Source organism: Nonomuraea sp. NPDC049607, from assembly GCF_040675375.1.
Taxonomy (GTDB): domain Bacteria; phylum Actinomycetota; class Actinomycetes; order Streptosporangiales; family Streptosporangiaceae; genus Nonomuraea.
Map to the genome: position 1 here is coordinate 1 of NZ_JBFAOV010000054.1, position 42,887 is coordinate 42,887.

22 protein-coding genes are annotated in these 42,887 nt (G+C 72.8%); 8 read left to right on the plus strand and 14 right to left on the minus strand.

Annotated features, from left to right (window positions below; genetic code table 11):
• The first annotated feature begins 259 nt into the window (after positions 1-259).
• On the plus strand, positions 260-2,002 hold the full coding sequence (locus AB0J97_RS47825; RefSeq protein WP_364102955.1) for a serine/threonine-protein kinase: 1,743 nt from the start codon (positions 260-262) through the stop codon (positions 2,000-2,002).
• A gap of 144 nt (positions 2,003-2,146) precedes the next feature.
• Here AB0J97_RS47825 and AB0J97_RS47830 read toward each other — a convergent pair whose 3' ends face one another.
• Together AB0J97_RS47830 and aceE are read right to left on the minus strand one after the other, a co-directional pair.
• A complete protein-coding gene (locus AB0J97_RS47830) occupies positions 2,147-3,511 on the minus strand; it encodes a HAMP domain-containing sensor histidine kinase (protein WP_357709819.1) in 1,365 nt (454 codons plus the stop codon).
• A gap of 102 nt (positions 3,512-3,613) precedes the next feature.
• Entirely contained in the window at positions 3,614-6,061 is a 2,448-nt protein-coding gene (gene aceE / locus AB0J97_RS47835; RefSeq protein ID WP_364102959.1) for a pyruvate dehydrogenase (acetyl-transferring), homodimeric type, read from the minus strand.
• A 33-nt stretch (positions 6,062-6,094) separates the two neighbouring features.
• Between aceE and AB0J97_RS47840 the strand changes: the two genes are divergently transcribed.
• Both AB0J97_RS47840 and AB0J97_RS47845 read left to right on the plus strand, forming a co-directional pair.
• On the plus strand, positions 6,095-6,718 hold the full coding sequence (locus AB0J97_RS47840; RefSeq protein ID WP_357709815.1) for a GntR family transcriptional regulator: 624 nt from the start codon (positions 6,095-6,097) through the stop codon (positions 6,716-6,718).
• A 47-nt stretch (positions 6,719-6,765) separates the two neighbouring features.
• Entirely contained in the window at positions 6,766-7,878 is a 1,113-nt protein-coding gene (locus AB0J97_RS47845; RefSeq protein ID WP_364102962.1) for a right-handed parallel beta-helix repeat-containing protein, read from the plus strand.
• A 55-nt stretch (positions 7,879-7,933) separates the two neighbouring features.
• Here AB0J97_RS47845 and AB0J97_RS47850 read toward each other — a convergent pair whose 3' ends face one another.
• The 8 genes from AB0J97_RS47850 to AB0J97_RS47885 all read right to left on the minus strand — a co-directional run bounded on the left by AB0J97_RS47850 (position 7,934) and on the right by AB0J97_RS47885 (position 19,199).
• Complete coding sequence (locus AB0J97_RS47850; RefSeq protein WP_364102966.1) at positions 7,934-9,325, minus strand: DHA2 family efflux MFS transporter permease subunit; 1,392 nt, start codon at positions 9,323-9,325, stop codon at positions 7,934-7,936.
• Between the two features lies 1 nt (position 9,326).
• A complete protein-coding gene (locus tag AB0J97_RS47855; RefSeq protein ID WP_357709806.1) occupies positions 9,327-10,895 on the minus strand; it encodes an AMP-binding protein in 1,569 nt (522 codons plus the stop codon).
• Between the two features lie 94 nt (positions 10,896-10,989).
• Positions 10,990-11,829, minus strand: coding sequence for a family 3 encapsulin nanocompartment shell protein (locus AB0J97_RS47860; RefSeq protein WP_357709804.1), 840 nt, complete (start codon positions 11,827-11,829; stop codon positions 10,990-10,992).
• 9 nt (positions 11,830-11,838) lie between these two features.
• Positions 11,839-12,573 (minus strand): sulfotransferase family protein, encoded by a 735-nt coding sequence (locus tag AB0J97_RS47865; RefSeq protein ID WP_364102970.1) that lies wholly within the window; start codon positions 12,571-12,573, stop codon positions 11,839-11,841.
• Positions 12,558-13,541, minus strand: coding sequence for an aldo/keto reductase (locus AB0J97_RS47870; protein WP_357709800.1), 984 nt, complete (start codon positions 13,539-13,541; stop codon positions 12,558-12,560). Before AB0J97_RS47870 ends, AB0J97_RS47865 begins: the two co-directional genes overlap by 16 nt.
• A gap of 26 nt (positions 13,542-13,567) precedes the next feature.
• Complete coding sequence (locus AB0J97_RS47875) at positions 13,568-16,606, minus strand: amino acid adenylation domain-containing protein (RefSeq protein ID WP_364102973.1); 3,039 nt, start codon at positions 16,604-16,606, stop codon at positions 13,568-13,570.
• Between the two features lie 70 nt (positions 16,607-16,676).
• Entirely contained in the window at positions 16,677-17,810 is a 1,134-nt protein-coding gene (locus AB0J97_RS47880) for an FAD-binding oxidoreductase (protein ID WP_364102976.1), read from the minus strand.
• A 228-nt stretch (positions 17,811-18,038) separates the two neighbouring features.
• On the minus strand, positions 18,039-19,199 hold the full coding sequence (locus tag AB0J97_RS47885; RefSeq protein WP_364102979.1) for an NAD(P)/FAD-dependent oxidoreductase: 1,161 nt from the start codon (positions 19,197-19,199) through the stop codon (positions 18,039-18,041).
• 112 nt (positions 19,200-19,311) lie between these two features.
• Between AB0J97_RS47885 and AB0J97_RS47890 the strand changes: the two genes are divergently transcribed.
• The 5 genes from AB0J97_RS47890 (at position 19,312) to AB0J97_RS47910 (ending at position 25,829) form a co-directional block, all read left to right on the plus strand.
• Entirely contained in the window at positions 19,312-19,614 is a 303-nt protein-coding gene (locus tag AB0J97_RS47890) for a 4a-hydroxytetrahydrobiopterin dehydratase (RefSeq protein ID WP_364102982.1), read from the plus strand.
• Between the two features lie 124 nt (positions 19,615-19,738).
• Positions 19,739-21,451, plus strand: a complete 1,713-nt coding sequence (locus AB0J97_RS47895; RefSeq protein ID WP_364102985.1) for an MFS transporter — start codon at positions 19,739-19,741, stop codon at positions 21,449-21,451.
• Positions 21,452-21,520: 69 nt separating this feature from the next.
• Positions 21,521-22,144 (plus strand): helix-turn-helix domain-containing protein, encoded by a 624-nt coding sequence (locus AB0J97_RS47900; RefSeq protein WP_364102988.1) that lies wholly within the window; start codon positions 21,521-21,523, stop codon positions 22,142-22,144.
• Entirely contained in the window at positions 22,144-23,880 is a 1,737-nt protein-coding gene (locus tag AB0J97_RS47905; RefSeq protein ID WP_364102991.1) for an ABC transporter ATP-binding protein, read from the plus strand. The genes AB0J97_RS47900 and AB0J97_RS47905 overlap by 1 nt, the downstream gene beginning before the upstream one ends.
• Entirely contained in the window at positions 23,877-25,829 is a 1,953-nt protein-coding gene (locus AB0J97_RS47910; protein ID WP_364102994.1) for an ABC transporter ATP-binding protein, read from the plus strand. The genes AB0J97_RS47905 and AB0J97_RS47910 overlap by 4 nt, the downstream gene beginning before the upstream one ends.
• Positions 25,830-25,877: 48 nt before the next feature.
• On the opposite strand, the gene AB0J97_RS47915 is transcribed toward AB0J97_RS47910, so the two are convergent.
• The 4 genes from AB0J97_RS47915 to AB0J97_RS47930 all read right to left on the minus strand — a co-directional run bounded on the left by AB0J97_RS47915 (position 25,878) and on the right by AB0J97_RS47930 (position 42,629).
• Positions 25,878-35,315: an amino acid adenylation domain-containing protein gene (locus AB0J97_RS47915; protein WP_364102997.1), complete on the minus strand. Its 9,438-nt coding sequence runs from the start codon at positions 35,313-35,315 to the stop codon at positions 25,878-25,880.
• A complete protein-coding gene (locus AB0J97_RS47920) occupies positions 35,312-40,051 on the minus strand; it encodes an amino acid adenylation domain-containing protein (RefSeq protein ID WP_364103000.1) in 4,740 nt (1,579 codons plus the stop codon). The genes AB0J97_RS47915 and AB0J97_RS47920 overlap by 4 nt, the downstream gene beginning before the upstream one ends.
• A gap of 439 nt (positions 40,052-40,490) precedes the next feature.
• Complete coding sequence (locus AB0J97_RS47925) at positions 40,491-41,054, minus strand: dihydrofolate reductase family protein (RefSeq protein WP_357709770.1); 564 nt, start codon at positions 41,052-41,054, stop codon at positions 40,491-40,493.
• Positions 41,055-41,240: 186 nt separating this feature from the next.
• Positions 41,241-42,629, minus strand: coding sequence for an APC family permease (locus tag AB0J97_RS47930; RefSeq protein ID WP_364103004.1), 1,389 nt, complete (start codon positions 42,627-42,629; stop codon positions 41,241-41,243).
• Between the last annotated feature and the right edge of the window lie 258 nt (positions 42,630-42,887).

The window sequence follows — 42,887 nt, forward strand, 5'->3', positions numbered from 1 at the left end:
GGGGTGCATTTCTACACGCGGGGCAAGGTGGTGACCTCGCGGTGGCTGGACCCGTCGCATGGTGGGGTGAACCTCGGCTTCCCCACGAACGGGTAGACCCGCCCGCGCGATCCGGCTCCGGGCGGCGCCGATCTCCCGAGATGGGCGCCGCCTGTCGGGCCCGCCTCGGTCGCCCGCCCTCCTGGGACGCCTCACAGGATCGACTCGAAGCCGGTGAGGCCGTTGCATGAGGGCGGGAAGATCGGGTAGGCAGGGCGTCATGTCCCCTTCGCGCTGTGCGGGCTGGTTGCTGGCCGGACGCTACCGGCTGCTGTCGGAGCTGGGCCGTGGCGGCATGGGCCGGGTCTGGCGGGCGCACGACGAGCTGCTCGACCGGCAGGTCGCGGTCAAGGAGGTCACCCTCGGGAACGCGATCGAGGCCGAGCGGGAGCGGCTGCTCGGGCGTACCATGCGGGAGGCGCGGCTGGCCGCCCGGCTGAGCCACCCGCACATCGCGGCCGTCTACGACGTGGTGGTGGCCGACGAGCGGCCGTGGATCGTCCTGCAGCTCGTGCCCTCGCGCAGCCTCGCCGACGTGATCGCCGAACGCGGGCCGCTGTCCGTGCCCGACACCGCGCGCCTCGGGCTGCAGGTGCTGGAGGCGCTGAGCGCGGCGCACGCCGACGGCATCGTCCACCGCGACGTCAAGCCCGGGAACATCCTGCTGAACGGCGACCGGCACGCCCTGCTCACCGACTTCGGCCTGGCCACCACCCTGGACGACCAGTCCAACATCACCCAGTCGGGCATGGTGGTGGGCACGCCCGCGTACATCGCCCCGGAACGCCTGCGCGGCGGCCACGCGACCCCGCAGGCCGACCTGTGGTCCCTCGGCGCCACCCTGTACGCGGCCGTCGAAGGCCAGTCGCCCTTCCCGCACAGCGGCCACCTGGCGGCCCTGACGGCGGTGCTCACCTCCGAGCCCGCGCCGTTCCACCTGGCCGGGCCCCTCGCGCCGGTCATCGCCGGTCTGCTGGAGAAGGACCCCGACCGCCGGATCGACGGCGGGGAGGTCCGGCGGCGCCTGACCCGGGTGGCCGCGCTGCGCGACGAGGAACCCCAGGACACCGCCGCCATCCCCATGGCCGCCGCCCCACCCCACACCGGCGACCTCCTCCCCCCGACCCTCTTCCCCGCCACCCCCCTCCCACCCCCGGCCACCGCCCCGCAGCCGCCCCTCACCTCACCCCCCACCCCCACCACCTCAACACCCGCCGCTCCCGCGCCCGCCGCCGCCGCGTTCGCCGCCACCGCGCCCGCTGTCGCGTCGGACGCCGCCGTCTCCGAGCCCGCGTCGGACGCCGCCTCCGCCGCGCGCGCCGAGGGTCCGCGTGCGGTCCCCGTCCCGCAAGCCGCCACCCCGCAAACCGTCCTCACCCCGGAAGCCGAGCTGACCTCGGAGGGTGTCCCCTCGCAGGTGGGCGGTCCGGGGAGCACCCGGAGGACCCTGGGGTGGGACCGGGTGGGGCGGAGGACCGGGGAGCGGAACCACGCCGTGCGCCGGACCATGCCCGGCGCGGCACGAGGGCTTCGCGCCCAACGGGAGCTGTTGCCGTTCTCGGTGTCGATCCCGCAGCCGACCAGGCCGCAGCGCTGGCGGCAGCTCACCGCCCTGGCCGCGCTCGTCACCAGCGTGCTGGTCACGACCTCGTGGAGCGGCGACGAGCCCGCCACCCCCCGTACGCCCTCCTACGCCGACCCCGCACCGGACCAGGCGCCCGAGCACACGGGGATCATGCACGCGGTCGCCGTCTCACGCGAACGCACCCCGGAACGCGCCTCCGACCGTGCCCCGGAGCAGAGCCCGTCCCGCCACCGCCCGTCCGGCCGGCCCCTCACGCAGACGCCCGCGCAGCCGCCCGCCGCGGTCGGCACCGGCCCCGGCAAGGGCAAGAAGCTCGGCCATCAGTCCGCCAAGACCAAACACGGCAACGGCCTCGCCCGCGGCCACACCAAGCACTAGAAACCCCTCACCCCTGCACATGACGCGGGAAGGGGCCCACGGGTGCGGGGAGCGGGTGGGCGTGTTGCCCCCGGTGTGGAAGGTGCGCGCCAGGAGGAGGCCCTCGGCGTCTGGGGGGGCGAGCGGGCCTGCTGCCTCCGGAGGTCAGGGGGTGGGTAGGGGGAGGCGGAGGACGAAGCGGGCGCCCTTCGGGGAGTCTTCGATGGTCAGGGTGCCGTGGTGGGCGGTCGCGATCTCGCGGGCGATCGGCAGCCCGAGGCCGGTGCCGCCGGCGTCGCGGTTGCGGGAGTCGTCCAGGCGGATGAAGCGCTGGAAGACGAGCTCGCGCTGCGCCGGTTCGATGCCGCCGCCGTCGTCCAGGACCTCCAGGACGGCCTGGCCGTCCTCCTCCAGGACCGTCACGGTGACCTGCGTCTCGGCGTGCCGCTCGGCGTTGTCGAGCAGGTTCGTCAGCAGACGGGTGAGCTGCAGCCGGTCGCCCATCACGACCACGCCCTCGCCCGCGCTGGTGACCACGCGCTTGGCCCGCGGCCTGACGGTCTCGGCGGCGACCAACTGGCCCAGGTCCACCGGCTCGTGGTCGCTCGGGGCCCCGGCGTCCAGCTTGGTCAGGGTGAGCAGGTCGGTGACGATGGCCTGCAACCGGTCGAGGCTGGCCAGCACCTGGGTGCTGGTCTCCCGCCAGTCGGTCTCGTCCGGATGCAGCATGGCCTCCTCGACCTGGGCGCGCATGGCGGTGATCGGGCTGCGCAGGTCGTGCGAGGCGTCGCCGGCGAACCGGCGCTGCTGCTCCATCGCGGCCTCCAGGCGCGTCCGCGCCGTCTCCAGCCGCTCCAGCGTCCGGTTGGCGGTCTCGGCCAGGGCCCGGATCTCGTCGTCGGTGTCCGGGACGGGCACCCGCAGGCCGCTGCCGTCCGCGGTGATCTCGGCGAGCCTCCTGGTGATGCTGCTGACGGGGGCGAGCGTCCTGGCCACGACCCGTGACACCCCGAAGAAGGTCAGCCCGACCAGCAGCGCCGACACCACGATCTGGAACAGCACGACCTGCGGGCTGACGAACCAGGGGACCGCGGGGTCGAAGGCGTAGATGATCCAGGTGCCCTCGGGCTGGAACGCGCGCAGGGCGACCACGAGCTCGCACTGACCGGGGAAGGCGGGCAGGTCGCAGCTCCTGCTGACGTAGTTGGCCTGCTCGGGATGGGGGATCAGGTCCGTCTGGCGCGGCGCTTCGGCGAGGTTGGGCGTCCAGGAGACCGCGCGCCCGGCCGGGTCGACGACCTGGATGCCGTCGAGCCCGCCGGGCTCCAGCACGCGGGGCAGCTGGTTGCGCTTGACCATGAGAAGGACGCGCAGGGCCTTCCCGGACACCTCGCTCGCGCGTACGTCGGCCACGTCGTCGTGGATGCCGAACATGACGAAGCCGCTGACGACGACGTTCAGCAGCAACATGGCGATGCCGGCGAGCAGTGCCAGCCGCGTGCGCAGCGACCGGCGCAACCGTGTTCTCACCCGTCTCCCCCCGGCATCAGAAGAACACGGCCGGGGCGCCAGGCCCTAACTTAGGGAGATTCCTCGATAAATACGGTTACGCCGGGACAAACGGCCTCGCCGTTACTCCTCCACAGCCTTCAGCACGGCGTCCGCGATCGAGCGCGGGTCGACCCCGAAGTGCCTGCGTACGGCCTCCCGGGTGTCGGAGAGCCCGAACCCGTCGGTGCCGAGCGAGGTCCACGGCCGGTCGATCCACGGCCTGATCTGGTCGGGCACGGCCCGCATCCAGTCGCTGACCGCGATCACCGGCCCCTCGGTCCCGGCCAGCGCCTGACGCAGGTACGGCACCCCGGTCGCGGACATGGCCTCGCGCCGCAGCTCGCTCCACGAGGTGACCGACCAGACGTCCACGCCCAGCCCGTACTCCTCGGCCAGCAGCCGCTGGGCCTCCAGCGCCCAGTGGATGGCGGTGCCGCTGGCCAGCAGGTGCGCGGCGCCGCCCCCGGCGGAGTAGCGGTAGATGCCCTTGAGGATGCCCTCCTCGACGCCCTCGGGCATCGCGGGCTGCGGCATCGGCTCGTTGTAGACGGTCAGGTAGTAGAACACGTCCTCGGCCGCCTCGCCGTACATGCGCCTGAGCCCGTCGCGGACGATGACGGCGACCTCGTAGGCGAAGGCCGGGTCGTAGGCCAGGCAGGCGGGGTTGGCGGAGGCCAGGAGCTGGGAGTGGCCGTCGGCGTGCTGGAGGCCCTCGCCCGTCATGGTGGTGCGGCCGGCGGTGGCGCCGACGAGGAAGCCGCGGCCGAGCTGGTCGGCCAGGGCCCACATCTGGTCGCCGGTGCGCTGCCAGCCGAACATCGAGTAGAAGATGTAGAACGGGATCATCGGCTCGCCGTGGGTGGCGTAGCTGGAGGCCGCCGCGGTGAAGGAGGCCATCGACCCGGCCTCGGTGATGCCCTCGATGAGGATCTGCCCGTCCACCGCCTCCTTATACGCCAGCAGCAGCTCCCGGTCGACGGACTCGTACCGCTGGCCGAGCGGCGAGTAGATCTTCGCCGTGGGGAACAGCGACTCCATGCCGAACGTCCTGGCCTCGTCGGGCACGATCGGCACCCAGCGCCGCCCGGTCTCCGGCTCCTTCATCAGGTCCTTGACCAGCCGGACGAACGCCATGGTGGTGGCCACCGGCTGCGTCGAGCCCTTCGCCAGCGCCGCGAACGGCCGTTCGCCCGCCTGTGGCAGCGGCCGCCGGGCGACCGTGCGGTGGGGGATCGGGCCGCCCAGCTCGCGGCGGCGCTCGGCGACATACCTGGCCTCGGGCGAGTCGGGCCCCGGGTGCAGGTACGGCGGCAGCTCCCCGGCCAGCGCCGAGTCGGGGACGGGCAGGCCGAGCCGGTCGCGCATGACGCGGAACTCGTCGAGGGTGAGCTTCTTCATCTGGTGGTTGGCGTTGCGCGCCTCGACGCCCGCGCCGAGCGTCCAGCCCTTGACCGTCTGGACGAGGACCACGGTGGGCGCGCCCCGGTGCTGGAGGGCCTTGTGGTAGGCGGCGTAGACCTTGCGCGGCTCGTGCCCGGCGCGCGAGCCGCCGACGATGCGCCGCAGGTCGTCGTCGGAGCAGGGCACGTCGAGGCCCTGGAACAGGTGCTGCCTGATGTAGGCGCCGTCGGAGGCGGCGAACGTCTGGAACTGGCCGTCCGGCACCTCGCCGAGCCTGGCCACCAGCTCGTCGGAGCCGAGCAGGCCGTCCCACTCGGCGCCCCACAGCGCCTTGACGACGTTCCAGCCCGCGCCCCTGAAGACGCTCTCCAGCTCCTGCACGATCCGGGTGTTGCCGCGTACCGGGCCGTCGAGCCGCTGGAGGTTACAGTTGATCACGAAGGTGAGGTTGTCCAGCCCCTCCCTGGCGGCCAGCGTCAGCGCCGCGGTGGACTCCGGCTCGTCCATCTCGCCGTCACCCAGGAAGGCCCAGACATGGCTGTGCGAGGTGTCCTTGATGCCGCGGTTGTGCAGGTAGCGGTTGAAGCGCGCCTGGTAGACCGCGTTGAGCGGGCCGATGCCCATCGACACGGTCGGGAACTGCCAGAAGCCCGACATCGCCCTGGGGTGCGGGTACGACGGCAGCCCGCCCTGCGTCTCGCGCCGGAACAGGTCGAGCTGGGCCTCGCTCAGGCGCCCTTCGAGGAACGCCCGCGCGTAGACGCCGGGGGAGGCGTGCCCCTGGAAGAAGACCTGGTCGTCCGCGCCGTGGAAGAAGTGGTTGAAGCCGACCTCGTACAGCCAGGCCGCCGAGGCGTAGGTGGCCAGGTGGCCGCCGAGGCCGAGCTTGCTGCCCCGGCTGACCATGACGGCGGCGTTCCACCGGTCGTAGGCCGCGACGCGTTCTTCCAGGTCCAGGTCGCCGGGGTAGGCCGGCTCCTCCGCGGTGGGCACCGTGTTGAGATAGCGCGTGCTCGTGGCTAGCCTGCGCAGCAGGTACTCGGCCCGATCGGGACCGGCCGCCCGCCGGACCGCCTCAAGCGATTCGAGCCATTCGGCGGTCTCCTGGGGATCCAGATCTTTCTCCATGCTTCCATTAAACACCATATGATCGATCATCCGATGAAAGGATTATCTGTGGAGCCCGTGGTGCGGCAGCCGTTGCGCGACGAGATCAGGAAGGTGCTGCTCGACGGCCTGATCAGCGGCCGCTGGGAGCCCGGCGAGCGGATCGTCGAACGCCGCCTGGCCGCCGAGCTCCAGGTCAGCCAGGCCCCCGTACGCGAGGCGCTGCGCGAGCTGGAGGCGCTCCGGCTGGTCGAGTCCGCGCCCAACAGGGGCGCCCGCGTCCGCGGCTTCACCCTCGACGACCTGCGCGAGGTCTACCAGGTCCGGGCCGGCCTGGAGGAGACCGCCACCCGCCTCGGCCGCCCTCCGGTGGCGGCGCTGCGCGCTCACGTGACCCGCCTGCACGCCGCCGCGGCCGCCGGTTCCCTGGACGACCAGGTGCGCCACGGCGTCGCCTTCCACCGGGAGATCGTGGCGGCCTCCGGCAACGCGCTGCTGGTGTCGGTGTGGGAGTCGCTCGGCGTCGAGGTCTGGACGCACGTGTCGATCAGGCTGTTCAGGATGCGGCCGCACGAGAACGCCGCCGACCACGAACCGCTGGTCGAGGCGTTCGAACGGGACGACCCCCAGCTCGGACGGCTGATCCACGACCACGTTCTGGCCTACGCCCCCGACTGACCGCCGGGGTTGACAGGTCCTCGCCCGCCGATGGACAGTTCAAGGTCATGATCACAAGAAGGACCTTACTGGGGAGCGCGGCGGCCCTCCTCGCCGGCCACCCGCTCGCAGCACCAGCATCGGCCTCGGCGTCGGCGTCGGTCGCCTACGTCAGCGGCTCGGAGATCCAGAAGCTCCTGAACGCCGCCAGGGACGGCAAGGGAACCAAGGACGCCGCCGGCAGGTACATCGCCAAGGTTCCCAAGGCCACCTACCTGCTGACCGAACCGCTCATCGTCTACCGCGACACCCATCTGGACGCCACCGACGCCCGGATCGTCTCCCGCTTCCCCGCCACGGGCGTGAAGCACACGATGGTGCTCAACTCCGTCGGCGCGACGACCGGCGGCTACTCCGGCGCCGGGAACATCGCCGTCACGGGCGGGAGCTGGGACCCGGTCTGGGACTTCGTGCAGCGCGGCGTGCTCGACCAGGCGCCCGCGATGAACGGCATCACGATGATCCACGCCTCGGACGTGCTCATCGAGAACGTCACCATGTGGAACGTCAAGTGGTGGCACGGCATCGAGCTCAACGCGGTACGGCGCGGCACGGTCCGCGGCTGCTCGCTCATGGGCTGGATCAGCGACCCCGGCCAGGGGCTGTGGCACGGCGAGGCGGTCCAGCTCGACCTGCCGACCGGCGACAACACCTGGGGCGGCGCGAGCGACCTGACGCCCTGCACGGACATCCTGCTCAGCGGCAACACCTGCGACACCTCCGGCTCCCAGCTCGGCTGGGGCCAGTTCACCGGCTCGCACACCTCCGACCCCGCCCACCCGCACACCGGCGTCCGCGTCGAGGGCAACGTCGTACGCAACACCCGCTACGACGGCATCGCCACGGTCAACGCCCAGAACGTGCGCATCACCGACAACCAGGTCGAGAACTGCGTGGGCGGGATCTACGTCAAGTCCGTGGCGGGAGCCCCGCTGCGCACCGTCGAGATCACCGGGAACCGGGTGACCGGCACCGGCACGCGCGACGCCCTCGCCATCCGCGGCGACGCCGCCGCGATCACCGACGTCGTGGTCACCGGCAACACCGCCCCCTGCGAGAAGGTCCACTACTACGGGACGGTCACGCCGAGGGCGGGCGCCGTGCTCGACTGCGCGTCCTAGGCGGCGCGGACCGTTCGTGCCCGCCTCGGGGACGGGGAGGCGGGCCCGTACGCGTTCAGGCGCTGCGCGCCGCCGGTTCGGCGCGTGGGGCCCGAGGGGCGCGCAGACCGGCGGCGGCGACGGCGACCAGCGCGCAGAGGCCCAGCATCGTCAGCCACACCCCCTGGTACGCCCCGACCACCCCGAGCCGGTCGCCCGACAGCACCAGCACCAGCGCCGAGACGCCGATGACGGCCCCGCAGGCCCGCGAGGTCACCGACAGGGCGGTGCCGGTGGCCAGCCGCGCGGGCGGGATCTCGGCCACCGCCGCGCCGCTCAGCGACGTGATCAGCACGGCCACGGCGACCCCCGACAGCACCACCGCCGGCAGCACCACCGCCAGGTACGCCTGCCCGCCCCCCGTCGCGAACGCCAGGTACGCCGTGGACAGGGCCAGCAGCGCCACCCCGCACAGGGCGAGCGGGCGATGACCGGTCCTGGCGGCCAGCCGTCCGGCCAGCGGCGCGGTCAGCACCTGGGCGAGCGCGCCCGGCGTGACGGCGAGCCCGGCCGCGGCCACGGAGTACCCCCAGATCCCGGTCAGGAAGAGGATGTTGGCCAGCGGCAGCGCGAACATCACCAGCCCGACCAGGAACATCGCGAGGTTGGCCCGCTGGGTGCCGCGCGCCCGCAGCGCGCCCAGGTCCACGATCGGAGCGGGATGCGTGCGCGCCCGCCGGACGAACAGCACGGCCACGACGACGCCCGCGACCAGCGCCGCGATCGTGCCGGGGCTGCCCGGCCCCCACGCGTCGCTCTGCACGATCGCCAGCGACGGCAACCCGATGGCCCCCACCAGCAGGAACAGCCCGGCGAGGTCCGGCAGCCTGGACGTGGCCGCCTCGCCCGCCTGCCTGGGCACGACCCGCCAGGCGCCCGCCAGCACGGCGACCCCGACCGGCAGGTGCAGGAAGAACACCGTCCGCCAGTCCCAGACGCCGACGAGCATGCCGCCCAGCGACGGCCCCGACGCCGTGGCCACCGACTGCGCCGCGCTCCACAGCCCGATCGCCGTGCCCCGGCGCTCCGGCGGGTAGTACGGCAGGATGAGCGCGAGCGTCAGCGGCGTGATCACCCCGCCGCCCACGCCCTGCACGACCCGGGCCGCGATCAGCGCCCCCGCCGACGGCGCGACCGCGCACAGGGCCGCGCCGACCACGAACACCGCCAGCCCGGTCAGGAACACCCGCCGCGCGCCGAACCGGTCGGCCAGGCCGCCCGCCGGCAGCAGCGCCGCGGTGAACACGATCGCGTAGCCGTTGAACACCCACGACAGCTCGGGCAGGCTGCTGCCCGGGAAGCTGCGCAGGATGTCGGGGAAGGCGATGTTCGCGAGCTGCACGTCGATCGCGCCGAGGAAGGCGCTCCCGCACAGGACGGCGAGCGGGAGCGCCCGTGAACCGGCCACCTCAGTCCGACGCCACGCCGAACCGCTCCCGCAGCTCGACCTTGCGGATCTTGCCGGTGACGGTCCGCGGCATCTCCTCCACGACCTCCAGGCGCTCGGGCCAGAACCAGTCGTTCACGCCGGCGTCCTTGAGGTAGGTCCGCAGGTCCTCCAGCGTGGGCGGCTCGCCCGACGGCGTGACGACCGCGCACACCTGCTCGACCAGCGCCGGGTCCGGGATGCCGATGAGCGCGATGTCGCGGATGGCCGGATGCCGGCCGAGCAGCGCCTCGATGTCGCTGACCGGCAGCTTGAGGCACATGTTGGCGATGATGACGTCCTTGGTCCTGCCGGAGATGCGCACGCCGCCGTAGCCGTCGTCGCGGGCCAGGTCGCCGGTGTCGAACCAGCCGTCCGGGGTGATGGACTTGGCGTAGATCTCGTCGCGCAGGTAGTAGCCGAGGCACTGGGCCGCGCCGCGTACCTGGAGAGCGCCGATCTCGCCCTTGGCGACCGGTCTGTTCTCCTCGTCCACGATGCGCACCTCCATGCCGGAGATGACCGTGCCGTCGCTCTCGCCGGCCCGCTCGGGCGGGTCCTGCGGGCGGGTCATGGTGACGCCGCCGTTCTCGGTCATGCCCCACAGCGCGTACACGCGGACGCCCAGCGTCTCGGTGACCCGTTCCACCAGGTGCGGCGGGACGGGGGCCGAGCCGGAGACGAAGACGCTCAGGCTTGGGAGCTTGCGCGGGCGGGCGTCCTGCTCCTCGCTGATCTCCCGGGCGAACGGTGGCGAGCCGTAGTACATGGTGACGTCGTGGTCGGACATCAGGTCGAGGTAGACGCCGGCGTCCCAGGCGTCGGCCGTGACCGCGGTGCCGCCCAGCGCCAGCGCCGTCAGGTACGCCATCACCAGACCCACGTAGTGCATCGACGTCTGGGCGGTCATGATGACCAGGCTCTCGTCCAGCCCGAACGCCTCGCCGTAGCCCTTGATGTCGGCGTACAGGGTGTTCTGGCTGTGCAGGGCGCCCTTGGGCTCGCCGGTCGTGCCCGAGGTGAACAGGATGAGGAACGGGTCGTCGGGGCCCAGTTCGCGGCCCTCGATGTCGGCCGGGTCGCCCGGTTCCGGGGTGAGCAGGAGCTCGTCGAAGTCGAGCGAGCCGGGCGGCCCGCCGCCGCCGACGACGATCACGTGCTCCAGGCTCGGGATCTCCCGGGCCAGGGTCATCCCGGTCTCCGCCGTGTCCACGTGGCCGATGTGGCTCGTGGTGACGAACAGCTTCGCCTCGGTCAGCCGGATCATGAAGTCCAGCTCGCGGTGGCGGTAGATGGGCATCTGCGGGGCGATGCGGGCGCCGATCTTCATGCACGCCAGCGCGAGGGGCAGCGTCTCCCTGCGGTTGGGGAGCTGGATCGCGATGAAATCGCCCGGCCGCACGCCCAGCCTGACCAGGCCGTGCGCGATGCGGTCGGTCATCCGGCCCACTTCGGCGTACGTGACGACGTCGGTGACGCCGTCGGCGACCCGCCGGCTGATGAGTGCTGATTTGTCGGGAAATGCAACTATGTTGCGGCGTAAGTCGTCCAAAAAGGTTTCGTCGCGCCACCAACCATTGCGCCGGAATTCCTGGCTCTCGTCCGACACGGTCACCGCCTTTCGTCGTTCTCGTTCTACTCGATTGCTATGAAGTGGGAAACACAGTGTTTTCCCCGGCAGGGGTGACCAGGTAGAACAAACCCGGTAGATGCACCGCGACGCCCTCGTACACCTCGGCGCAGACGGCCACGCCGGGCCGGGCGAACGTGCCGGGCGGCGGCTCGGCCACCCGGATCACCGAGCGGCCCGCGTCCAGCAGCCTGGCCGCCACGGAGATGTCGCCGACCAGGGCGTCCCCGGGCGCGACCCACCGGTTGCGGCTGACCTTCATGCCGTTGCCCTCGGCCAGCTCGGCCAGCAGCCCGCCCCGGCCCACCAGCCGGTGGTAGTAGTCGCGCGGGTTGACGATCATCGCGTGCGGGGTCGCGCCCGACTGCTCGACCTCGTCGCAGGCCGACAACACGCCGTGGACGTAGTCGTCGTACGGCAGGCGGGCGATCTCCGGATGGCCCAGCAGGGCGGTGGTCAGGGCCAGGTTCTCCGCCGTGGCCAGCCGTACCAGGAGGCGGTAGTCGAGGAAGGTGGCCAGCGCGTCCGGGTCGGCGTCCAGGCCGTCGGGGATCTGCACCCACGCCTGGATCGGCTGCACCTTGGCCTCCGACATGCCGAACCTGAACGCCGCCTCGCGCCGCACGTCCGAGTCGCGGACCGCCCGCCGCTCCTCCTCGCCGGGCGGCGACTCCGTCCAGAACCGGGCCCGGTCGCCCTCGACGGGGACGACCCTGAGCAGGTTGCGCACGGTCAGCCGGGGCCGGTCCTTGGTCGGCTCGTGCGCCTCGGTGATGGTGTAGTCGAAGGTCACTTCCGCGTGCTCGGGGTCGTCGGCGTAGGCGCGCGCGAACAGCCGGCCCGGTGACTCTGACATGGATGCTCCCTATTCGTGCTGGACGAGCCGCTGGTAGAAGGGGAGATGGTGGTCGTAGAAGGCCCGCAGGGCCGGATGGTTGTCCACGGTCGCGGTGTAGACGTTGCGACGGTCCTCGAACCCGGCGCTGCCGCTCGCGTCCAGGTGCCAGCGGCGGGTCCGCCCCCACTCCGGACGGTCGCCCGCGGCCCAGGTGAGCGAGCCGGGCAGGAACGGCAGGCCGGTGTAGGCGCAGAACTCCTCGACGACCGCCGCGGGCTCGCGGATCAGCCGTTCGGTGCGGATCACCAGCGGCCGCCGGCCGGTGGCCTCCCGGACCAGCTCGTGCAGCCGGAACAGCCGCTCGTAGCCGATCTCGTCGCAGGTCACCGCCGGTTTGATGGCGTAGTGCGAGGCGATGGTCGGCCGCGGGTCGCGCACGATGAACGTGTGCGCGATCCCGGCCAGGTCCTCCGGATGCTTGAACAGGTGCGGGTACTCGTAGTCGAGCACCTCCTTGACGAACACCGGCCGCGTACGCGCCAGCTCCGCCAGCCGGGCCAGCAGGTCCTTCTCCGAGCGGGCCGTCACCCGGCCGCCGTCCGGCGACGGCAGCGCGAGCGAGCCCTCCTCGGTCAGCGCGAGGAACGGCTCGTGCAGGACGGCCACGTCGCCCCGCTCGATCATCATGCGCAGGAACGCCGTCGAGGCCGAACGCGAGTGGGCCCACATGGCGACCAGCGGCTCGCTCACCCCGACCACCACGCGGGCTCCCGGTCCCAGCGGTGCCGCCGCAGCTCGGCCAGCAGGTCCGGGTCGAGCGGCCGCCCGTCGGAGACGCCGAGGTTGGCCCGCACGTGCTCGGGCCGGCGCATCCCGGGGATCACCGTGCTGACCGCCGGGTGGTGCAGCACGAACCGCAGCGCGACCTCCGGCAGCGAGAGCCCCTCGGGGAGCGCCGCCTTGAGCCGTTCGGCCCGCTCGACGCTCGGCCCCAGGTTCTCCGGCCCGAAGTACGTGCTGCGCCAGTCCTCCGGCGGCCACGTGCTGTCGGCGGTCAGGGCGCCGGTGAGCGTGCCCTCGTCGAACGGGACGCGGGCGATGATGCCCACGCCCTCACGCAGCGCCCGGTCGAACAGCTCGTCCTCGGGCGCCTGGTCGAAGACGTTGTAGATGACCTGGATGACGTCGATCAGGCCGGTGTCGAGGGCGGCGAGGCAGTTGGCCGGCTCCCATCGGTTGACGCTGATGCCGACCGCGTCGATCACGCCCTCGCTCTTGAGGTCCCTGATCGCCTCCTGCCACCGCTCGTCGCGGGCCCAGCGGTCCTCCCAGGTGTGGAACTGCATGAGGTCGATGCGCGAGACGCCCAGGTTCTCCAGGCTGCGGTGGGTGTACTCGCGGATGTGCTCGGCGGGGTAGGCGTCGTCGAGGGTGTCGTCCGGTCGCGGGGGCCATTCGCGGTTCTTCGGGGGGATCTTCGTGGCCACGTACAGCCGGTGGCCGGAGTGGCGGCGCAGCAGCGCGCCGAGAAGCTGCTCGCTGACGCCGCGGCCGTAGACCCAGGCGGTGTCGAAGAAGGTGCAGCCCAGTTCGACCGCCTCGTCGAGGCACCGGGGGGCGACGTCGTAGTCCCAGCCGGTGAAGCCGCCGGGGCCGCCGCCGATGCCCCACATGCCGTATCCGACCTCGCTGACCTCCCAGCCGAGGTTTCCCATCTTGCGGTAGCGCATTCCTGACCTTTCCTGACCTTTCCTGATCAACCGGTGGGCACCCGCTGCCCTGCCGTGCCCGCCAGCCGGGCGTGGTAGGCGGCGATCGGGCCGTCGAGGGTGCCCTCGCCGAGCCGCCATCGCTGTTCGAGCCTGTGGCACTCGTCCTTGCGGAAGAGCGCGGGATTGTCGGTCAGCAGCCCGCCGAACGCCCGGCGCAGCTCCTCCTCGTCCGCCGCGACGGGCAGCAGCGAGGCGAGCGTGATCAGCTCGCGGTCCGCGCTCGCCTGGCCGGTCTCGCGGACGAGCCGCGCGAAGTCGCCGCACGGGATCGGCGTGACCGGCACGCCCGCCCGCGCCGGCACGTCGTCGATGCTGACGCTCTCGCCGCGGAAGACGTGCAGCGTACGGCCCCAGACCTCGGGGTCGACCACGGCCGCCCCGACCCGCGCGGCGACATAGTCGACCGGCGTGTAGTCGGTGCGCGTGGCGACGTCGGGACGCACGCCCAGCCGCAGGAACGCCGAGAGCAGCAGATGGGTGAAGGCGACCGGGTTCGGATACCCGTTGTCGGCGCTCGGCATGATCTCGCCGAGCCGCAGCACGGTGACCAGCGCGCCCCGGCGCCGGGCCTCGGCCAGGTAGCGCTCGGCGATCCACTTGGACCGGCTGTAGCCGCCGCCCGGCGGCCTGGCCGACGCCGGGTCGCAGTCCTCCGGCACGCGCTCGCCCCTGTGGAGCGCCTCGGTCTGCAACGCGCCCAGCGTCGAGACGTAGTGCAGCGGCACCGGATGGTGGGCCATCGCCAGCCGCACCAGCTCGATCGTGCCGCGCACGTTGGCCTGGCGGTGGGCGCGGTAGTCGAACAGGAAGTTCACCATCGCGCCGTTGTGCAGCACCAGGTCGCAGGCTCGGGCCAGATGCTCCCAGGTGGAGCCGTCCAGCCCGAGGCCGGGTAAGGACAGGTCGCCCGCGTAGCCCTCCAGCCGGTCGGCGAAGCGCGGCTGCCACAACCCCCGCTCGGTGAGCGCGGCCACCACCCGGGCCGTGGCCGCCTCGTCGTCGGCCGCCCGCGCCAGGCAGCACACCCGCAGCCCGCCGCGGTCCAGCAGCTCGTGCACCAGGCGGCTGCCGACGAACCCGGTGGCCCCGGTGACCAGCACCGTGCGCAGCCGGTCCGGCCTGGACGCGCGCCTGATGGGCTCCCCGTCGGGGACCACGGAGTCGCGCGCCATCAGCACCGACTCCTCCTCGATGGCCTCGTGGTCGTGCCGCCGGCGCTCGATCAGCAGGGCCAGCGCGCCGGCCGTCGGGTGGTCGTACAGGTCCTTGACGTCCACGCGCACGCCGGTCTCGGCGGTGATCATGTGGACCACGGACAGGGCCTGGATGGAGTCGCCGCCCGACTCGGCGAAGTGCGTCTCCGCGGTGAGGCCCGGCCAGCCCAGCGCCGAGCGCATCGCCCGCAGCACCTGGTCGCCCAGGCTCGCGGTCGGCGCGCTCTCGGCCAGCAGCGCGGTGTCCTCGGCCAGCCTGCCGTCGAGGATCTCCTGGAGCCGGCCGCGGTCCACCTTGCCGTTGTCGTGCAGCGGCATCTCGGCCAGCGGGAAGAAGTAGCGCGGGACGCTGGTGCGCGGCAGGGTGCGGCGCAGCTCGGCGGCCAGCGCGGCCTCGGTCAGGCCCCTGCCGGAGGCGAACAGCGCCAGCGCCTTCACCCCCGCCTGCTCGGCCACCAGGACCTCGGCCTGCAGCACGCCGGGGCAGCGCTGGGCCGCCGCGGCGATCTCGCCCAGCTCGATCCGCACGCCGTGGATCTTGACCTGGAAGTCCTTGCGGCCGGCGAAGAACAGGCGGCCGTCGTCGTCCAGGTGGCCGAGGTCGCCCGTGAGGTAGAGGCGGTCGCCGGGGATCTCGCCGGGGAACGGGTTGCCCACGAACGCCCTGGCCGTCGCGGCCGGGTCGCCCAGGTAGCCCGCGCCCAGGCAGACGCCGCCGATCGCGATCTCGCCGGTCGTGCCCGCGGGGACCGGACGCAGGTCCTCGTCCACCACGACCGCGTAGCAGTTGTCGATCGGGCGGCCCAGCGGGACGGCGTCGCCGTCGGCCGCCGAGACCCGGTGGAAGACCATCCCGATGGACGCCTCGGTCGGGCCGTAACCGTTGGTGAGGTCGAGGCCGGGCAGCAGGGCCATCAGGCGGTGCACCGCGCGCGGGCTGACCGCCTCGCTGCCGACGACGAGCCGGCGCAGGGACGACAGCGCGCCCAGGGCGGCGGGGTCACCGTCCACGATGGCGACCAGGGCGTTGAAGACACTGGAGACGAAGTCGGCGGTGGTGATGCCGTACCGGGCGATCAGGTCGATGGTGTGCCGGAGGTTGAGGAAGTCGCCCTGGACGGGCAGCACGGTGCGCCCGCCGGTGGTCAGCGGCCAGAACAGCTGCCACAGCGCGGAGTCGGAGGTGTGCCTGCTGTTCTGGAGCACGACGTCGTCGCCGGTCGCGGCGAAGTAGCGGGTCATGAAGCGCAGCCGGTTGGCCAGGCCGCCGTGCCGGTTCATCGCGCACTTGGGGGTCCCGGTGGTGCCGGAGGTGAAGTAGCCGTACACCAGGTCGTCCGGGCCGAGGGTGACCGCCGGGCGTTCGGAGGTCGGGACGATCGTGTCGATCCCGACGACGACCGCCCGGCGGGCCGCGTCCGGCGGCAGCCGCTCGCCGCCCGCGCACAGGATCGGCCCGTCCGGCAGCACGTCGAGGGTGTCGCGCACCCGCTCGACCGGCCACGACGGGTCGAGCGGCACGAACGCGGCGCCCAGCTTCATCAGCGCCAGGTACGCGACCGGCAGCTCCAGCGAGTTGACCAGCAGGGCGGCGACCACGTCGCCCTTGCCCACGCCGTGCCCGGCCAGCGTCGCCGCCAGGCCGTTGACCAGGTCGTCCAGTTGCCTGTAGGTGAGGGTCCTGCCGTCGTAGGTGACCGCCGGCCGCTCGGGGCACCGGTCGGTCTGCTCCTCGATCAACGCCGGGACGGGACGGAACGGGCCGAAGTCGACCGTCCGGCCGGTGAAGCCGCGGGTGTTGCCGGTCATCTCCACCTCTCTGTCAGGAATGTACGAACGGCGACCGGTCCCCTTGCCTCACGCGCCCCCGTCGCCTTCCTCATAGGCGTTCCAAGTCGTTCCAGAGCCGGCCCGGCGCGTACGCCGGTTCACCGTCCCCGCCGGTCCCGCCGGTCCCGCCGGTCCCGCCGATGGCCGCCGCGGCGGCGATCCGGCCCGCCTCGGGCGACGTCTGGACCCCGTAGCCGCCGAGGGCGGCCAGCCAGACGAACCCCGGAGCGTCGGGCGCCGGCCCGATCACCGGCGTCCCGTCGGCCACCTCGCTGCGCAGCCCCGCCCAGGCGTGCCGGACGCTGCGGATCTCCAGCGTCGTGGCCTCCTGGACGCGCCGCACGCCGACGGCGACGTCCAGGTCGTCGGGACGGGCGTCGCAGGGCGCCACGAGGGTGGCGTCGGCGGGGGAGACCAGCAGCCGGCCGGACTCGGGCTTGAAGTAGAACGTGTCCGCCACGTCGGTGACCATCGGCCAGGACCGGGCGTCCGTCCCGCCGGGCAGGTCCACCAGGAACGCGGTCCTGCGCAGCGGGCGCAGCCCCACCGGACGCACCCCGGCCAGCGCGGCGACCTCGTCGGCCCACGCCCCGGCGGCGTTGACCAGCGTCGGCGCGGCGTGCTCGCCCGTGTCGGTGACCGCCCGCCAGACGCCGGACGTGCGCGACAGCGCCCGTACCCGGGCGGAGGTGAGGACCTGGCCGCCCCGGGCCCGGATGCCGCGCAGGAATCCCTGGTGGAGGGCGTCCACGTCGATGTCCATGGCGCCCGGTTTCAGCATCGCGCGGCTGAACCGGCCCGGACGCAGGATCGGGCAGTGCTCCAGGGCCTCGGCGGAGCCGATCTCCACGGCCGGCGTCGGGGCCCGCCGTCCCTCGGCCAGCACGTCGTCGAACAGCTTCTCCCCGCCGTACGGGCACAGCGCGAGCACGCCGCGCGGGGTCAGCAGCGGGACGTCGGCGAAGCCCGGAGGAGGCGCGGCGAGGAAGTCCCTGCTCGCCGCCGTGAGAGCCCGGACGGCCGGGTTGCCGAAGTACTCCGAGAAGAGGGCCGCCGACCGGCCGGTCGAGTGGTGGCCGGTGACCTGTTCGGCTTCGAGCAGGGTCACGGTGCCGTACCCGGCGAGGAAGAACCCCGCGCAGGCGCCCGCGACGCCGCCCCCGACAATGAGAAAATCTCTCACGTCCGTAAACTGATCACATTTCACCGGGTTTCGGCAAACAGTTTGTGCGTCCTGACAAAAATGACTTGCCCGAAATGCGGAGTAAGTCAGGTCGTAAATGCGATAACTCAAGCATTTATGCAAACGATCTTGTGATTACCGGCCTGTCACAGCCTCGGCGGCGGTGGCAGGCCGTCCCGGCGGGGTCAACCCCTATGTCAGAAATGGCGCAGGCGTGCGCCACGAGTGTCAGATCCGGTCGCTGAGGGCGCGCAGCAGACCCGCGAACCCCGGCGCCGCCAGGCGCGGCGGGACGGCGGCCATCAGCCGCATCACCGGCTCGCTCTGCATGAGCGCCCTCGGGCCCGACGCCGCGAGCGTGTTCGCGGCCACCGCCGAGGCCCGCGCCGCCCGCCGCCTGCGTCGCGCCGAGTACGCGTCCACGACTGTGTCCACGACTGTGTCCATGACCGCGTCCGGGGCGGGCGCGGCCCGCAGGCAGGCGGTCAGCGCGGCCACGTCCTCAAGCGCCTGGTTGGTGCCGTGCGCCCCGACGGGCGGCATCGCATGCGCCGCGTCGCCGAGCAGCACGCACCGCCCGGCGCCCCAGCGGCGCGGGACCCTGTGCCGGGTGTGCGGGAACAGCTCGACGTCTCCGTCGGAGAGCGAGTCCAGGACCCGCGCGACCGGCGCGCCCCAACCGGCGAAGCGGCGGCGCAGCATCTCCACCGGCTTGCGCGCGGGAGGGTCGGCCGGGGACCAGGGCAGCTCGAAGAACCACTGCATGAGCCCGTCGCCCGCGCTCATGAAGCCGGCGTCGGCCTGCCGTCCGATCATCAGGGTCGTGGTCGGGCCGGGGTCGAAGGGGGCGGGCGTCAGGCCTTGCCAGATCGCCAGGCCCGTGGTCGCCGCGGGGCCGTCGCCCAGCGCGAGCGCGCGCACCCGCGAGCGCACGCCGTCGGCCCCCACCAGGAGGTCCGCCTCGTACTCCGCGCCCGTCGCGGTCCGCACCCGCGCGCCGTCGCGGTCGGTCTCCAGGTCCCGTACGCGCGCGCCGAACCGTACGGAGCCGTCCGGGAGGCCGGCGGCCAGAAGCTTGATCAGCGAGCCGCGCGGGATCACCCGGGGCGCCGAGCCGAAGCGGGCCGTCAGGGACTCCAGGTCCACCTCCGTGATCCGGCGGCCCCGGGCCGTGCGCAGGGATAACGTGGACAGCCGCTGGCCGGTGCCCGCCAGGTCCACGCCGAGGTCGCCGAGGATCGCCGTCCCGTTGCACCACAGCGTGATCGCGCCGCCGCCGAGGCGCAGGCCGTCCGCGCCTTCCAGGACGACGACCTCGTGGCCGTCCGCGACCAGGCCGCGCGCGACCGCCAGCCCGCTGATCCCCGCCCCCGCCACCAGCACCCGCATGAGCCGCCCCCTCTACGAATCGTAGTACTACACGCTATAGAGGGACATGGCGGGTGTGAAGCGGCTCATCGGTGGTAGCCGAGCGTCGGGAGACGAGCACTTTGGGGGGAACATGGCCGAACGCCTGACCGACGAGGACATCGACACCGCCATGGCGGCGCTGGAGGGCTGGCGGCGGGACGGCGACGCCCTGGTCAAGGACGTGCCGATCACGCCCGACAGCTTCGGCTGGCTCAGCGAGGCGGTGCACAACGAGGGCGCGGCGCTGGGTCACCAGGCCGAGATCGAGCGAACGGAGGAGGGCATCCGCTTCCGGCTCTCGACGGGCGACGCGGGCGGGGTCACCGAGCGCGACGTCGAACTGGCCGCCCACATCGACCAGGTGCTCGACGGCGGCGCCCTGGACCGCGGCTGACCTCCGGCGGCCCGCGGTGGACGGGCCGCGTCATCCCCCCTGGCGAGAGCCCCGGTGTGCAGGCTGCACAGGTTGTGCAGGGGCCACACCCTGTGTAGGGTGCATTCGGACAATAGGGGGATTAATGGTGCATTCCGCGCCCAGCCCGCGCTCCGGCGGCGGGATCGTCAGCGTGCTCGCGGTCGCCGGCATCGTCGGCTCGCTCATGCAGACGCTGGTGGTGCCGCTCATCGGCCAGCTGCCGCGGCTGCTGCACGCCGCCCCCGCCGACACGTCATGGGTGATCACCGTGACGCTGCTGGTCGGCGCGGTCGCCACCCCCGTGATCGGCAAGCTCGGCGACCTCTACGGCAAGCGCACCATGATGCTCGTCTGCTCGGTGCCCCTCGTCGCCGGGTCGGTCGTGTGCGCGCTGTCCGGCTCCCTGATCCCGATGATCACTGGACGCGGCCTCCAGGGGCTGGGCGTCGGCATGATCCCGCTCGGCGTCAGCGCGCTGCGCGACCTGCTGCCGCCCCAGCGCGTCGGCCCGGCCATCGCGCTGATGAGCTCGTCCATGGGCATCGGCGGCGCGCTCGGGCTGCCGATCTCGGCCGCCGTCGCCGAGTACGCCGACTGGCGGGTGCTGTTCTGGGGCGCGGCCGCGCTGAGCGTGCTGGTCGGGGTGCTGATCTGGCTGCTGGTCCCGGCCACGCCCGCCGCCGCCCGGGGCCGCCTTGACCTCGTCGGCGCGTTCGGCCTGGGCGCGGCGCTAGTGTGCCTGCTGCTCGGCGTCTCGAAGGGCGGCGACTGGGGCTGGTCGAGCGGCACCACCCTCGGGCTGCTCGGCGGCGCCGTGCTGCTCGCCCTGCTGTGGGCCCTGTGGGAGCTGCGCGTCCGCGACCCGCTCGTGGACCTGCGCACCACCGCCCGCCCGCAGGTGCTGCTCACCAACCTGGCCTCGATCCTCGTCGGCTTCGCCATGTACGCCCAGTCCCTGGTCCTCATGCAGATCCTGCAACTGCCCGCGGCGCTCGGCTACGGCCTGGGCCAGTCGATGCTGGCCGCCGGGCTCTGGATGGCGCCGTCCGGGCTGATGATGATGGCGGTCTCCTCGCTGGGCGCCCGGCTGTCGGCCGCCCGCGGGCCCAAGACCAGCCTGTTCGTCGGCGCGCTGGTCATCGCGGCCGGTTACGGCGCCGCCCTCGGCCTGATGGGCTGGAGCTGGGGTCTGATGATCGCCGGTTGCATCGGCAGCGCCGGGGTCGGCCTGGCGTACGGCGCGATGCCCGCCCTCATCATGGGCGCGGTGCCGAGGAGCGAGACCGCCTCGGCCAACAGCTTCAACACCCTGATGCGCTCCATCGGCACCTCGGTCTGCGCCGCCGTGATCGGCGTCGTCCTGGCCCAGCTCACCGTCACGGTCGGCGGCCACACGCTGCCGTCGGAGGCCGGCTTCCGCACCGCCCTGATGATCGGCTGCGGCGTCGCGGTGGTCGCCGCGCTGGTCACCCTGACGCTGCCGAAGCCCGTGGCCGCCGCCGCGCCGGCCCTCGCCGCGACGTCCGTCCCCACCACCGTCCCCACTCCCGCCCCGGCGGCCGGTCCCGCTCCCGCGTCCGCCGAGGCCCTCGGTCCCTGGGAGGACGCGTTCCGCTCGCACGACCTCGCCCCCGAGGGCCGCCACCACCCGCGGCCGGTCCAGCCGGAGGAGACCGGCGTGCTCTCCCTGGAGGAGCGGGACGAGCTGCTCTGGCTCCGCCGCGAGAACGCCGAGCTCCGCCGCGAGCTGGACGTGCTCATGCAGAACGTCGGCGTCTGGCTCAGGAACCTGGCCGATGACAAGCCGGCGGGCTGACCAGCCACAACGCATGCCCGACAAATAATGATTTGAACGAGCGAGTACTCACTCATTACGCTCGTCCGCATGACCAGAAGGCGACGGGTGCCCGCGATGGCGCCCGAAGACCGCCGTGCCGCCCTCATCGAGGCCACCGTCCCCCTGCTGCGCGCGCACGGCACCGCCGTCAGCACCCGCCAGATCGCCGAGGCCGCGGGCGTGGCCGAGGGCACGATCTTCGGCGTCTTCCCCGACAAGGCCACGCTGCTGCGCGCGGCCCTGATGAGCGCGTTCGACCCCGGTCCGGCCGAGCGCGCGTTCGCCGCCATCGCCGCCACGCAAGGGCTGCGCGCCCGGCTGTGCGAAGTGGCGGCGCTGCTGCGGGCGGGCATGACGGCCAACGTCAACCTCTTCGCCGTGCCCCGCGAGCTCATGGCCGAGGACGCCGAGTTCCACGAGTACATGCTGGCCAGCCGCACCCGCATCACCACCGCGCTCGCCGCCCTCGTCGAGCCTGACCGCGACCACCTGCGCCGCTCGCCCATGGCCACGGCGCAACTGCTGCTCATGCTCGTCTCGGTGAGCGTCCACCGCGGTTTCGGCCTGTCCGGCGACTTCGGCGACATGGACGACGAGGAGATCGTCTCCGTCCTGCTCGACGGGCTGCTGGTGCGGCCCTCCCTCACCCCCTCGACAGAAAGCGTCCGTTGATGCTGCTACGCCTGCTGCGGGTCCAGCTCAGGCCGTACGGGAAGGAGATCACGCTCGTGGTCCTCTTCCAGTTCGTGCAGACACTGGCCACGCTCTACCTCCCCACACTCAACGCCGACATCATCGACCACGGCGTCGTCACCGGCGACACCGGTTACATCATGCGCGTCGGGCTGGTGATGCTCGGGGTGACGTTCATCCAGATCGTCTGCTCGATCGTGGCCGTCTACTACGGCGCCAGAACCTCGATGGCCCTCGGCCGCGACCTGCGGGCCGCGATCTTCCACCGGGTGCAGGGCTTCTCGGTGCAGGAGGTCAACAGGTTCGGGGCGCCGTCCCTGATCACCCGGACCACCAACGACGTGCAGCAGGTGCAGCTGCTCGTGCTGATGACGTTCACGATGATGGTGGCCGCGCCGATCATGTGCGTCGGCGGCATCGTGCTGGCGCTGCGCCAGGACACGGCGCTGTCGTCGCTGTTGCTCGTCGTGCTGCCGGTGATGATCGTCATCGTCGGCCTGGTCGTCTGGCGCATGCGCCCGCTGTTCCGCACCATGCAGGAGCGCATCGACCGGATCAACCAGGTGCTGCGCGAGCAGATCATCGGCATCCGGGTCATCAGGGCGTTCGTCCGCGACCGGCACGAGCGCGAGCGCTTCGGCGTGGCCAACGAACGGCTCACCGACGTGTCGCTGCGGGTCGGGCGGCTGATGGCGCTGATGTTCCCCTCGGTCATGCTGGTCGTGAACGTCTCCAGCGTCGCCGTCATCTGGTTCGGCGGCCAGCGCATCGCCGACGGGGCCATGCAGGTCGGCGCGCTGACCGCGGTCATCTCCTACCTGATGCAGATCCTGATGTCGGTGATGATGGCCATGTTCATGTTCATGATGATCCCGCGCGCCGAGGTCTCCGCCGAGCGCATCGAGGACGTGCTCGGCACCGACCCGACCGTCAACCCGCCCGCCGAGCCCGTCATCCCCGACGGCCACGCGGGCGAGCTGGAGCTGCGGTCCGTGGACTTCCGCTACCCGGGCGCCGAGGACCCGGTGCTGTCCGGGGTGAGCTTCACCGCGCGGCGCGGCCGTACCACCGCGATCATCGGCAGCACCGGCAGCGGCAAGACGACGCTGCTCAACCTCGTCCCGCGGCTGTTCGACGCGACCGCCGGCGACGTGCTGGTGGACGGCGTCAACGTGCGCGACCTCGACCCGGCGGCCCTGGCCCGCGCGGTCGGCCTGGTCCCGCAGGGGCCCTACCTGTTCTCCGGCACCGTGGCCTCCAACCTGCGCTACGGCCGGCCCGACGCCACCGACGAGGAGCTGTGGCGGGCCCTGGAGATCGCCCAGGCCCGCGAGTTCGTCGAGGCGATGCCCGGCGGCCTGGACGAGCCGATCTCCCAGGGCGGCACGAACGTCTCCGGCGGCCAGCGCCAGCGCCTGGCCATCGCCAGGACCCTCGTGCACCGGCCGGAGATCTACCTGTTCGACGACTCCTTCTCCGCCCTCGACTACGCCACCGACGCCCGCCTGCGCGCCGCCCTGGCCGCGGAGATCACCGACGCCACGATCGTCATCGTCGCCCAGCGGGTGAACACGATCCGCGACGCCGACCTCATCCTGGTCCTCGACGAGGGACGCGTGGTCGGCAGCGGCGACCACGCCGAGCTCATGGAGACCTGCCCGACGTACCGGGAGATCGTGCTGTCCCAGCTCACCGAACAGGAGGCCGCGGCATGACCGCCCAGGCTCCCGCGCGCCGCCCGCAGCCCGCCTTCGGACCGGGCAGGATGATGTCCGGGCCCGCCGAGAAGGCGCTCGACTTCGGCGGCACGCTGCGCAAGCTGATGCGCCTGTTGCGGCCCGAGCGCGCGCTGCTCGGGGTCGTCCTGGCCCTCGGCGTCGCCAGCGTGGCGCTCACCGTCATCGGCCCCAAGATCCTCGGCCACGCCACCGACCTCATCTTCTCCGGCATCATCGGCGCCCGGCTGCCCGCCGGGATCACCAAGGAGCAGGCCGTGGCGGGCCTGCGCGCCAAGGGCGAGGGCAACTTCGCCGACATGGTGTCCTCGATGCACGTCGTGCCCGGCCAGGGCATCGACTTCACCGGGCTGGCCTACGTGCTGGGCTGGGTGCTGGCCATCTACGTGGTGGCGGCGCTGCTCGGCATCGTGCAGTTCCGGCTCACCACGACCGTCGTGCAGCGGGCGGCGTCCCGGCTGCGCGAGCGGATCGAGGCCAAGCTGGGACGGCTGCCGCTCAGCTACTTCGACGGCCAGCCGCGCGGCGAGATCCTCAGCCGGGCCACCAACGACACCGACAACATCGCCCAGACCCTCCAGCAGACCATGAGCCAGCTCATCTCGTCGGTGCTGACCGTCGTGGGCGTGCTGGTGGTGATGTTCTGGATCTCGCCGATCCTGGCGCTCATCGCCCTGGTCACGGTGCCCGTGTCGGTCTACGTCACCACCGTCATCGGCAAGCGGTCGCAGCCGGAGTTCATCAAGCAGTGGTCGTCCACCGGCAAGCTCAACGGCCACATCGAGGAGATGTACGGCGGCCACACCCTGGTCAAGGTCTTCGGCCGGCAGCAGGAGGCCGCCGCCACCTTCGAGGAGCACAACCAGGCCCTGTACGCCTCCAGCTTCCGCGCCCAGTTCATCTCCGGCGTCATCCAGCCGGCGATGATGTTCATCGGCAACGTCAACTACGTGCTGGTGGCCGTCGTGGGCGGGTTCAAGGTGGCCTCGGGCTCGATCTCGCTGGGCGACGTGCAGGCGTTCATCCAGTACTCCCGGCAGTTCAGCCAGCCGCTCACCCAGGTGGCCGGCATGGCGAACCTCGTCCAGTCGGGCATCGCCTCGGCCGAGCGGGTCTTCGAGCTGCTGGACGCCCCCGAGCAGTCGGCCGAGCCGGCCGAGCCCGCGCGTCCGGCCGAGCTGCGGGGCCGGGTGGCGTTCGAGGACGTCTCCTTCCGCTACAGCCCCGACCGGCCGCTGATCGAGAACCTGTCGCTGACCGTGGAGCCCGGCCAGACCGTGGCCATCGTCGGCCCCACGGGAGCGGGCAAGACGACCCTGGTCAACCTCATCATGCGCTTCTACGAGGTGACCGGCGGCCGCATCACCCTCGACGGCGTCGACACGGCCGACATGTCCAGGGAAGAGCTGCGCGCCGACATCGGCATGGTGCTCCAGGACACCTGGCTGTTCGGCGGCACCATCGCCGAGAACATCGGCTACGGGGCCGAGGGCGCCACCCGCGAGCGCATCGAGGCCGCCGCGCGGGCCGCCCACGTCGACCGCATCGCGCACACGCTGCCCGACGGCTACGACACGGTGATCGACGACGAGGGCGCCACGGTCAGCGCGGGCGAGAAGCAGCTCATCACGATCGCCCGCGCGTTCCTGTCCGAGCCGGCGATCCTCATCCTGGACGAGGCCACCAGCTCGGTCGACACCCGTACCGAGGTGCTCATCCAGCGGGCGATGAGCTCGCTGCGCGAGGGCCGGACGAGCTTCGTGATCGCCCACCGCCTGTCCACGATCCGCGACGCCAGCCTGATCCTGGTCATGGAGGACGGCCGCATCGTCGAACAGGGCACCCACGAGGCCCTCCTGGCGGCGGACGGCGCCTACGCCCGCCTCTACTCCGCCCAGTTCGCCCAGGCGGTCGCCGAGGTGGACTGACGCCGGCGTCCCCCGGTACGGCGCCCGCGCGCACCGGGGGACGGCGGTTCAGGGAACCAGTTGGCGGTCGGCGGCCTGCTGGATCAGATCCTTGTCGGTGATGGCCACCGCGTCCGGGATCGCGTCCGGCAGGTCGTCCTCCAGGTAGCGGACCGGCCGGTACCGCCAGGCCGCCAGGCCGATCAGCACGGTCACCGCGCCCGCCACGATCGTGAGCAGGCCGATGCCCCGGCCCCGGGCGGCCCCGGCGATCGGGTCGAAGACGTGCTCGACCAGCGGCCCGGCCAGCAGGAAGCCGATCGGGACCATGGCCCAGCTGAGCATCAGGTTGGTCGCGATGACCCGGCCCTGCAGGTCGAGGCCGACCTTCTGCTGCACGATCGAGAACCAGTGCGCGTTCAGCAGCGCGGTCAGCAGGCCGACGAGGAACAGGCCGGTCGCGGGCAGCGCCGGGTGGGGCGCCAGGCCGATGACCGCGAAGGCGACGCCCAGGGCGACGAAGCAGCCCAGGATGCCGTTCGTGCGGCGGGTCAGGCCGCCGGTCACCGTCATGATCACGCTGCCGATCACCAGGCCCACACCGGTCATCGACAGCGCGATGCCGAGCCCGCGGGTGTCGGTGAGGCTGAGCAGCAGCGGCGTGGACAACACCTCGACCATCGCGAACGGGAAGTTCAGGAACGAGGTGAACAGGATGATCGCCAGCAGTCCGTGCCTGCGGGTGATGTAGCGCCAGCCGCCCGTCACCTCCCGCCAGAACGGCTCCTCCTGCTTCTTGAACAGCGCGTTCGGGAAACGGACGGCCAGCGTCACGGTGACCGCGAAGAGGAAGGAGGACAGGTCGATCACGATGACGCCGCGCAGCCCGACGGCCGCCATGAGCGCCCCGCCCAGCAGCGGCGCCAGGACGGTCCCGGCCGCCTGCCCGAGCTGGGCCATGCCGTTGGCCCTGCCGTAATACCGTTTGGGCACGAGCTGGGCCACCGCCGCCATGTACGCCGGTTGGTGGAAGGCCGTGGAGATCGACCCGACCGCGACGATGACGTACACGTGCCACAGGTGCAGCCCGCCCGTCCAGAGCAGCGCGGCCAGCGAGGCCGAGGCCAAGCCGGCCGCCGAGTCGGCGGTGATCATGACGGTCCGGCGGTTCCAGCGGTCGGCGACCGTGCCGGCGATCGGCGCCAGCACCACGGCGGGCAGCAGCGCCATGACCGAGACGATGGCGAACATCGAGATCGACCGCGTCTGCTGGTAGACCCACAGGCCGAGGCCGAACGTGGTCAGCCCGGTGCCGATCAGCGACACGAGCTGGCCGAAGGCCACCAGGAAGAACGTCTTCAGGCTGGCCTGCTGGAAGCGCGGCGGCAGCGGCGCGGGCGGCCGTTCGCCGCCGCCGAGGATCTCGGCCAGCTCGGGCGCCTGGTGCTTGGCGAAGTAGTGCCCGGCCTTCGGGATGACCTCCAGCGACACCGAGTCGGAGAACGCCTCCCACTCGCGGAAGCGCTCCTCGTACAGCTCGGTGGCGCGGTCGTTCTCGCCGACCACGCACACCAGCGGCGCGGACAGCTTCCTGATCGGCTCCTGGTACAGCCGGGTGTAGTAGTCCTCGCCCTCCTGGGTGTCGCGCAGGAAGACGCCCATGATGAAGTCGCGCTCGCGCGGGTCCAGGTCCTCGGTGAAGAAGCCCATGGCCCGCAGGAACTCCAGCGCCTGCCGCTTGGACGTCCACCGCTCCATCGGGAAGACCCGGCGGAACCAGGCGAACGCCCTGCCGGGCAGGCGCGGCGCCGGGAAGTGGCCGCCGACGACCACCTTCACCAGGTCGACGCCCTCCTCCTCCAGCCGGCGCGCCAGCTCGACGGTGAGCGCGCCGCCCATGCAGTGCCCGTACAGCAGCACCGGCCCGCGCACCCGTTCCTTGATCTCCTTCACGCAGCCCTCGACCAGCTCGGTGAAGGGCAGCGCGGGCTCGCCGGGATTGCCGGTGTCGTGGCCCGGCGGCTCCAGTGCGAGCATGGTGATGTGCTCGGGCACCGCCGCCGCCAGCGGCTGGTACGTGATCGCCCCGGCCCCCGCGAACGGCAGGCAGACCAGCGTCACCGTGGCCGCGGGACGCGGCGGCGTCAGCTCGTGCAGCAGCCCGGCGGGCTGGGCCGACCCGTCGAGCGTGGCGAACGCGCGGATCGTCGGGTTCTTGAACAGGTCCAGCACGGTCGCCGGGATCCCGGAGTCGCGCACGGCGCGCACGGCCTTGAAGGAGTCGCCGCCGAGCGCGAAGAAGTCGTCGTCGATGCCGACGCCGCTCACGCCCAGGATCGACGACCACAGCTCGGCCAGCCGCACCTCGGCCGGGGTGCGCGGCGCCGTCCCCTCGGACCGCGTCGGACCCACCGGCTCGGGCAGGGCCTTGCGGTCCACCTTGCCGTTGGGGGTCAGCGGCAGCGCGTCCAGCAGGGTGAACGACGACGGGATCATGTAGTCGGGCAGCTTGCGCCGCAGGTGCTCGCGCCAGTCGTGCTCGCCGTCGGCGACCAGGTAGGCGGCGATGCTCTTGTCCTCCTCCGCGCCGCGCACCACCACCGCCGCCGAGCCGACCGCCGGATGCGCCAGCAGGAGCGTCTCGATCTCGCCCAGCTCGATCCGGTAGCCGCGCACCTTCACCTGGCCGTCGGCCCGGCCGAGGAACTCGATCGTCCCGTCGCCGCGGCGGCGGGCCAGGTCGCCGGTCCGGTAGAGCCGGCTGCCGTCCTGCCAGGTGACGAACCGCTCGGCCGTCAGGTCCGGCCGGCCGAGGTAGTCGCGGGCCAGGCCCGCGCCGCCGATGTACAGCTCGCCGATCACGCCGGTCGGCACCAGCTCCAGCGCGGCGTCGAGCAGCAGGATCCGGGTGTTGGCGATCGGATGGCCGATCGTGATCGGCCCGTCGCCGACCCTGGTGATCGTGGACCAGATCGTGGTCTCGGTCGGCCCGTACATGTTCCACAGCTCGGCCACCCGGCCGCGCAGGTCGGCGGCCAGGTCGGCGGGAAGCGCCTCGCCGCCGCACAGCGCCTTCAGACCGGCCCTGCCGGCCCAGCCCGCCGACAGCAGCAGCCGCCAGGTCGCCGGGGTGGCCTGCATGACGGTGGCCTCCTCCAGCAGGGCGGCCAGCCGCAGCGGGTCGTAGGCGGCCTCGCGGCTCGCGATCACCACCCTGGCCCCGACGGTGAGCGGCAGGAACAGCTCCAGCACGGAGATGTCGAAGGCGAACGTCGTGACGGCCACCAGCGTGTCCCGCCCGGTCAGGCCGGGCTCGCGGCTCATCGAGTCGAGGAAGTTGACCACCGAGGAGTGCTGGACGCGCACGCCCTTCGGCTGCCCGGTCGAGCCGGAGGTGTACAGGACGTAGCAGGGGTTCCCGGCCGTGGCCAGGGCGGGCGGCCGGGCCGCGCTCTCGCCGGGGAAGCCGTCGTCGGCCAGGAGCAGCTGCCCCTGGAAGGCGGTGTAGCGCCCGGCCAGCTCGCGCTCGGTGACCAGCACGCCGATGCCGGAGTGGCCGAGGATGTAGTCCTGGCGGTCCTGGGGGTACATCGGGTCGAGCGGCACGTACGCGCCGCCCGCCTTGAGCACGCCGAGCAGCGTGACCAGCATCGTGGCCGACCGTTCCATGGCCACGCCGACCAGCGTCTCGGGGCCGACGCCGGCCGACCGCAGCCGGTGGGCGGTCCGGTTGGCCCGCTCGTCCAGCTCCCGGTACGTCAGCGACTCGCCCTCGAAGGCGACGGCCACCGCGTCGGGCGTCCGGTCGGCCTGGGCCTCGACCAGCTCGTGCACGCAGCCGCCGGGCGCCTGGCCGTCCTGGCCGCCGAGCTGTTCGGCCAGCTCCTCGCCGGTGAGGAAGCTCAGAGCGGACAGCCGGGTCGCGGGCGCCTCGACGATCGCGCCGAGCAGCAGCTCGTAGTGGCGCAGCAGCCGCCGGGCGGTGCCCTCGTCGTACAGCGCGGTGTTGTACTCCAGCCGGCACAGCAGCTCGTCGTCCTGCTCGTAGACCTGGAGAGCCAGGTCCACCTGGGCGGTGCGGGTCTCCACGGGCCGGTCGGTCACGGTCAGCCCGGTCATGCCCAGGTCGCTCTGGGGCAGGTTGAGCAGGTTGAACAGCACCTGGAAGAGCGGGTTGCGGGACAGGTCCCTGGGCGGGTTCAGCTCCTCCACCAGCCGCTCGAACGGCACGCCCTGGTGGGCGTAGGCGCCGAGCGCGTACTCGCGCACCTGCGCCAGCAGCTCGGTGTACGGCAGGTCCCCGTCGAGCCGGGCGCGCATGACCAGCGTGTTGATGAAGCAGCCGGCCACACTCTCGAACTCCGGACGGGTGCGCCCCGCCACCGGCGAGCCGACGCAGACGTCCTCCTGGCCGCTGTAGCGGTACAGCAGCGTGTGCAGCGCGGCCAGCAGCGTCATGTAGAGCGTCGCGCCGCGTTCCTGGCTCAGCCCGCGCAGCCTCTTGGCCAGCTCCGCGGGCAGCGTGTGCGTGGCGACCGCGCCCTCGAACGTCTGCATCGGCGGGCGCGGCCGGTCGGTGGGCAGGTCCAGGCTGTGCGGGGCGCCGCGCAGCCGTTCGGTCCAGAAGCCCAGGTCGGTGGCCTGCTCCTGCTGCCAGCGGGCGTAGTCGCGGTAGCCGTACCCGGGCTCGGGCAGCTGGTCGCCGTTGTAGAGCGCGGCCAGCTCGCCCTCCAGCATCGTGATCGTCCAGCCGTCCACGATGATGTGGTGGAAGGCCAGCGACAGCACGTGGTGGTCGGCGGCCGTGCGCAGCAGCCGGGCCCGGAACAGCGGGCCGTGCTCCAGGTCGAAGGGCTCGGCCGCGTCCCTGCTCAGGGCGCCTTCGACGTCGTCGCAGTCCTCGACCGGCAGCGGCGTCTCCCCGGGAGGCAGCACGACCTGCACCGGCTCGCCGTCCGGGGCGTGGAAGACGGTCCGCAGGGCCTCGTGCCGCCGGACCAGCTCGCGCAGCGCGTCGTGCAGGAGCCGTACGTCCAGGTCGCCGCGCAGGTCGAGCGCGGTGGCCACGGCGTAGGCGGCCGAGCCGTGCACCTGGTCGATGAACCACATGCGCCGCTGGATGTACGAGACCGGCGCCGGACCCGGCTCCGCGACGGCCCGGATCACCTCGGGTTCGGCCGCGGAGGCGACCAGCGCCCGCTGCCCGTCCAGCGTCGGGTGCTCGAAGACCGCCTCGATGGGCAGGCCCAGCCGGGAGGCGAGCTGGGTGGCCACCAGCGAGTCGCCGCCCAGCTCGAAGAAGTCGTCCGAGGGGCCGGCGGGCGTGATGCCGAGCACGTCCCGCCAGGCGGCGGCCACCGGGTCGAGCCCCTCGGCCGCCACCGCCGCCGGGACGGCGGCCAGTTCGTGGCGGCGGGCCCGCGGCCCGATCCAGTAGCTGCGCCGCTCGAACGGGTACGTCGGCAGCGACGCCCGCCGCCCGGGAGGCGCGAACGCCGCCCAGTCGACGTCCGCGCCGGCCACCCAGAGCCGTCCGACGCCTTCGAGCAGGGCGGCCGGGCCGCCCTCGGGCTCGGCGAGCAGGGCGACCGACCGGCCGCCCTGCCGGCGCACCAGCGTGCTCAGCGTGCGGCCGGGGCCGACCTCCGCCACCGTCGCCCCGGCCGTCACCAGAGCCTGCGCGCAGTCGGCGAAGCGCACCGCCTCGCGCAGGTGGCGCACCCAGTAGCCGGGGTCGGCGGCCTCGGCGTCGCTCACCCAGCCGCCGGTGACGTTCGACAGGTACGGCACCTCGGGCGCGCGCAGCCGTACCGAGGCGACCTCGGCGGCGAACGCGTCGAGGACCGGGTCGAGCATCGAGGAGTGGAAGGCGTGCGAGGTGCGCAGCGCCCGGCAGGTGACGCCCCGCCCGGCCAGCCGCTGTTCCAGGGCGGCGACGGCGTCCCCCGGACCGGCCACGACGCACGACCCGGGGGCGTTGACCGCGGCCAGCGACAGCTCCTCGCCGAGCAGGCCGCGCACCTCGTCCTCGGGCAGCGGCACGGCCAGCATCGAGCCGGGCGGCAGGCCCTGGACCAGGCGGCCGCGGGCGGCGACCAGGCGCAGGGCGTCCTCCAGGGTGAGGACCCCGGACAGGCAGGCGGCCACGTACTCGCCGATGCTGTGCCCGGCCATCATCGACGGGCGCACGCCGCGTTCGATGAGGGTGCGGGCGAGCGCGTACTCGGTGACGAACAGCGCGGGCTGGGTGAGCCAGGTCTGGTCGAGGTCGCCGGCCTCGCCGTACAGGGCCTCGCGCAAATCGAGGCCGAGAAACGGCTCCAGGATCGCGGCGGCGGAGTCCACGACGGCGCGGAAGACGCCGCCGGACCGGTACAGGCCCGCGCCCATGCCACGGCGCTGCGCGCCCTGGCCGGGGAAGACGAAGGCCAGCTCACCCGGACGCGCCTCGCCGGTGACCAGCTCGGCCGTGAGCGCCGCCGGGGTGTCCTCGGCGACCAGCGCGCCGCGATGCCGCAGCGCGCGTCGGCCGTGCCGCAGCGTGCGGGCGACGTCGCCCAGGTCCAGCTCGGGACGGGTGCGCAGGTGGTCACGGAGCCGTTCGGCCGACTCGGCCAGCGCCGGTTCGGTGGCGGCGGACAGGACGAGCAGGTGCGGTCCTGGCGTCGCCGCCTGCCCGGCGGCCGGTTCGGGCGCCTCCTCCAGCACGACGTGGGCGTTCGTGCCGCCCATGCCGAACGCGCTGACGCCCGCCCGCCGCGGCCCCTCGCCCTGTGGCCACTCGGCGCTGGCGGTCGGCACGTAGAACGGACTGAAGTCGATGCGCGGGTTGGGCGTGCCGAAGTTGACCGTGGGCGGCAGCGTGCGGTGCTTGAGCGCCATCACGGTCTTGATCAGCCCGGCCATGCCGGCGGCCGCGTCGGCGTGCCCGATGTTGGACTTGACCGACCCCAGCGCGATCGGCCGGTCGCCGGTGAAGACCTGCGACAGCGCCGCGACCTCGATCGGGTCGCCGAGCGCGGTGCCCGTGCCGTGCGCCTCGACGTAGCCGATCGTGTCCGGCTCGACGCCGGCCGCCGCGAGGGCCGCGGTGACGACCTCGGCCTGCCCGTCCACGGCGGGGGCGGTGTAGCCGACCTTCCTGGTGCCGTCGTTGTTGACCGCCGAGCCGCGGACGACGGCGTGGATCGTGTCGCCCGCCGCGATCGCGTCCTCCAGCCGCTTGAGCACGACGATGCCCACGCCGCTGGCCCCGATCGTGCCCTGGGCGCCGGCGTCGAAGGGGCGGCAGTGGCCGTCCGGCGAGCCGATGCCGCCGCTCTGGAACACGTAGCCGCGCCGGGTCCAGGCGTTGACCCGGACGCCGCCGGCCAGCGCCATGTCGCAGTCGCCCGCCAGCAGGCTCTGCCGGGCCAGGTGCAGCGCGACCAGCGAGGTGGAGCAGGCGCTGTTGACGCTGACGCTCGGCCCGCGCAGGTCCAGCTTGTACGACGTCCGCGTGGGCAGCGAGTCCTTGTCGTTGGCCAGCATGACCTGGTACTCGCCCACCGCCTTGAGCACGTCGGGCGCGGCGAGCAGGTTCTCGATGAAGTAGCTGCTCATCGCCGAGCCGGCGAAGACGCCGATGTGGCCCGGGTGGCGGGCCGGATCGCAGCCCGCGTCCTCCAGAGCCTCCCAGGCGGTCTCCAGGAACAGGCGTTGCTGCGGGTCGAGGATCTCGGCCTCGCGCGGGGTGAACTCGAACAGCGTGGCGTCGAACAGGTCGATGCCGTCCAGCACCGTGCCCGACCTGACGTAGGCCGGGTCGGCCAGGCGCTCGGGGTCCTCGCCGTCGGCGAGCAGCTCCTCGTCGGTGAAGTCCTGGACGGCCTCGACGCCGTCGCGGATCGCCGTCCAGAACTCGCCGGGGCCGTTCGCGCCGGGGAAGCGGCAGGCCATGCCGACGATGGCCAGGGCGCCGCCCGCGGTCGCCGTGGCGGTGGGGGCCGTCTCCGGCGTGGTGGGGGCGCCGGGGCTCAGGTAGGCCGCCAGCGTGGAGATCGTCGGATACCTGAACAGGTCGGTGACCGTCAGGGCGAAGCGTTTGCGCAGCCGCTCGTGCACCTGGAGGGCCAGCATCGAGTGGCCGCCGACCTCGAAGAAGTTGTCGTCGAGCCCGAAGTCGCCGGTGCCCAGCGTCTCCCGCCAGGCCCGGGTGACGAGCTGGACGACCTGGTGGCGCGGCATGTGCCCGGCCGCCTCGTCGCCGCGCATCGCCGTGGCCAGCACCTGCCGCAGGTCGGCCACGAGGGCGCGGACCGTTCCCGGCCGGTACAGGTCGGTGTTGTACTCGACGAGCCCGTCCAGGGTCTCGCGGACGCCCACGGTGAGGTCGAACTTGGCGGTGCGCTCGGGGATCTCCACCGGCGTGACCGTCAGCCCGGCCAGCTCCAGCTCCGAGGCGGCCTCGGGCAGCATGTTGAACATCGTCTGGAACACCGGGCTGCGGTCCAGGCGGCGCTCGGGGTTGAGCTCCTCCACCAGCCGCTCGAACGGCATCGCCTGGTGGTCGTGGGCGTCGAGCACCGCCTCCTTGACCCGCTCGACGACCTCGGCGAACGACGGCCCGCCCGACAGGTCGGCGCGGACGGCCAGGGTGTTGGTGAAGAACCCGATCAGGCCCTCGTACTCGACCTGGTCGCGGTTGGCGATGGGCGTGCCCACGACCAGGTCGTCCTGGCCGGAACGGCGGGCCAGCACCACCAGGTAGGCCGCGAACAGCACCATGTACGGCGTGGCCCCGAGGCCGCGGCAGTAGGCCGCGAACTCCTCGCGCGGCAGGTCCAGCGAGAACGGCAGCTCGGCCCCCGCGTACGTCTGGACCTCCGGACGCGGCAAATCCGGGGGCAGCTCGGTGACCGCCGGCGCGCCCGTCAGCGCGCCGAGCCAGTGGGCCAGGTCCTCGCTGTGATCGCGGTCGCGCTGCTCGATCGCGTAGTCCGGGTACTGCCGGGGGAGCGGTGGCAGCTCGCGGCCCTCGTACAGGGCGCTCAGCTCGCGGCGCAGCACGTCGAGGGACCAGGCGTCGGCCACGATGTGGTGCAGGGTCAGACGCAGCACGTGCCGCTCGTCGTCCTCGCGCTCCAGGCAGGCGCGGACGAGCGGGCCGGCGGTCAGGTCCATCGGCGCGTCGTCGGGCGCGTCGGCCAGGGGGATCGTCAGCGTGTCCGCCACGACCTGGTACGGCCCGTCCTCGTCCATGGCGAACGTGGTGCGCAGGCTCTCGTGCCGGGCCACCAGGGCGTTGAGAGCCCGGTGCAGCGCCTCGCGGTCGAGCGGGCCCTCGATGCGGAAGGCCAGCGGGATCAGATAGTGGGCGGCCCCGGGCGCGGTCCGGTCGAGGTACCAGGCGCGGAGCTGGGTGAAGGACATCGGCAGCCGCTCGGGCCTGGGCCGCCCGGCCGCCTGCTGCTGCTTCTTCTTGCGTAACGCGTCGAGGAGCTGCCGCTGCTGTGCTGACAGGCTCATTGGTCACCTTCCATGGAACGCAGCAGGGCCTCGGCCTCTTCGTCGGAGTACGCGGCCACCATCAGATAGAGCTCGGCGGCCGTCTCCACCTCGGGGGAGGCCAGCTCGGCGGCCAGCTCGGCGACGGTCGGGCGGGCGAAGAGCGTGCGCAGCGGCACCCGGACTTCCAGCGCGTCGCGCAGCCGGGAGGCGATCCGGGTGGCGTTGAGCGAGTTGCCGCCCAGCTCGAACAGGTTGTCCTCCCGTCCGACCTGCCCGCCCAGCACCTCCTGCCAGACGGCGGCGACGGCCTGCTCCAGCGGCGTGGCCGGGGCCGCCGTGACGGCCCGCGCGGCCGGGCCGGGCTCGGGCAGGGCCTGCCGGTCCACCTTGCCCGACGGGTTCACCGGCAGCGCCGCCAGCGGCACGTACGTGCTCGGCACCATGTACTCCGGCAGCCGCTCGGCCAGGTACGGCCGCAGCTCGGGCGTGCCGTCGGCGACCACGTACGCCACCAGGGCGCCGTCCCTGACCATGACGAACGCCTCGCGCACGGCCGGGTGCCCGGCGAGCACGGCGGCGATCTCGCCCGGCTCGACCCGGTAGCCGCGGATCTTGACCTGGTCGTCGGCGCGGCCCAGGAACTCGATGTCCCCGGCGGCGTCGCGGCGGGCCAGGTCGCCGGTCCGGTAGAGCCGGCGGCCGTCCCGCCAGGTGATGAACCGTTCCCGCGTCAGGTCGGGCCGGCCGTGGTAGCCCCTGGCCAGGCAGGCGCCGCCGAGGTGCAGCTCGCCCGGCACGCCGTCGGGCACCTCGTGGCCCAGCCGGTTCAGGATCGGGGTCTGGACGCCCGGGACGGGCCGGCCGATCGGCGGCAGCCGGGGCCAGTCCTGCGGCGGGCCGGTGAGCGTGTGGGCGATGTCGATGATCGCGCCCTCGGTCGGACCGTACTGGTTGTGCAGCCGCATCCACGGCTTGACGAACCGTTCGAGCTGCGGGGTGACCTGGAGCTGCTCGCCCGCGGTGATCACTTCGCGCAGCGTCTCGGGCGGCTCGATCCCGGCTCCGGCGAGCGACTGCAACGCCACGAACGGCAGGAAGATGCGTTCCACCCGGTTCGTGGCGATGTGGTCGAGCAGGGCGGCCGGGTCGCGCCGCAGCTCGTCGCTGACCATGACCAGCGTCCCGCCGTACGCCCAGGTGCTGAAGATCTCCTGCACCGAGACGTCGAAGCCGAGCGCGGTGAACTGCAGGCTCCGGTACGCGCCGCCGTGCCAGGCCATCAGGTTGGCGACCGGGCGGTGGGTCATCTCGACGCCCTTGGGCTGTCCGGTCGAGCCCGAGGTGAACAGGATGTAGGCCAGGTCGTCCGGGGTGACGCCGCTGTCCGGGCGGTGGCCGGGGCGGCCGTCGAGCTCGGTGTCGACGTACACCGGACGCTCGTGCGGCAGGCTGCCGGCCAGCGCCCGGTGGGTCACCAGGACCGGCGTCTCGACCCGCTCCAGCACCTGGGTGAGCCGGCCCTCGGGGTAGGACGGGTCGAGCGGCACGTACGCGCCGCCCGACTTCAGGATGCCGAGCAGGGCCACGGGCAGGTCGAGCGAGCGACGTACGTGCAGGGCGACCGGCACCTCCGGGCCCACGCCGAGCTCGCGCAGCAGGTGGGCGAGCTGGTTGGCCCGGCGGTCGAGCTCGGCGTAGGTGAGCCGGTCGCCCTCGAACTCGACGGCGACCGCGTCGGGCGTGCGGTCCGCCTGCTGCTCGAACAGCCCGTGCAGGCACTGGTCGGGGCCGCGGCCCGGCGGCTCGTGCCCGCGGGCGAGCAGCGCGGAGACCGGCGCGGCCGGGTCGGCCGCCACCTGTTCGAGCACGCGCACGTAGTGGCCCAGCAGCCGCTCGGCACTCGCGCGCTGGAACAGGTCGGTGGCGAACTCCAGGCTCATCTCCCGGCCCTCGGCGTAGAGCACCAGGTCGGCCTTGGCGCCGCCGTTCTCCACCTCCTCCAGCACGCGGAAGGTGACCCCGCCGCCGCGCCGGGCGCCCGGCGGGTCCTGCATCGCGAACATCACGTCGAACGGCGGCCGGCCGCCGGGGCACAGCTCCCTGACGATCTCCTCCAGCGGCACGTCCACGGGGGTGGCCAGGACTGTCGCCCGCACCTGCGCCAGCAGGCCCTCGAACGTCGGATCGCCCGCCAGTCCGGTCCTGATCGGCAGCGTCTCGACGAAGAAGCCGATCAGGGCGTCGGCGCCGGGCGCCTCCCGGCCGGCGAACGGCACGCCGGTCACCAGGTCGTCCTGGCCGGTGTAGCGGTGCAGCAGCGCCTGGAAGGCCGCGAACAGCACCATGAACGGGCTCGCCTGGGAGCGTCTGGCCAGCGACTCCAGCTCGGTGAGCAGCCCGTCCGGCAGCGTCGCCCGCACCCGGGCGCCGCGCCGCAGCGGCTCGGCCGATCCCGGGCCGTCGCCGGGCAGCGCCAGCCGCTCCGGCGGCGACTCCAGGACCTTCCGCCAGTACGGCAGCCCGTCGCCCCCCGCTCCGCGCCGGTACGGCCGGGCCGGCTCGGGCAGGCTGTCGCCCGCGTAGAGCCGCGCCAGCTCGTCCAGGAGGACGCCCGCCGACCAGCCGTCGAAGGCGATGTGGTGCACGGTCACCAGCAGCCGGTGCCGGTCGTCGGCCAGCCGCAGCAGCAGCGCCCGCAGCATGGGACCGTTCCGGAGGTCGAACGGGTCGCGGGCGGCGTGCTTGGCCAGCGCGTCCGCGCCGCGCGGGGTGGCGTCCACGACCTTGAGGGGGATCGTCGCGGCCGGCTCGACCACGGCGACGGGCTCGCCGTCGTGCTCCTCGTAGCGGGTGCGCAGCGGCGGGTGGCGGCGCACGATCTCGTTGATCGCCCGTTCCAGCCGTGCGGTGTCGAGGGGGCCGTCCAGGGCGATCAGGATCGGCACGTTGTACTGCGAGCCGCCGGGCGCGACCTGGTCGATGAACCACAGGCGGCGCTGCGCCGGGGTGACGCCCTCGGCGGGGGCGAGGGCGGCGGACGAGGGCGGCAGGCCGTCGATCGCGCGGGCGAGGGCGGCGACCGTGGGGTGCTCGAAGAGCATCCGGGGCTCGACCGGCCTGCCGAACAGCTCGCAGGCGCGGGCGGCGATGCGCATGGCCAGCAGCGACTGGCCGCCGAGGGCCAGGAAGTCGTCGTCGGCGCCGATCGGCCCGGCGTCGAGGAGGTCCTGCCAGATCCCGGCGAGCGCGGCCTCGGTGGGCGTGCCGGGCGGCGTGACCGCGCGGGCGCTCCGGACCGGGTCGGGCAGGGCGGCACGGTCCACCTTGCCGTTGACGGTCAGCGGCAGCTCGTCCAGGAAGACCCACGCGGTGGGGATCATGTAGTCCGGCAGGAACCTGCGCAGGTGGGCGCGGGCCTCCTGCTCGCCGGCCGGGCCCACGACGTAGGCGACCAGGTCGCCGCCGCGCACGGCCGTGGTCGCCGCCCGCACCCGTGGGTGGCGGCCGAGCACGGTCTCGATCTCGCCCAGCTCCACGCGGTTGCCGCGGATCTTGACCTGGTCGTCCAGCCGTCCCAGGAACTCGTACTCGCCCGAGGCGTCGCGGCGGGCCAGGTCGCCGGTCCGGTAGAGCAGGCGCCCCTCGCCGTCGCGGACGAAGCGTTCGGCCGTCAGCTCCGGCAGGTCGAGGTAGCCCAGGCCGACGCACACGCCGCCGAGGTGGATCTCGCCCTCCTCGACCGGCCGCAGCTCCTCGTCCAGCAGGTGGACGGTGACGCCGGGCAGCGGCCTGCCGAGCGCGGGCGGGCGGGTGCGGCCGTCGTGCGGGGGCACCTCGCCGGCGATCGCGTTGACCGCGCACTCGGCCGGGCCGTACAGGTTGACCAGCCGGAACGGCAGGTCGGGGCGCGGGTGGACGGTCAGCCGGTCGCCGCCGGTGCTCAGCGTGGCGAGGCTGGTCCCGTCCGGCCAGGACAGGCCGAGCAGGCCCTCGGCGATGGGGGTGGGCGCGTAGCAGGTGGTCAGCTCCTGCTCCACGATCCAGTCACGCAGCGCGGGCAGCGAGAGCCTGGTGCGCTCGTCGGGGATGACCATCGTGGTCCCCCCGGTCAGGTACATCCAGATCTCCCAGACCGACGGGTCGAAGTTCGGGCTGGTGAGCAGCGGGGCCCGGCCGTCCAGCCCGAAGGTCTCGTGCGACCAGGCGATCAGGTTGGACAGCGCGCGGTGGGGGACCAGCACGCCCTTGGGGGTGCCGGTCGAGCCGGACGTGTGGATGACGTACGCCAGGTCGTCCGGGCCAGGCATGGGCACGGGCACCGGCTCGGACGGCTCGTCGGCGGGGACGAGCGTGTCGATCACGGGGACGCCGTCGGGCGCCAGCGAGGCCCATTCCGGCTCGGTCACCACGGCGGCGGCTCCCGCCAGCATGGCGCGGATCCGTTCGGCAGGCGTGGCCGGGTCGATCGGGGCGAAGGCGAGCCCCGCCTTCATGACGCCGAGCTGGCCCGCGACCTGCCGGATCGACCGGCCCGCGAGCACGGCCACCCAGGGCCGTCCGCCGGGTCGTCCGCCGGGCCGTCCGTTCAGGGCGGACTCGCGCAGCCGAGCGGCCACGCCGTTCGCCAGGCGGTCGAGCTCGCCGTACGTGAGGTGTTCTCGACCGGCCGAAACGGCGACCCTGTCCGGGGTCGCGCGCAGCCGGTCCTGGTAACGGTGCAGAACAGATGCTGAGGGTGCTGCATCTGACGTCATTGTCACGCCTGCCGATTGTTGAGTTTTTGGGACTTTTTGGGCACGCCGCGGAACAGAATGACCCTCTTGCCAGAGGGGTGTCAACCCTGGAGTGAATCGCTTGACAGCGCCGCGTCCTGGGCGCTTGCCCTCTGCCGGCCGGGCACCCCCCGGGCCCCGCGATCGCCTGTGCCGCCGGACGACCGGATCTGCCGGACGTCCGGCCGTCGCGCCCCTTCCCCCGCCCGGCGTCCCCCCGCCGGGAGACCGTTCCGGCGAGCCGGCCGCCATTCTTCGAGCCCCCGCATTACCGACGCTGACAGCCGGACTATCTACAGGTCAGCGACGCTCTGACCAGAAAGGCGAAGTGCACGGGCGGGCCATTCTCAGGCGCTTCCCGTGCACGTGCTCGCGTTCTTTGAGCGCGGTTCACCACCCGCCGCCACGAAGGGCGGACGCCTCAGGAACGCTCCGGCTCGTAGTGCAGGCCCACCACGCCGCAGTCGAACGGGCGCGCGGCGACCAGGCGCAGCCTCTGGTAGCCCTCGCCCGCCGGGAACAACGGCAGCCCCGCCCCGATCGCGACCGGGTTGACGAACAGATGCAGCTCGTCGATCAGCCCCAGGGAGATCAGCTGCCGGCCGATCGAGGCGCCGCCGGCCACCATCACGTCGCCGCCGGGCTTCGCCTTCAGCTCGCCGACGGTCTCGGCCAGGTCGCCGCCCGCCACGACGGCGTTCCTCCAGGGCGACTCGGTGAGGCTGCGGGAGATGACGACCTTCGGAGTGTTGATCATCTTGTCGATGCCCTCCTCGGTCTCGCCCGCCGGCCGCGACTCCCAGGCCGGGATGAAGCCCTCGGCCAGCCTGCGGCCCAGCACGATGGTGTCGACCGGCTCCCACACCGCCGCGACGTGGGCGTTGATGTCGTCGGTCCAGGGGAACCGGAGCCAGTCCATCTCGCCGCCGGGGCCGCCCACGAAGCCGTCCGTGGTGATCTGGAGCTGGAGCTTGACCTTGCGCATCGGTGTTTCCCTTCCGGTTCCGCTCTGTGTGGTCTCCACGATGCCGGAGCATACTTACGGTCTTCTTCCGCCGGGCTTAAGGCCGCCGGGGGGCGGAATCGGAAGGGAAAAGGCCGGCGAATGGCGCGGGATTCGCGTCAGGCGCCGCCCGCCCGGAATGCCGGCGGAAATCCCGGCGAAAGCCGGTCAGGCCCGGCGCCGGCCCGACAACCAGGACGCCCCCCACAGGATCGCGCCGACCACCAGCAGGATGCCGGCGATCTCGTACTGGCCCGCCGGGCGCCCGGAGGACCACGGCAGCACCAGGTAGAGGCAGGTGATCGTGCCCACCACGGGGAGCACGCGGCCCGCGTTGAAGTGCTCGGTGCCGGTCACGTCCCGGCGCAGGACGAGTACGGCGACGTTGACCGCGGCGAAGACGGCGAGCAGCAGCAGCGAGGTCGTGCCGCCCAGCAGCGCCACGACCGGGCTGTCGGGGACCAGCGAGACGAACGTGATGAGACCGATCGCGATCACCGTGGTGAACAGGATCGCGGCGTGCGGCGTGCGCCGGGTGGCGTGGACCGCCGACAGGAACGGCGGCAGCACGCCCTGCTTGCTCATCCCGTACAGCAGCCGGCTGGCCATCAGCATGTTGATCAGCGCCGAGTTGGCGACCGCGAACATCGAGATGAACGGCAGCAGCGAGGCGATCGGCACGCCGGGAGCCGCCGTCTGCACCACCGTCACCAGCGGCGTCTCGCTGGCGGCGAGCTGCCCGACCGGCACGACGGCGACCGCGCAGACGGACACGAGCACGTAGATCACCCCGGTGATGCCGATGCCGGCGAACATCATGCGCGGGAAGATCCGGGTCGGGTCCTTGGTCTCCTCGGCCATGTTGACCGAGTCCTCGAAGCCGACCATGGCGAAGAAGGCCAGCGACGTCGCGGCGCTGACGGCCAGGAACACGCCCTTGTCGGCGGGCGTCTCGAAGGCGACGACCCGGGAGAAGTCGGCGTGGCCGCCGGAGATGAAGTACAGGCTGAGCACGATGACCAGCAGCAGCCCCGACAGCTCGACCGCGGTGAGCACGACGTTGAGCTTGACGCTCTCGCCGACGCCGCGCAGGTTGACGGCCAGGATCAGCAGCATGAAACCCACGGCGATGAGCAGGATGACGCCGTTGCCCGCGTCGAGGCCGAACCCGGTGGACAGGTTGGCGGCGAAGGCCCGCGACGCCGCCGACGCCGACGTGATGCCCGAGCACATCACCGCGAAGCACACCAGGAACGTCAGCGCCTGCTTGCCGAACGCCTTGTGCACGTAGAGGGCGGCGCCCGCGGCCTCCGGGTACTTCGTGACCAGCTCCAGGTAGGAGCAGGCGGTGATCAGCGCGACGACGAAGGCGACCGTGAAGGGCAGCCAGGCCGCGCCGCCCACCTCGCCGGCGACCTGGCCGGTCAGGGCGTAGATGCCGGTGCCGAGGATGTCGCCGACGATGAACAGCAGCAACAGGCCGGGGCCCATCACCCGCTTGAGACTGGGCTGGCCGCTACCGGCCTCCGGCGGGCTGGGGGGACTGATCTGAGCCATGGGGGTGGTCCTTCTCGTCCGTGCGGATGGCGGGCTACGTGCCTTGCGCGGGCGACGGCGAACCCCGGCCGGTCGGCGCGCGCCGCCGGGACCACGTGATCTCGACCGTCATCCTGACACTGTACGATCCCCGCTTGTCATCCGTGAACAGGTCGTCACGCTGAGCTTCCGTCCCGGCATGCGAAAGGCGCGGCGGCCGGACAGCCGCCGCGCCGTGAGGGGTGCGGGGGCGGGGGGGGGGGGGCGCGGGGGGGCGGC

What these genes read in the sequence shown, in the direction of transcription:
- AB0J97_RS47825 (WP_364102955.1), top strand. Translation starts at nt 260, where the DNA reads ATGTCCCCTTCGCGCTGTGCGGGCTGGTTGCTGGCCGGACGCTACCGG.
- aceE (WP_364102959.1), bottom strand. Translation starts at nt 6,061, where the DNA reads ATGGAGAAAGATCTGGATCCCCAGGAGACCGCCGAATGGCTCGAATCG.
- AB0J97_RS47840 (WP_357709815.1), top strand. Translation starts at nt 6,095, where the DNA reads ATGAAAGGATTATCTGTGGAGCCCGTGGTGCGGCAGCCGTTGCGCGAC.
- AB0J97_RS47845 (WP_364102962.1), top strand. Translation starts at nt 6,766, where the DNA reads ATGATCACAAGAAGGACCTTACTGGGGAGCGCGGCGGCCCTCCTCGCC.
- AB0J97_RS47860 (WP_357709804.1), bottom strand. Translation starts at nt 11,829, where the DNA reads ATGTCAGAGTCACCGGGCCGGCTGTTCGCGCGCGCCTACGCCGACGAC.
- AB0J97_RS47870 (WP_357709800.1), bottom strand. Translation starts at nt 13,541, where the DNA reads ATGCGCTACCGCAAGATGGGAAACCTCGGCTGGGAGGTCAGCGAGGTC.
- AB0J97_RS47875 (WP_364102973.1), bottom strand. Translation starts at nt 16,606, where the DNA reads ATGACCGGCAACACCCGCGGCTTCACCGGCCGGACGGTCGACTTCGGC.
- AB0J97_RS47885 (WP_364102979.1), bottom strand. Translation starts at nt 19,199, where the DNA reads ATGCGGGTGCTGGTGGCGGGGGCGGGGATCAGCGGGCTGGCGGTCGCG.
- AB0J97_RS47890 (WP_364102982.1), top strand. Translation starts at nt 19,312, where the DNA reads ATGGCCGAACGCCTGACCGACGAGGACATCGACACCGCCATGGCGGCG.
- AB0J97_RS47895 (WP_364102985.1), top strand. Translation starts at nt 19,739, where the DNA reads ATGGTGCATTCCGCGCCCAGCCCGCGCTCCGGCGGCGGGATCGTCAGC.
- AB0J97_RS47900 (WP_364102988.1), top strand. Translation starts at nt 21,521, where the DNA reads ATGACCAGAAGGCGACGGGTGCCCGCGATGGCGCCCGAAGACCGCCGT.
- AB0J97_RS47905 (WP_364102991.1), top strand. Translation starts at nt 22,144, where the DNA reads ATGCTGCTACGCCTGCTGCGGGTCCAGCTCAGGCCGTACGGGAAGGAG.
- AB0J97_RS47910 (WP_364102994.1), top strand. Translation starts at nt 23,877, where the DNA reads ATGACCGCCCAGGCTCCCGCGCGCCGCCCGCAGCCCGCCTTCGGACCG.
- AB0J97_RS47915 (WP_364102997.1), bottom strand. Translation starts at nt 35,315, where the DNA reads ATGAGCCTGTCAGCACAGCAGCGGCAGCTCCTCGACGCGTTACGCAAG.
- AB0J97_RS47920 (WP_364103000.1), bottom strand. Translation starts at nt 40,051, where the DNA reads ATGACGTCAGATGCAGCACCCTCAGCATCTGTTCTGCACCGTTACCAG.
- AB0J97_RS47925 (WP_357709770.1), bottom strand. Translation starts at nt 41,054, where the DNA reads ATGCGCAAGGTCAAGCTCCAGCTCCAGATCACCACGGACGGCTTCGTG.
- AB0J97_RS47930 (WP_364103004.1), bottom strand. Translation starts at nt 42,629, where the DNA reads ATGGCTCAGATCAGTCCCCCCAGCCCGCCGGAGGCCGGTAGCGGCCAG.